This window comes from Ochrobactrum soli, from assembly GCF_003664555.1.
GTDB lineage: Bacteria > Pseudomonadota > Alphaproteobacteria > Rhizobiales > Rhizobiaceae > Brucella > Brucella teleogrylli.
Genome location: NZ_RCHH01000013.1, coordinates 1 through 55,813, shown reverse-complemented (window position 1 = coordinate 55,813; position 55,813 = coordinate 1). Strand labels below are relative to the sequence as shown.

Genomic DNA, 55,813 nt, shown 5'->3' with positions numbered 1-55,813 from the left:
GTTACCAGATCGCTGGAATGCTTTAGTTATGGAGCACTGATAGAATGTCAGTCACGAGCACAAAAGACAAAGCGGCAACCCCAGGCGGGGCGAAGCGGAAAACCAATATCGTGCATCTGCTGCTCGAAGGTCGTGCATTTTTTGCTTTGATCGCAATCATCGCTGCCTTTTCGTTCCTATCGCCCTATTATTTCACGGTCGACAATTTCCTCATCATGTCTTCGCATGTGGCCATTTTCGGGTTACTGGCGATTGGCATGTTGCTGGTGATCCTGAATGGTGGCATCGATCTTTCCGTCGGTTCCACACTGGGGCTTGCAGGCGTCGTTGCGGGTTTCCTGATGCAGGGCGTGACGCTGCAGGAATTCGGCATCATTCTGTATTTCCCTGTCTGGGCCGTGGTCATCATCACCTGTGCATTGGGGGCGTTTGTCGGCGCTGTTAATGGCGTGCTGATTGCCTATCTGCGGGTTCCAGCCTTCGTGGCCACGCTTGGCGTGCTCTATTGTGCTCGCGGTGTCGCCTTGCTGATGACGAATGGTCTGACCTACAACAATCTTGGTGGCCGTCCGGAACTGGGGAATACCGGCTTTGATTGGCTCGGTTTCAACACGCTTTTCGGCGTTCCGATTGGCGTTCTGGTTCTGGCTGTGCTGGCGATCATCTGCGCGGTCGTTCTCAATCGCACTGCGTTCGGTCGCTGGCTCTATGCTTCGGGCGGAAACGAGCGGGCGGCAGAACTTTCAGGTGTTCCGGTCAAGCGGGTCAAGATTTCCGTTTATGTGATTTCGGGCATCTGCGCTGCCATTGCCGGTCTCGTCCTGTCGTCGCAGCTGACCTCTGCTGGTCCAACCGCCGGTACAACCTACGAATTGACGGCAATCGCGGCTGTCGTCATCGGCGGCGCGGCGCTGACAGGCGGACGCGGCACCATTCAGGGTACGCTGCTCGGCGCCTTCGTTATCGGCTTCCTCTCCGACGGTCTGGTGATCATCGGCGTATCCTCCTATTGGCAGACCGTCTTTACCGGCGCGGTGATCGTGCTCGCGGTTCTGCTCAACAGCATTCAATACTCCCGACGATAGGAATAGGGCCAGGTCCGATTGCGGATGGGCCGTATTCCAAGGGCGTATCGAAAGGTTCCAAGACGGCGATCAACCTCAAAAGCCTCGCCCAATGGAAATGATACCCGCCGGGCAACCGGCACAACACAAACAATAATGTTACGGGAGTGAGACATGTTTAAGAAGGGTATGCGCGTTCTGTTCGCTGCTGCAGCGGCACTGCCGCTTATCGCCAGCGCTGCCTGGGCTGAAGGTCTGATGACGATCATCGTCAACGACCCTTCGAACCCATACTGGTACACCGAAGGTGAAATCGCCAAGAAGACGGCTGAAGGCCTGGGCTATTCGGCTGTCGTTGGCGGTCACAAGGGCGACACCAACACCGAAAGCAACCTGATCGACACTGCGATCACCAACAAGTCGGTTGCGATCATTCTTGATCCGGCCAATGCTGACGGCTCGGTTGGGGCGGTCAAGCGCGCTGTCGCAGCAGGCATTCCGGTGTTCCTCGTCAACGCCGAAATCAATCAGGAAGGTCTTGCCAAGGCACAGCTCGTTTCCAACAACGCGCAGGGCGCTGCAATCGGCGCAACCCAGTGGGTTGAAAGCGTTGGCGACAAGGGCAAATATGTCGAATTGTTCGGTGCACCATCGGACAACAATGCGGCAACCCGCTCGAATGGTTACGAAACGGTCCTGTCGCAGTATCCGGATCTGGTGAAGGCCGGTAAAGATGTTGCCAACTGGAACCGCACCCAGGGCCACGACAAGATGCAGGCCCTGTTGCAGGCCAATCCCGACATTATCGGTGTCATCTCCGGTAACGACGAAATGGCTCTTGGTGCAATCGCTGCTCTGAAGAAGGCTGGCAAGCTGGAACAGGTCAAGGTTGGCGGTTTCGACGGTTCGCCGGATGCGGTCGCTGCGATCAAGGCCGGTGAGCTTCAGTACACCGTGCTGCAGCCGGTTGCCATTTTCTCGGAAGCTGCCGTCAAGCAGGCTGACAGCTTCATCAAGACCGGCAAGACCGGTGTTGAGCAGGAAAAGCAGCTTTTCGATTGCTTCCTGATCACCAAGGATAATGTCGACAAATATACGGCTCCGTTCGTTCTCGAGCAGTAAGAGCATAGACCGGAGCGCCGGCTCTAACCGGCGCTCTGGATATCGTTCCCCTTTTTGTCTGGCGTAGTCCGCCAGAACCTGTCAGTGACAACGAAATAATGGCTGGGAACGGATGGCAGGCATGACGGTGAGCAACAAGGCAAGCATTGACAATCTGATGACAGATCAAGTGCCGAACGACAGTCGGCATGCGCGTCAGCTGGTGCGCCGCCAGCAGATTGCCGAGACTGTGATGGCCGAGGGGTCGATGCGGATCGAAGATTTGACGGAGCGTTTCGGCATCAGCCTGATGACGGCGCATCGTGATGTCGATGAACTTGTCAGCCGGGGACTTTTTCGCAAGACGCGTGGGGTCGTTTCCGCAGCACCTACCAGCCTGATCGAAGCAAGCGATCTTTACCGGGTGTCGCGACAGTCGGAAGAAAAGAAACTGATCGCGGAAGCCGCGATGCAATTTGTCGAACCGGGGCAAGCCATCTTTCTGGATGACTCGACCACCGTTCTGCAAATGGTGCCGCATCTTCAGGCCAAGACGCCTTTGACCGTTATTACCAATTCGCTGATCCTGATGAACGAAGTTCGCGATATGCAGGACATCACGCTGATCGGTCTGGGTGGGCAGCTTTACAACTGGTGCAACGCCTTTGTCGGCGGCATGACGATCCATGAAATCCGTCGCCTGCGTGCCGATGTGGCGTTCATCTCGATCGCCGCAATCACCGACGATCTGTTGTTTCATCAATCGACAGAAATGGTTGAAACCAAAAGAGCGATGCGCGAATGCGCGGCGAAAAGTGTGCTTCTGGCCGACCACACAAAATTCGAACGGCGCGCTTTGCATAATTTCGGCGCCCTGAGTGATTTCGATGTGGTTATCGTCGATGAAAACACGCCCGAGGCGCATATCGAACATATGCAGTCCCAGGAAATAAATGTCGTCATCGCCCGTTCGGGCGGTCAGAAAGAATAACAAAATCGCGGCGAACGCGTTTTGCCGAGCCTGCATTTACATACCAGGAATACGATCCATGCCCTGCCTGTTGGGAATCGATAGCGGACTGACCGTCACGAAAGCCGTATTGTTCGACATTGACGGCAGGACGCTGTCAGTCGCGCGCCGCCGTGTCGCCCAGTCGTTTCCGCATCCCCGTCACGTCGAGCGTGACATGGACGAATTCTGGAATGCCACCGCGGACGCGATTGCCGAAGCGATTGCCACGAGCGGCAGGCCTGCTTCCGATATTCTGGCCATTGCCACCACTGCTCATGGCGACGGTATTTATATGCTCGACAGTGAACACCGCCCGCTCGGCGCGGGCATTCTGTCGCTGGATAGCCGCGCTGTCGATATTGCGGAAAACTGGGTGAACGGTGCCGTCGCAGAACAGTCCATCGCCATTACCGGACAATTGCCGCATGCTTCCGCACCTTCGGCCATTCTCGCCTGGGTGAAAGAAAACGAGCCTGAGCGCTTCAGTCGTATCGCACATGTCATCGCCTGCAAGGACTGGCTCCGGTTCTGCCTGACCGGCGAGGTCGGAACGGATCGGACTGAAGCGTCCACCTCCTTCACGGATGTGCAGAGACAGGATTATTCACGCGACGCGCTTGCATTGTTCGGACTGGAAGCCCTTTGGAACGCGTTGCCACCCATGTCGCGTTCGGACGAGATCGTGGGTGGCGTTTCTGCGGCTTGCGCGGCGCGCACCGGTCTTGTTGCCGGTACGCCGGTTGTTGGTGGTCTGCATGATGTTACGGCATCGGCGCTTGGCGTCGGCGGGCTGAAGATGGGCACTGTGGCGGTGGTCGCGGGAACCTATTCGATCAACGAGACACTATCCTCCGAACCGCATGTGAATCCGAACTGGTTTTGCCGCAACGGTATCGCGCCGGGGGAATGGAACAACATGTCGATCTCGCCAGCGTCAACGGCGAATTACGACTGGTTTCTCGATAAGCTCTGCCCATCCGAGCGGCATCTATCGGAAGAGACAGGTCGCTCGATCCACGACATGTTGCGCCCGGAAATAGATGCTGCACTGGCAAAGCCCTCAACAGCATTGTTCCATCCTTATCTTTTTGGTTCGCCTTATGGCGCCATGGCAAGCGGCGCTTTTTTTGGTCTGCGCGGCTGGCAGGAACGCGGTGATATGCTGCGCGCCGTATGGGAAGGGATTGCCTTTAATCACCGCATCCATGTCGATCATCTCAAGGAAGGGTTCGCCATCTCCGCTGCGCGGTTGACGGGCGGCGTATCGCGCAGCCCGGCCTTTGCGCAAATGTTTGCCAATGTGCTTGGGATGCCGGTGACCGTCACTGAGACGGATGAGGCAGCAGCTTGGGGCGCAGCGCTTTGCGCGGGCAAAGGTGCGGGTGTTTTTGCTGACGTTTATAGCGATCCGCGCGATCTCGATGCCATCGGTTGCACTTATACTCCAGATGCGGAGCGCAGCGCGCAATATGAAAAACGCTTCGCACTGTTCAAGGAAATTGCCTCGGCGCTTGGGCCATTATGGCCGAAAATTGAAGCTCTTTCGGATTGACGACAGAACGAACGCATGTTGCGCGATTGCGCAGACAACAGATGTAAAGACGGTGAAATGAACAGTTTCGTAGGCCCTGCCGAAATGAAGACCCGCATCGCCCAACTGGAAGCGGATGGTGTTGACGTCCTTATTCTTGGCGCGGGCATCAACGGTGCGGGGCTGTACCGGGATTTGTGCGAACAAGGCGTGAATTGCCTTATCGTCGACAAAGGCGATTTTGGATCGGGCACCAGTGCCGCACCGTCGCGGCTGATCCATGGTGGTTTGAAATATCTGGAAACCGGGGAATTCGGTCTGGTTGCGCAATCCACGCTGGAACGAAATCTGCTTTTGAAAAACGCGCCGCATAATGTTGAGCCGCTGCCGACGTTTATTCCTGTGTTCTCGTGGACCAAAGGGATCACCGCGGCCTTGCGCACATTGTTCGGTTCCACGACTGCGCCGCGCAGTCGCGGTGCCGTGCTGATCAAGATCGGCCTTGGCCTCTATGATTATTTCGGTGCGCGTGAGCGCGTTATGCCGCACCACCGTTTTCTCCTGAAGAAGACCGCAACGCAGGAAATGCCGTACATAACGCCTGCGATTGTTGCAGGCGGTATCTATCATGACGCCAAGGTCAGCCGACCCGAGCGGCTGGTCTATGAACTGGTCAGTGACGGACTTCAGGCCAATTCAAAAAGTGCAGCTGCGAATTTCACCGCCTTGGTCAATGCCGTTGACGGTGCAATTAGCTTTGAGGGGCCAGACGGCGCGGCGTTCTCAATGAGGCCGAAGCTTGTGATCAACGCTGCTGGCCCGTGGATTGACCGGGTGAATTCTGCGCTTGGTAAACCCACTAAGATGATCGGCGGCACTAAGGGGTCGCATATTCTGATCGACCATCCCGAACTGGTGAAAAGCCTTGCTGGAAGGATGATTTATTTCGAGGCCGATGACGGTCGTATCTGCCTTGTTTACGACTATCATGGTCTTGCGCTGGTCGGTTCGACCGACATTCCTTCCGACGATCCGGACAATGTGCGCTGCGAGGACGATGAAACGGATTATTTCATTGAAAGCCTGCGTTCACTGCTGCCGAAATTGCAGTTCGACCGCAATCAGATTGTCTACACCTATAGCGGCATCCGCCCGCTGCCTGCGTCCAATGCCTCAGAACCGGGGTTGATCAGTCGCGATCACTCGGCGCCGGTGATTGAGCCCGATCCGGCGCGTCCATTCGCAATCATCTCGCTGGTAGGGGGCAAATGGACGACGTTCCGGGGGTTTGCCGAAGAGGTTGCGGACACGGTCTTGCAACGGTTGCAACGCACGCGCCTCCGCTCGACGCGCAATCTCGCAATCGGCGGCGGTAAGGATTACCCGCTGGATGACAATGCGCGCCGTGCGTGGGTCGCAAAACAGGCAAGTACAACGGGCCTTGAAGCTGCGCGTGTCGAGCTATTGCTCAAGCGTTACGGCACGACAGCGGGCTCCATCATCAGGGACGAAGCCAAAGTCGGTGTCACCTATTTGCCCGAAACGGATACGGTGAGCCGCGCCGAGATTGCCTGGATCGCTCGCAACGAACTGGTGGTTCATTTGGCTGATGTCGTGCTGCGTCGCACAACGCTTGCCATTGACGGCGCGCTGACCGCCGATAATCTGGCTGCGATTGCGGATATTCTGGCGCTGGAACTGGGTTGGGACGAAGCGCGCAAGGCTGAGGAAATTGAAGCGGTGACCGCAGAACTCGCCAAGCGTCACAATGTCATTTTGGCGGAGAGGCCCGCAAAGCGGCGCTGAACCTTTCCAGAGATACGCGACCGGGAGGATGTCGCGTATCCGCTGCTTTCCGCGCTTTGGCTTAAAGCGGTATTGATAGAACTCTATAGGGTTCGAGCGAAAACGCCCTCTTACCTTCTATGCTGACACTCTGCTCTTCTGGCGTGACATTCACGAGCCAAAGTCCACTCTCCACTGCAAACGCTAGAACATGGCTCGGGCAAGTAGAACGATAGGCGCGCCATTCTTTTCCGGCCAGCGCGGACAAGGCTTTCACGCTGTTGAAAATCGGGCGTGTTTGTCTCGCAGGCGTTGGTTCGTTTTCATGCGCAACCAGCCCGAAGGGACCGGTCAATGCTGATAGCGTCAGACAGTCGAGATTTGCATCTAGCACCCGCGCTGCATAGGCAAAGGCAAATGCTTCCGCGAATTTACCGTTATGGCGCGGATCGCGATTGGCCATGGCGATACGTTTGCTGTTTGGGTTGTCCATCGTCCTGCTGCCATAGGGATTCTGGCGCATGGGAATGGTCGATGGGCCGATGCGATAGCGTTTGTCGCCATAAATGGCGCGTACCGAACGCGTAATGAAGGGCAGCGCCTCCAGTGTTTGCATGACGCTCAGGTCGTCGGCGGCATGCACGATTGGATTGGTGCAATGCGTCACAAAATCGATCAGGGCGCCCGGCACGCGCTTGCGGTTCAATTCCGTGAAATAGCTCAGCATACCGCCGCCGAGGTTAGCATCCGGAAAAGCGGTGCGCGCGGCGTTATAGACTTCTTCCAGTGGTGGGCAAGGCGGCCAAGCGCTGCCGGGCGGCGTGGACTGGCGATCTATTGACGGTGAGACAATGATAGCGTCGGGCGCAAAGCCTGCTGCTTTCATTTGCGTCGCAATCTGGGTGGTTTCGTCGATGAGTGACCCTTCACAGGGAAGTGCGATCTCCAGCGATGTGCGCCCCTTATATCCAGCGGCAAGAGCAGCAAAGTCTGCAAATGCTGTTGCGTCATGTCCGGCATGTGGATCGTAATGGAACAGCAAATCCTGCGGAGAGATTTCGCTTAGCAGGCCGGACGAAGCAAGGCTCGCCTTGGCTTCTTCCGGCGTGATGATGATGCCGATACTTGGCATGATGCCGCGCGCGTCGTCAGGCGTAATGAACACTGGTTCGGTGTTTGAAGTGACGGCAGTGGATGCACTCGACCGCTTATCGTGGATGGTCAATACGACCCGCTGATTGATTGGTTCGTTGGCTTCAATCCGATAGGGCCAAGGCAGCGCGAGAGGGCGCACATAGGTTTTATAGGAGGCATCGGACCAGTTGCGCTGATCCTCCATCTCGAAGACATCGTCTTCCATACGGCATTCGGCCAACACACCCGGAAGGGCTTCATGGGTGATGGCGCGCATATCCTTAAATGGTTGCCACGGCTCGATGAGATCGGGCAGATGGGTCTGTACATGCGTTCCATCGACATGTTCCACCGTAACCGGCGAACCGGCAAGCCCGACAATCGGATGCAGAATACAAAAGCCGCAGCGGTTGGTTTCGAAGCCGGTTGTCGTTGTAGCCACAGCGTCGAATGTTAGTGTGCCACCAGTATTCGCCGATATGGTCACAGCAACCATTAGCTCGCTATCGCTGGGACCGTTGACATAGGCCTGATAGGCGACAGTAAAACCAGCTGCGTTTCTCTCTACGGTCAGGTCGCGGATAGAAGGGGCATATGTCCCCCAGTCGCGGTCGCGTATGAGATAAGACACCGCGCGCAGCACCTCGACACCATCATAGGTGATAGTGCGCAAATTACCATCGCTCAGATCGACTGCGAGACGCCCAGCTTGCAGGTGCAGTGGCCGGGCAGCGGTTTCTTCTGTGCCATAAAGCAGAAACGGATCGACGCTGCTCATCCCAGCATAGCCTTCACATCGACGCGGTTGCCGCTGGCCGCACTGTCATAAGCTGCATCCACCAGCGCGAAGGTTTTGAGATTATCGGCACCCGACGTTGACGTTTCCGCGCCGGAGGCAAGTTTGTCGATCCAGTGTTGCTGGATCGCGAAGACGCTCTCCTGAATATTGTGCCAGGGACGCGATGCCCAGGACAGCAGTTTGGGTGAAACGTCCGAAACGGTTGTACCTCCAGCATTGATGACTTCCAGACGGTATCCCTGATGAAGCCGGATTGAGCCTGCCGTGCCATCCAGTTCGATGAGGGTTTCCGGGAAGGGGTCGACCTGAAGTCTGGTAGCATAGCTGACATCGACGACGGATGTGGCGCCATTTTCATGGTCGAGCAAAATGGTCGCGACGTCCTCGCCCTTAATCTTCGGGTTCACGCGTTTGGCCCGTGCGACGAGGCTTGCTACATCACCGAGAATAAAGCGTGCAATATCGAGCGTGTGGATGCCAAGGTCTTCGATGATGAAGCGCTCGCCTTTCGCAAGATAAGGCTGGCCCGAGAAGACATCGTAGCCCGACCGGAAGGAAAAACGCCCCCAGAAGGGATCGCCTATCGCACCACTATCGAGTGCTTTTCGCACCGCCTGTATCGGTGTCTGCCAGCGGAAATTCTCGTGAACCATCAAGGGAATACCGGCATCTTGGCACGTTCTCACCATGGCCTTGGCGTCATCGAGGTTCTTGGCAAAAGGCTTTTGGCAGATGGCGGGTACTTTATGAGCAGCGGCCATTTCAACCAGCATGCGATGGCTTCCAACTGTCGTGGCTATATCGACAAAATCGATATTTCCATCGGCAAACAGCGCCTCGGCATCGGTATAGCGACGTTCGATCCCGAACTGATCGCCAACGATCTTCAGTCGCTCGGGGTCGCGGTCGCAGATCGCCACGATTTTTGCACCGGAAACATCGTTCCAGGCATGCATCTGATTGATTGCGAAGAAGCCGCAGCCGATGAGCGCGCCCTTGAATTCTGCCATTATCCTGCCTTTGCCATTTGCATGAGCGTGACGCGCTGCTGAAGGCGGCGCTGTGCCTGGTCTACAACCACGGCGATGATGATGACGAGGCCCTTGATGACCATCTGCCAGAAGGACGATACCCCCATCATGACCAGACCATCAGAAAGAATCCCGATCACGAAAGCGCCGATAATCGTTCCACCGATGGTACCGCGCCCGCCCGACATGGAGGTTCCACCCAGAACGGCCGCCGCGATAGCATTGAGTTCGAAGGAGTTTCCAGTTGCCGGGTGCGAAGCCATCAGTTCAGACGAAATGATAAGTCCGGCAATGGCGGCGCAAAAGCCCGAAAACATGTAGACGAACATTTTTACGCGGTCGACGCGGATACCGGACATGCGCGCTGCGCGCTCATTGCCACCCACCGCGAAAATCTGTCGTCCCAACGGCGTGTACCGGGCGACATAGGCTGCGCCCAATGCAACGACGATCAGAAGCCAGATGGAAACCGGCAAGCCGAGGATGCTGCCCGCGCCGAGAAAGCCGAAGCCGGTGGTGCCGAGATCTTCTCGCCCGACGAGGTTCGGGAAGGTCTGGCCGTCAGACGACAACAGAGCAAGGCCGCGCGCGACATATAGGGTTCCAAGTGTTGCGATGAATGGCGCCACGTTGAGTCTGGTAATCAGGAGCCCGTTGATGAAGCCGACCGCGACACCCACAGCCAGTGTGATGAGCGATATCTCGATCACATTGAAATAGATCGTATAACCGATCCCCAGATCGATGCCGTAGATCAAAAGACCACCAGCGACCATGCCGCACAGGCCGACAATCGAACCGACAGACAAGTCGATCCCGCCCGTGATGATGACAAAAGTCATGCCCATGGCGAGAAAGGCGTTCAGCGCCACGTGTTTCGACATCAAAATGAGATTGGCTGTCGAAAGGAAGTTCGGTGCGGCGAAGGAGAAAAAGATGAAAACTGCAAAAAGCGCAATGAATGTCCGCAGCTTCATCAGCGTCAGCAAGGCCGATCCGCTCGAAAAGGTTGGGTCAGTGGCTGCCGTGGCGGTTTTGGCTGTCATGACGCGAGTTCCTTGGTTTGCAGATCGTGGTTATGGCCGTGGCCCTTGGCCGAGGCCGCTATGATATCGGCTTCCGTCGCATGCTCGCGGTCAAAGATGGCAATCAGCTTGCCATTGCTGAGCACGGCGATGCGGTCGGATAAGGCCATGACTTCTTCCAGATCGGAGGTTGAAAACAGGATGGCCAGTCCTTCGCCAGCGAGGCGGCGCATGGTGCGGAAAACATCCGCCTTTGCGCCAACGTCGATGCCGCGTGATGGCTCGTCCATCAAAAGAACTTTCGGATTGGTCATCAGCGCTTTGCCGATCACAACCTTCTGCTGGTTGCCACCCGACATCGAAGTCACTTCGAAATCCGGGTTCGGGGCTTTGATGGCGAGATCCTTGATCGCCTGCCTGACGGCTTCCTTCTCAAGCTTCGGCGCGATGTGGAACAGTTTCGCAAGCCGGTCGAGACTGGCCATCGTCAGGTTGCTGGCAATCGACAGAACCTGCACCAGACCCTCTCGCTGACGGTCTTCGGGAATAAGCGCAAGTCCACGCCTTATGCGGCGTGTCGTATCGCGCTCGGTCACTTTCTGGCCGTCTATGAAAATCTGGCCGGTCGAATGGCGGTGCTGACCCATGACGCATTCAAAAAACTCGGAACGGCCCGCACCCATAAGGCCGTATATTCCCAGAACTTCACCGGCGTGGACCGACAAGGACACATTATCGACGGCAAGGCCGCCTGTGGCGCGGGGCAGGGTGATGTTTTCGGCGCGGAACCGCTCTTCGCCTATCGTGTGGTTCACCGATTTGGCAAAATCCTTGGCATCGGAGCCGATCATGGAACGCACGATCCATTGCGTATCGATGTTCCTGACTTCTTCCTGGCCGGTGATCTTGCCATCGCGCAGCACAGTGATGTAATCGCCAATGCGCATCAGTTCTTCCAGACGATGCGAAATATAGACGATAGCGACGCCCTGACTTTTCAACTCGGCGATGACCTTGAAGAGAATATCGACCTCGGCGGCTGAGAGCGCGGATGTCGGTTCGTCCATGATAACGATGCGCGCATCGAGCGAAATGGCTTTGGCGATTTCCACCAATTGCTGCTGGCCGATGGGAAGATCGGAAACCAGCATATTGGCATCGATGCCAGCATCCAGACGCCTGAGATATTCGTTGGCCTTTTGGACCTGCGCCTTGTGATCGATGCCGCGTACTCCGCGCATGATCTCACGGGTGGCGAAAATATTCTCGGCCACGGACATATTGGCGAACAGATTGAGTTCCTGAAAGATCATCGCGATGCCGCACTTTTGCGCATCGGCAGGACTGTCGAAAACAACCGGTTCACCGTCGAGAATGATCTTGCCCATGGTCGGACGCTCAACACCGGCGATGATTTTCATCAATGTGGATTTGCCAGCGCCGTTCTCGCCCACCAGCACATTGACCGATCCGCGTCGCAATTCGAGATTGGCGCGTTTGACGGCGACGATCCCCGAATAGACTTTCGATACGTCTTCAAGCTTGAGGACGATATCGTTTTTGATTGGCTGCTCCGTTTCCATGGCTCACTTCTCCAGCGCAATGGATACGGGCGTGAAAAGCGGTAACTGGCCCTTGGATGGCATGGCGAAGGCGCCACTGGCCTTTACTTTCATGCCGACCAGATTTTCGCGTGGCAGCTTCGACAAAACTTCGTCGTTGACGCGGGTATTGAACGATTTCCCGAACTGCGCCCATTCGATCTGGTTGCGGAATTCATTGAAGTTCACAAAGCTCAAGCTGTCGCGAATGGCCGTTCCGCGAACGGTTGGCCCGATCTGAACACGCGCATCCGCCTTGCCATCGCCATTGCTGTCCACATCGACATAGGCAGCCCGCGATTTGGTCTCGGCGCCAACAACCGTACCTTCCAGCCTGGTTGCAAAGGTCCAAGGCGCGTTGCCCTGCTTTTCGCGGTGGCCGAATTTGTTTCCCGCCGCGTCAGCGTCGGTATTGGCTGCCGTCATGACTTCATCAAGCGTCACGGTCTTTTCCGCGAAGAACGGTTTGACCTTGGAATCCCAGATGTCGGCAACCGAGCGGTCCGGGTTGAAATTGTCACCGCGGGCAGCTGCGGCTTCCTCAGCTGTTGGCGTCTTGATGATCTTGCAGCCCGAAAGCGCAACACCACAGGCCAGCACAACAATGGACGCTGACTTCAGCACTGACATGAAGATATCCTCGGTATGGGGAATATGCCGGGAGCATTACGGCTCCCGGCTCTCAACTTTCCGGGGCTCAATCCTTCAAAGCGAAGGTTTCGAGCTTTTCCGCGTTGTCGCCGTTGATCAGAACGCAATCCATCAACTGCTTCTCTTCAGCAGGCTTTTTGCCCGACTTGATGAATTCGTCAGCCTGAACGACAGCGGTTTGCGCCTGCGCGTAAGCTGGCTGCAGGACGGTGGCCTTGATGCCGCCAGCCTTGATGGAATCGCGTACATCGTTGGAGCCGTCGAAGCCGACGACGATCACGTCCTTACGACCGGCAGCTTCGAGAGCCGCCCAAGCGCCCATCGCCATCGTATCGTTGCCTGAAATCACGCCTTTGATGTCCGGATTGGCCTGCAGAATGCTCTGCATTTTGGTGAAGGCTTCCGGCTGGCTCCAGTTGGCCGACTGCTGTGCGACCATCTTCATATCTGGATAGTCGTCGATAACGTCGTGATAGCCCTTGGAGCGGATGCCCGCATTGAGATCGGCTTCGCGGCCAAGCAATTCCACGTAATTGCCTTTTTCGCCCATCAGCTTGACGAATTCTTCCGCGCCGAGCTGGGCGCCCTGATAGTTGTTGGACACAATCTGCGAGACGGCAATGCCGGTCGCATTGATTTCACGGTCGATCAGGAAGGATGGAATGCCTGCATCTTTCGCCTTCTGCACGGCAGCGATAGACGCTTCGGAACCGGCATTGTCCAGAATAATCGCCTTGGCGCCACGCCCGATTGCCGTATCGACGAGCTGAGATTGCTTGTTTGCGTCGTCGTCGTGAACGAGGATCAGCGTTTCATAGCCAAGTTCCTTGGCTTTTGCCTCTGCGCCCACGGCTTCGGCCTTGAAGAACGGGTTATCGTGCGAGGGTGTAATGATCGCGATGAGGTCCGCCGCCCAGGCTGGCATGACTGTGCCTGCCGACAGCGCACCAGCGACGATGGCCAGCGCGATACCGCGCGTCAGTTTCCTGCGTGTGAATTCCATAATTTCCTCCCAGTGTGTTCAGCCCTGTTCCCAGCAGGGCAGTGAAGGAGGGCGCTTGACCCTCCCGTTGATTATCAGGTGATACGGCGAATGCTTTCGGCGATCTCCTGCGGTTCAAACACGTTTTTCCAGTCGTCGCGCATCAGCGCGGGTATGCCGAACTCGATTGCCTTGTTGCAGGCATCCGAGAATACGCCGTCGACTTCCTTGAAGATGACCGCGCCCAGAACATTCATATGGCCGAGCAGGAAGTCGCGGGCCGCTTCTTCCGGTACGCCACGCCGCACGCATTCGTCCATTGCCTGGCGCATGACGACGAGAAGTGAGGCGCAGACGGTTTCCGAAAGACCCGGCTCCAGCATCGCCATTTGTTCGACCGTGACGCGATGCGAGCGCATGACGGGGGCCCAGATCACCTTTGCGATTTCTTCGCCCAGCGCGTAATCCGTTTCCGGCCCCTGCATGAGCGCCGAAACGATATGCTGCTTGGCGAAAAGACCACCGAAATGATCCTTCTTTGCCTGCATGTCGGTCTCGTCGTTGAAGATCGGCGGATGGCATGGGTGGGTGACGAAATAGGTCAGATCGGCGCGTTCGGGCAGATGACCTGCGAAGGGAGCTGCCGCGTCAAGCGCGATCACCATGGTGCCGGGCTTCAGCTTGTCGATAATGCCTGCGGCCACTTTTCCGATGAGGGTGTCCGGCACGGCCAGAATGACAACCTCGGCGCCTGCAAGGCCCTGATCGGCATCGACTGTGTCGATGCCCAGATCGTTCTTCAGACGCGCCTTGCCTGCATCGCTGACTTCAATATGGCGGACGTCGAAGCGCGAGCCCTTCAAGTTCTTGGCCAGACGGTAACCCATCTTGCCGCCTGCGCCGAACAAAGCGATTGCTGTCATGGTTGAATTTTCCTCCGGTGTCTTTGGTAACTTAACTGGTATAACCAGTCAATGAGTATTCCAGATTTCAGTTGGGTAAACCGTCGCGTATTTGGCTGAAATAATTGTCAGCGCCGACCTGTCCGCCTTTCAGTGCGATTTGCAGGCCATGGGTCGCAGTATCGCCACCATGCGCCGTGCAAAGCGGCGAGCCGGGTGTTTGCGGAAGCGGCAGCAGCGTGGTCAGCGCATCGACATGCAGCTCGCGCAGGGCGTGACTGGACGTGTCGCCACCAGCTATTACGGCGCGCGGCAGTTTTTCGCGCTCAACCAGACTGCGCAGGATCGAGCCCAGAATGTGCGCCAGTCGATGGCGGCTCCCGGCGATACGGTCGATTTCGCGACCGCGATCAGCAGAGGGGCCGAGCGCCGTGTTGAGAATGACGCTTCTGCCAGCCTGCAAGGTTTTTTGCGCATGTGCGACGGCGGTTTCCATCGCCTGCGCAGCATTTTCGCCAAGGAGTTCGAGCGGATCGAGATTGATGCCGTCAAAACCGGCTGCGGTTGCGGTGCGGATTTGTCTTTCCGTTGTCGGCGAAACGCTGCCCGACACCACGGCGATACGATCCACTTTGCCCGGCAGGGGAAAATCTTTCCGAGCGCCGATCAGGCCCGCCTCCCGCCACGCGGATAACAGGGCGTATTCAATGCCGGACGAACCGGCGACAAACCAGCCTTGGCGGGCACGTAAACGCCAGAGTTGTTCACCTGCGCGCAACTGGCTTTCGGTGCTATCCACATCGAACAGCACCATGCCGGTCGCCTTTTGCGTGATCGCGTCGATACGCTTATCCGCTTCAGATGCGGCCAGCGCTGCGCTATCAACCAATTCGGCTTTCAATGTCGTTTGTTTGGCCAGATGCAGCCGCAGATCGGCTTCATGCATAGGCGTCACAGGGTGACGGCTCATCACTGGATGGCGGTCGATGCGGTAGGTTTCACCCTGATAGGCGGCAAAGAGATTGCCGAAGGATGTGTAGCGCTTGAGTTGCGGCGCGCCGACGATCAGCGGAACATAAGCCTGCTGGAAGACCGATTTGCCGATCTCGATCGCCTTGCCGATATTGCCGACATGCGGCGCGGAATCGAAAGTGGAACAGACCTTGTAGTGGCAAATTGCGGCATTGAGGCTACGCAGCCAGGCGAAGGCGGGGGTCAGATGCGCATCCATCCAATCCGGGGTTTCGCTGCGGCTGGTGCCTGCAAGACCAATGGCCCGGCAATGTCCAAAGCGCGATAGAAGAGCGTCATCCGGCTTGTTCATGAACAAGACAGTTTCGATGCCATTCGAACTGAGCGCTTCCATCACATCCGTGGAACCGGTCAGATCATCTCCGTAATAGGAAAGCAGCGGAGCGAGGCTGGTCATCCTTCGCCTCCATTGCCGAATTTCGCCAGCGAGGCCGCGAGTTCGGGGTGGTCTTTTGCGTAAACCTCAAGCGGGATGTCGGCCACTGCGGCTTCCCATGCCTGTTGCACGGCGCGAACCCCTGCTGCGGGTCCGCCGGGATGGCTGACGATGCCGCCGCCGCACAAATAGAGGAGGTCCGTGGTGCGGCCCGTGCGGGCATAGGTTTCCGGCGCCTGCCCGCCCCATTGACCGGAGCCTGCAACCGGCAGCGGGCAATCGGTAGGATCGAATAGCGGTGTGCTGATCGCCTTGAACGACGAGACGAAGCTTTCGTCCGGCTCCCAATATTTCACGCGAATGCCGTTGATCTGAAACTGATCGACGCCGAGCAGGCGCCAGAACTGCTGATAGACGCGGAAATCCATGCCGGCGCCCGGATTGCGGGTCAGAACGTCCCAGCCGTTGCGATGCGCATGCAGGACAAGACCCGAGCGCTTGCGCAGGAAACTCATGCCGCCGAACCCGATGGAGTTGATATTGACCACGGCGCAATTGCCACCCGCTTCGAGCACCATGTCATGATTGCGCATCATCTCGTCGGGATCGGCATGCGAGATGCCGAAGGCATACATGACCTTCTTGCCGGTCTTCTGTTCGTGATCGAGAATGCGCGGCATGATTGCCGCAACGCGTTCTTTCAGCGGGGAGTAAGCAGGACTCATCAGTTTTTCATCGTCCTTGATGAAATCCACGCCGGATTCAATCAACTCGCCCACCAATTCCGCCGTTTCATGGGGACGCAGGCCAAGCGCGGGCTTGACGATGGTGCCAATGATCGGACGCTTTTCAACGCCGGCGAGCTTGCGGCTTCCCTCAATACCGAATTGCGGGCCGGGATGGGCGTCGCGGAATGCCTGTGGCAGCTTCATATCGACGATGCGAATGCCGGTCATGCCCTTGATCGAATAGACCCCGCCAATGGCGATGGTCATAAGAGCGGCGAGATCGGTGCCGACCGCATCAAGCGGAAAAGCAATATCAACATCGGCGCGCCTGATCGGGCCGTGATCGCATTCCAGTTCTGGCCAGGCTGGAACCTGCGCGTCTTCCAGAGGGCGTATATCCAGCACCTTGGCGGCGACGCGGGCCTTCAATTCCTCCGTTTCACCGGGAACAGCAACAAAAGTGCCGGTGGATTGATCGCTGGCGATCTTGGCCGCCATCTTCTCAATGTTGCCGGTGCTTTCTATGCGATAGGTCAAGCGGATGTTCATCGGAATTGCCGTCACTCGCTGTTTTACTCGTGCCAGCGAAAAGCGCATGGCGTTTGAATGCAAACTGGTATAATGAGTATTCCAATATGTGCAAGAGGAAAAATTGTGAGCCCCTGCACATGGATGTGGGTAACGGCTTTCATCTGCGCCGTTGAAGATGCATAAGGGAACAAAGCTCATGACTAGTGAGATGCCATGACCCAGCCAATCGAACCTATCGTTCGCCGTAAATTGTCAGACGAAGTTTTTGACCGGCTTGAAACCATGATCACGTCGGGTGAATTGCTGCCGGGCGATGAAATGCCATCCGAACGGGTTTTGATGGAACGCTTCGGCGTAGGTCGTCCGGCGATCCGCGAGGCAATGCAGTCGCTTGCAAAAATGGGTTTGGTCAGCATTTCGCATGGAGAGCGCGCGAAGGTTCTCAAGCTCACCGCAAGGTCGATATTTCAACAGGTGGACCCCACGGCGAAGATCATGCTCGCGCAGTCGATGGAGACGCTCGAGCATCTGAAGAGCGCGCGTATCTTTTTTGAACGCGGCGTTGCACGTGAGGCGGCGCAAAAGGTGACTGCGCGCGATATTTCGGAATTGCGGGATATTATTGAACGGCAACGGCAGTCATTGGGTGATGCCGATGCGTTCATCGCTGCGGATATGGAGTTTCATATTCGCATAGCAAAGATTCTGGATAATCCGATCTTTGTGGCGGTCAGCGAAGCCATGCTGGCGTGGCTGAAGGAATACCACACACACATGCTGATCTGGACCGGCAAGGAAAAATACACGCTTGCCGAGCACACCGAAATTCTAGACCGTTTGGCCGAAAATGACGCTGAAGGCGCCGAGGCGGCAATGCTGGCCCATCTGAAGCGTTCACGCGACTTATATGTGAAGTGATCGACCGTTTCGGGTGAATTCCGTCGTAAGTTCGCATTGAGTGCGGATTTTTCTGCCGCGTCTGCTCCAGACATACATATTCCGATATATTTGCTTTTCTGGAAATAGAAGTAAGTGTAATATTTATTCATCAAATATTATATTTTAGATATATTTTGTTGGAATCTATAAAATATATTTGAATTACTGCGTGATGAAGACGGAAGCCTTCGTTGGTGTGTTAGTTTTGCAATTAATTAATGTCTCTCTTGCCAATTTCAATTTATGTGGTGTAGCTTAAATAAAGGAATGCTGCATCTGTCCGCTCTATATCAAAGGTATACACCTGACCGGAGGACCAAAGCATGAAAGCTCAAACTGAGCTTGCGTCACAGATAATTGGTTCAAATCGGCTTGAGAGTTTCGCTGACGGTTCGCCGTCGGGCGGGTAGCGTACGCACTAACTGGCACCAACACAATCATTGAGCTCTATTCATCCGCGACTTGTTGGTGGTTGACGTTTGAATTGCGGTGCAGTGCATAAAACTGAATAGCATGCGTCTTTATCATCCCCGACAACAAAGGAGAATTGCTGTGACTTTTGTTAAAGCCAAGGATGGAACAGAGATTTTTTATAAGGATTGGGGCCCGAAGGATGCGCAGCCGATTCATTTCCACCATGGTTGGCCATTAAGCGCCGACGATTGGGATAATCAGATGCTATTCTTCCTAAAGGAAGGCTTCCGCGTTGTTGCTCACGATCGTCGTGGCCATGGCCGGTCGAGCCAGGTCAGTGAAGGACACGATATGGATCACTACGCCGCCGATGCTTCGGCCGTCGCGGAGCATCTCGATCTTCGCAATGCCATTCATATAGGCCACTCAACTGGCGGCGGCGAGGTTGCTCGTTATGTCGCGCAACATGGCCAGCCACAAGGTCGTGTCGCCAAAGCCGTGCTGGTCAGCTCTGTTCCACCACTGATGGTGAAGACAGAGAATAATCCTGAGGGTACTCCGATCGAGGTGTTCGATGGCTTTCGCGCCGCTCTCGCCGCCAATCGCGCTCAGTTTTTCATCGACGTGCCCGCCGGCCCTTTCTATGGCTTTAACCGCCCGGGAGCGGAGCCTTCACAAGGCGTGATAGATAACTGGTGGCGGCAGGGCATGATGGGCAGTGCCAAGGCGCATTATGAGGGCATAAAAGCCTTCTCGGAAACTGATCAGACTGCGGACTTGAAAGCGATTACAGTTCCAACGCTTGTGCTTCAGGGCGATGATGACCAAGTCGTTCCCTATAAAACTGCCGCGCTTATGCAAGACAAGCTACTGCAAAACAGCAAGTTGATCATCTATCCGGGTTTCTCGCATGGAATGCTAACGGTCAATGCAGATGTGGTTAACGCCGATTTGCTCGCCTTTATTCGCAGCTAAGAGACAGGTGCGCCGGTATTACCCGGCGCATTTCACTTTGATTCATTGCGCTTGGCTTTTTGCCAGATGTTGAAAGTTGAACTATTGGAGCGGCGGTTTAAAAAACCAATTGTCCAGAACATAGGCTGCTTGACTTCATCGCTAAATGCAGGGAGCGTTCAAACACTGGGATTATGGTCGGTCACCCGAGGCTGCATGATGAAATTCGGAACGGGAAGTACGTTACGGTAAAATCGCCGTCCGCAAATCGGCGGGCAGGAAAGCCGAGAATAACCTCTATACGGGACAGTTTTTGGGTAAACGCAGCCTGTTTCCAGCACTGTGTTCACCCTCGTTATATTTAAACAGACTCAACGATATCAAAGGGACTGGCACAAGCGGGTTTTAGCTACACGACTTCAATTCGCCCCTTCATATTGGGATGAAACCGGCAATAGTAATCAATGTTGGCTTTGTCCGTGATGACCCTACTCGCCCGTTTCCCGGGTGGTATCATGATTTCCCATCCACCTTGAACTGCAACGGTAGGAGCCATCGGGTCGTTATTTGCCCACTCAACGGTCTCGCCTGCCTTTAATTTGACAATGCTCGGTTCCCCACTTCCGTTATGATATACCTTTGTAGGTCCGCGCGTCAGCGATATTGGAAAAGTTCACCATCAGGAACCGGCTTGCCGGTTATCGCGGCTGTGATGTTTTGCGATGCGATCATGGCAAAGGTAATTCCGTTGCCACCGAAACCCATGGCTGCGAATATGCGTTCATATCCCGGTACACGGTCGATGATCGGCAAGCCATCTTGCGTAATTCCGAATGGCGAAGACCATATATAGTCTGGCTTATCGATCGCAATTCCGGTGAGGTCTTTCAGCTTTTTCGCGATGATGGCCGCTTTATATGCCAGCTTCTTTGGATCGTGGTTGCTTTCTTGCGCCTGCTCGTCTTCACCCCCGGCGATGATGCGCCCAAATGCATCAGTTCTCAAATAAAGATAGGGATCCGCAGCTTCCCAGACGAGCATGTTGCGCATCCAATGGGGCACATCAAGCAAAGGCTTCGAAGCGATTGCCCAGGTCGATGTGATGCTGTGCCATCTGGTTTCCATCTGGGGGAGATATTCATAACCGGTGCAAAACACGGCATGTTCCGCAACCAGAACTTCGCCCTTGCGGGTTGCCAGAGCCACGCCGGACGGCAACTCAGCCATATCGGTGATCTCGACAGGAGAAACAATATGGGCATTGCGCGTCAGCGCCTTGTGCAGAAGCCCGGCGGTCAGCTGTGCTGGATTGGCAGATGCGGAAACATCCGACAAAATCGCGGCGGGACGATCCAGTCCGAAGCGCGCAGTCAGAGCTGCGCGGTTGAGATAGTCGGCTTTGATGCCGATCTCGTTACGCGCCGCCGCCTCCTTGGCCAATGCTTGTGCGCTCATCTCGTTGCCTGCGAGATAGAGCGCTGACTTGCGATGCATTTGGCAGTTGATCTCAAGCCGGGCGGACAAATCGATCAAGTCCTGCACAGCTTGTGCTGACCGAATCCAGGCCGCATTGGCTGGTGCGGCGCCGATTTTCCTGCGCAGTTGCGTGAGAGGTATGTCGATTTCATGCTGGATCATCGATGTGGACGCCGAGGTTGATCCGCGTACAGGAGGCCTGCGGTCAACGATCAACACGCTTTTTCCACTGCGGGTCAGTGCTTCCGCCATCAAAGCCCCGGAGATGCCTGCGCCGATGACGATAACGTCAAAAGACTGATCGGGAAGATGCCGGTCCGCTTGCACCGTGGAATTCGGAGTTTTTATCCAGAAGGGGATTCCGGTTCGCAATTTGTCTTTGCGGGTTGCAGCATCATGATCTGCCATGAACAATCTCCTCCAATGATACTTGAGAACGGGATTTATAAGCGTTTGCGGCAGCCATTGATCTGATCGCGGACTAAAAAAGCTGGAACATCTGCCATGGTAATAGGTTTTGAGGGCAAACAGTTCCCTTAAAATCATCGAGGAGCACGCATGACCAAGTCCAAAAAGTGGTCTGCAGAAGTGACCGAGCATAGCGATGCGCTGACACTGGAACCGCATATTTTCGAAGATAATGATCCGAAGAAGATCGCGCTTTCCCTGAAACGTTCCGCCGATCACAGTCGAAAGCGCAAAACCACTCCATTCCAATCGGCGATGTCGATGTTGACGTTTTATATCAATCGCGCTGGCACAAAGCTGCCGAAAGAGCGCAAACGAATATTGGAGCTGGCGAAAACTGAATTGCGCAGTGCTTACGGAAAGCCGGAGTAACGTTAGACAGCTGGCGGAACAATCGCCTCTGCGACAGGTTCGGCCCTTCTGGAAAAGAGGAAGGAAATCCGATGAAAACGCTGCAACCCGATACCGCAAACGCTGCCCAATTCAAGAAGAACGCTCTGGAATTGCAATCGGGCGATCCCCCGGAGATACCATCGCCTGAGCCCGAAAAAGTCCCCCAACGGCCACCGGACACCATACCCCAGCCCGATGGTGATCCAATTGGCCCAGACGAACCGGAACAAATACCGCCGCTTCCCGATCCCGGGCCACCTTCGCCGGAACCGGACAACCCAAGTCAGCCCATGATGTTTTAATGGCTACCTGGATAGGGGTGGTTCTTCAATAGATGGGCAAGATGGACACAATTTGCAGCGACCATTTTCGTCGTTGAAACAACGACTTCGGGAATTGTGTTGAGATCGACGAAGTTGGTTGATTGCATCGCCTCGCCCACCCAATAGGTGACGGCATTCGCTGGCAAGGTCAAACCAACATCGTTCAAAGCCTGATATAGCTCTGCGGATACGTGATGGGCGCCATCCTCATTACCAACCACAACGACCGCAGCTACACAGTCATAGGAAGGCGTCCGGTTCTTGTCTTCTGTTTCGGAAAGAAAGGCATCCATGCGTTCTAAAACACGCTTGCAGATGCTGGATGGCTGTCCGAGCCCGATCGGGGTGCCGAGAATAAAAATGTCGGATACCAAAATCTTTTGCCGCACAATGGGCCATTCATCCTCGTCTCTTTCGCGGGATGTCACACCCGGCTCGATATTGAATGCGTTCAGTCGCAGATGTTCGGTCTCTACCCCATATGAAATGAGATGAGAATCCAGATAGCGTAACAGTTCATCTGTCGAGGACGGCGTATGATCCGCGTTGCCTTTCAATGTTGCATTCAGCGCGAGAGCCTTGAGGGGGATAGGGTTTGGAGAAGTCGTCGTCATTACGTATCTCCTTTTTTCTTCGTGGTGTTGGACTTTGGCTCGCTTAAAGCATCGGAGAGATTTTTGCGGTCGGGATCTGACAGGCTGTGTCCCGCTGCATCGCGTTGTTTGTCGGGATTATCTTCTGCCGGTTCATAACCGCGCGGTCGATTTTCCGGTGGACCTTCCCATTTCGGTTTTTGATCGGTCGTTCCGGGCTTCGGTGAAGGATTTGCCATTGTTCAGCCTCCATTAATTAGGGAGGTCTAACTTCTCAAAACCACATATGTTTCGAACCAAATCGGTTTCTGTCGAAAGACTTGCGGGAACGCAGTCTATTTCGGGCGGTGTCTTTTTGCTCTTCGGGTCGCACTACGCAGCAATTCCTCAACATTCACTTTGGTAGTTTGATCTCCGTTTTCGTCCTCAATTGCCGTCCGTATCGCTTCGACTTCGCTTTCGGTGAGGTGTTCAATGCCGATAAGCTGTGAACGCGCGCCTTCCAGACAACGAATGACTTCGTCCAGCTTCGCCTCCACTGCCGTGGAATCGCGGTTTTGCGAATTCTGGATCAGAAAGACCATCAGGAAAGTGATGATCGTTGTGGCTGTGTTGATGACAAGCTGCCAGGTGTCGGAAAAGCCAAATATCGGACCCGAACAGGCCCATATGAGTATGAACCCCAAAGCAACACCGAACGCATAGGATGTCCCTGCCAGTTCAGCGATAGTCTGGGAAAGACGAGTGAAGAACTTTTCCATGGCAATTCCTCCTCCAGGATAGTGGAAGCCGACACAGCGCTCCATTGAAACTTATTTGACTGGGATCGGTTCCTTCGTGGCGAAGTCTATAAAGTAAAACGGCGTTGTCGAATTCCGAGGCTCCGGAAGAAATCAGCAAGAGGTCGCCGGAACATTTGCTCTACGAGATCGTTGGGCCAGGGAGGTTTATGGCGATGATTACACCCAACAAAACCACCGATAGTGCCCGTGTCTATCGAGCGCCGGGCGGTCAGAAAGTGGAATCTGAACGGCGCCGTGGATTGCAGGAAGGCCGTATCTATCTGATCTGGTGGATGGTCATTCTCGCGATCATCTGCATCGGTTACGCCACTACGTTCTGGATATGACGAGGAAGCCCAGCCGCACAAGCTTATCAAAAGCCAATCGATTGAGGAAACCATCATGACTGAGCAAGAGCAAAACCCGGCTCCATTGACTGAAGATGAGGATATCAAGTTTCTCGCCGAGAACTCGGATCTTTCGCCGCTACAGGCACGGGAATTGATCGAACGTTTGGGACACCGTGACCGGCAGAAGCTTCTCGCAGAGGCCAAAAAGTTCAAGGCGGAGAGCTAGCGCAGCTTTCGGGAAGCGGCTGTCTGGAACAAGTTCGCGGTTCTGCGAGTTTACCCGAGCAGGTAATCTGACACGGAATGAGGAAGCCATGGCTATCCGCGCAAACTGGAAAGGCCAGTTGAAAGTCGAGCAGCTTTTGATGCCTGTCGGCCTTTATACGGCGGTATCAACCTCCGAGCGGGTTTCGTTCCATCTGGTCAATCGCAAAACGGGCAATCGTCTCAGCCGCGAATTTGTCGACAGCGATACAGGCAAAGCTGTTCCGCGCGAAGAGCAGATCAAGGGATATGAAATCTCTTCCGGTCGTTATGTGAGTTTCGATGATGATGAAATCCAGTCGGCCATCCCGGACAGCAACAAAACGTTGAACATCACCCATTTTGTCAAATGTGGTGATATCGATGATGTCTATCTGGACCGCCCCTATTATCTGGCGCCTGTTGATGATGACGAGGTCTTCTCGCTTTTTCGCGACGGCCTGAAAGCTGAAAACGTTGCGGCGGTTGCAGAGGCGGTGCTTTTCCGCCGCGCGCGCAAAATTCTTATCCGGGCGGAGGGCGATGGATTGATCGCAACGACGCTTAATTTTGATTATGAAGTTCGTTCTGCGAACGAAGCATTTTCAAATCTCGAAGCATTCAAATTCGACCGGGAAATGCTCGATCTGGCCAAGCATATCATCGACACCAAGATGGGCCGTTTCGATCCCTCAAGCTTCGACGACCGTTATGACGCGGCGCTTGCCGAGCTAATAAAAGCGAAGATCGAAGGCAAGCCGCTCAAAAAGCCTGCCGCTCCAAAGACTGCTGACGTGATCGATCTGAAGGAAGCCTTGCGTAAGAGCGCAGCCATGAGCGCGCCGAAGAAAAAACCGGCGAAAACTGCGACAAGCAAAGCGAAGCCCCGAAAGGCCGGATGATGGGACAGCCGCTTGAAACCTATAACAAGAAACGCGACTTCAGCCTGACGAAAGAGCCGCGCGGCAAGGCGGGGCGGAGCAAGGGCGACCTTTTTGTGGTGCAGAAACACGACGCGCGCCGGTTGCACTATGATTTCAGGCTCGAAATGGACGGCGTGTTGAAAAGCTGGGCGGTCACGCGTGGACCAAGTCTGGTGCCCGGTGAAAAGCGTCTGGCTGTCCATGTGGAGGATCATCCTCTCGAATATGCCGGTTTTGAAGGCGCAATCCCCAAGGGCGAATATGGCGGCGGCACAGTCATTGTCTGGGACAATGGGCAGTGGAAGCCAATCGGCGATCCACACAAACAGTACAATAATGGGCACATGGAATTCGAACTGGATGGCGAAAAGCTCAAGGGCCGTTGGCATCTCGTTCGAATGCATGGAAAGCCCGGTGAAAAGCGCGAAAACTGGCTGCTCATAAAGGGGGAGGATGAGTTTGCGCGGGAGGCAAACGATCCGGATATTCTCGAGGAAGAACCGCAATCGGTAAAAACCGGGCGGGTTATTGCCGAGGTGGAAGATGAAGCGCCGGGCTGGTCATCCAAAACCGGGCCTATCGCTAAAACCCGCGTTGCCAAAGAAAAGGCGCAACCTCTGCCGAAGCTCGCCAAAAAGGCTGCGATGCCGCAGTTCATCGAACCGCAATTGGCGACGTTGGTATCCGCTGCTCCAGAAGGGAGCCGCTGGATTCACGAAATCAAGTTTGATGGCTATCGTATTCAAGCGCACGTTTTAAACGGCAATGTCGTGCTTTATTCGCGCAGTGGGCTGGATTGGACCGAAAAATTCGGCCAAGCGATCACAAAAGATATTCTGGCGACCGGCGTCGACAATGCCATTTTGGACGGCGAAATTGTGGTGGAAAGCGGCGCGGGCTTGTCGGATTTTTCCGCGTTGCAAAGCGATTTGAGCGAGGGGCGTTCGGATCGCTTCGCCTATTATCTCTTTGATCTCCTCTATTTTAATGGCAACGATCTGCGTCAGGTGCCGTTGGTCGAGCGCAAGGCGCTGCTGGCAAAGCTTATCTCCCCTTCGATGGCCACATTACGCTATAGCGAGGCTTTTGATGCCGACGGGGAAGCTGTGTTGAACAATGCCTGCGGTCTGGGGCTGGAAGGCATTGTCTCGAAGCTGAGCGAGGGCCTTTATAGTTCGGGACGCAGCAAAGACTGGCGCAAATCGAAATGCATCGGACGACAGGAATTTGTCATTGCCGGCTTTGTACCTTCCAGCGCAACGCGCGATGCAATCGGTTCGCTTTTGCTGGGCGTTCAGGAAAAGAAAGGTCTCGTTTCGGTCGGGAGGGTCGGAACCGGATTTTCGGTCAAACTGGCCAAAGATCTTTATAAAAAGCTCAACGCGATGCGTCAGGAGAAAAGCCCCTTTGCCACGACGCTGACAGCTGAAGAAAAGCGCGGCGCGATATTCGTCAAACCGCAGCTCGTCGCAGAGATCGAGTTTCGCGCATGGACCGCAGACAGGAGATTGCGCCACGCGTCTTTCCGCGGCTTGCGGGACGACAAGGCCGCGAAGGAGGTCATCTTGGAGAAAAGTGCCATGCCAGCCCGGCCCGAAAAAGCAGCTCCCGAAGAAGCCGATGTGAAGCTCACCCACCCGGACCGTGTATACTGGCCGAAAGAGGGTATCACCAAACAGGGATTGGCGGATTATTACGCCGAGGTCTGGCCGCGCATTGAGCCGTTTATCATCAATCGGCCACTGGCTTTGCTGCGCTGTCCCACAGGCATCGACGGCCAGCACTTCTTCCAGAAACACGCGTGGAAGGGTCTGAACGAACATATTGTTGAGGTTGATGATCCGTCTGAGAAGGATGAAGAACCGTACATAGCAATCAAGGATTTCGACGGTCTGATCGGGCTGGTGCAGGCCGCCACGCTGGAAATACATCCATGGGGATCGACCCTTAAAAACTGGGAACTGCCAGATATATTGACCATGGATCTTGATCCCGGAGACGGTGTGGCCTGGGAGCGCGTCGTCGAAGGCGCTTTTGAAACAAAGGAGCGGCTTGAGAAACACGGCCTCACCACTTTTGTAAAAACGTCGGGCGGCAAGGGGCTGCATGTCGTTGTGCCGTTAAAACCGAAGGCCGACTGGGAAAGTCTGAAGGCTTTCACCAAGGCAATCGCCGACGAGATGGCGGCGGATAATCCTGATCGCTACGTATCAACCATTTCCAAAGCCAAACGCAAAGGCAAAATCCTCATTGATTACTTGCGCAATCAACGCGGTATGACTGCGGTTGCGCCATACTCGCCTCGCGCTCGTCCGGGTGCAGCGGTTTCCATGCCGCTCGCATGGAATGAAGTAAGCCCGGCAATCGGTCCGACCCATTTCACCATAGTGAACACGCCGACGCGGCTTGCGGCTTTAAAGAACGATCCTTGGGAGGATTTCCGCAAAGCGGCAAAACCTTTGCCGAAGTGGTAAGAGAACGCGCCAAAATAAGCAGTTAGCGCTGTTTTTTCTCGTTGGCGAGACTTTTGCGCAAAGCATCCATGATGTTGATAACATTGCCGCTGGTCGGCGGGGGCGTGGCGCTGGATTTGGCCTTTGCGGGTGCTTTTGTTTTCTTCTTCTTGGCGGCTATCATCGATTTCAGATTCCTCTGAACCGGGTCCTTCAGCAAATCCGGATTCCAGTCTTCCGTCTTGTCCTTGATCAGCTTACGAACCATGGAAAACAGCTTTTTATCGGGCTTTTCGCCCCCGATATTTGAAAAATAATCCTCAGGTTTTCGCACTTCATCGCCGAAATGCAAGGTCCATAAGACAATACCTGGACCACGTGGCTCCAGAAGGACGGCTCGTTCGCGCCGGTACATTACCAGTCGCGCCAAGCCGCAGACGCCGCTTTTGTCCATCGCTTCCCGAATGACTGCAAAGGCTTCCTGCCCAACCTTGTCAGCGGGTGAGAGATAATGGGGCTTGTCGTACCAGATCCAACCGATGCTATCGCGTTCTACGAATTTATCGATATCGATGGTGCGTGTGCTTTCGAGGGCCACCGCTTCCAGCTCATCATCTTCAAGGAGGATATAGTCGCCTTCCGCTTTCTCAAAGCCCTTGATCTCGTCCTGATCGCGCACAGGCTTGTGCGTCACTGAATCGACATAGCGGCTGATGACCCGATTGCCTGTTTTGGCGTTGAGCGTGTGAAAGCGCACTTTCTCGCTGTCGCTGGTCGCCGGCATTAACTCGACGGCACAAGTGACGAGCGACAGTTTCAGATAGCCTTTCCAGAATGCGTGCGGCACCGTTTCATCCCCTTTCAGGTGGAGGATAACCAATTGAAGGCTGGAAGGTTCCGGTTCAGGGCCGCGCTGGAACCTGTTAGGCGTTTGGGTGGTTATCAGCGAAGGAGATTCCGCCACAGCCATTTCGGGGAAGCACCATTGCTCGAAAAATCGCCGATCCCGCATCGCCTGATCCATGTCACTGATACCGAGCCGGGCCTAAAGCGCATTCGTTGCGGCACGGGCTTTCGTTATCTCGATTGCCATCGACATGCGGTCAGTGCGGGGGAAAAGGTGCGGATAGCGGCCTTGGCCATTCCGCCCGCATGGAAGGACGTCTGGATATGTCTCGACCAGCATGGCCACATACAGGCTACAGGCCGCGACGCACGCGGCAGGAAGCAGTATATCTATCATCCTGCGTGGATGGCAGAGCGCGGACAGAGCAAGTTTTCAAGCTTGCAGGCTTTTGGTCAGAAGCTCAGCGGTCTCCGGCAAAAGATCGACGCAGACATACGGCGACGTTCCCTCGGTCGGGAAAAGGTGGTCTCAACCGTCATCTGGATGATGGACAGACTGTTGCTGCGCGTTGGCAACCCTAACTATGCGCGGGAGAACAACAGTTTTGGCATCACCACCTTGCGCAATCGCCATGTCAAGGACGACGGAGCAGGCTTGCGTCTGGTTTTCACGGGCAAGTCGGGCAAGAGCTGGAACCTGAAACTGTCCGACAGGCGGATTGCACGGATTGTGCGGTCAGTACAGGAGCTGCCGGGGCAGCAACTGTTCCAATATATCGATGACGAGGGAGCCCGGCGCGCCGTTTGCTCGCAGGATATCAACGATTATCTGCGAGACGCCATGGGGGCAGAATTTACCTCCAAGCATTTTCGCACCTGGGCTGCGACCGCAGAGGCAGTTGAAGCACTCTGCTCGACGGAATTACCTGAAAGCGAAGCGGCCAGAAAGCGCGTGCTCAATCAAGTGATTGACGGTATCGCTCAATCGCTTGGCAATACGCGTGCGGTTTGCCGCAGCGCCTATATTCATCCGGGCGTTATCGAGCATTGGGAGCGGGGAACGCTGGCTGGCGAAGTGGAGGCCGCCGGAGCGAACCGGCTTGTGGCGCCTCGGCTGAGCAAAGCCGAACGCAATACGCTGAAATGGCTGATGGCGAATGCCTGAATAACGGAACTATTTCTCCCGCATCTGGTTAGTCATGAACTGACAAGGAAGGACGCAATTATGAAAACGGCCAAGTTTCTGCTCGGAATTTCAGGGCTAGCACTGGGATTTGCTCTGGCAAGGGCAGCATCGCCGCAAGTGCCCAAAGGCGTTGTGCCGGTGAAACCGTTCGATCTTTCCCGCTATCTTGGAAAATGGTTTGAGCTTGGCCGTATTGAAAACCGCTTCGAACGCGGTCTCACGCGCACAACGGCGGAATATTCTCTGAACGCTGATGGAACCGTCCGCGTCGTCAATAGCGGGTTTGATCCATGGAAAGGTCGTTCGACAAGTGCGACCGGTACTGCAAAATTTGTAGGCGCGTCCGACGAAGGTGCGTTGAAAGTGTCCTTCTTCGGCCCATTTTATGGCGGCTATAACATTGTTGATCTCGATGAGAATTACGAGTGGGCGATCATCGTCGGGTCAAGCCGCAACTATTTCTGGGTGCTTTCCCGATCCACAGTTCTCACCGAGGAACTGAAGGCCCGTGCGGTAGCCGTGGCGTTGCTTCTGGGGATTAATCCCGACGCGATCCACTGGATACCGCAGGAGAAGCCGCTGTAGAGGCCACTCATTCCACAGGATGATTTGCCATCTCCCTGCAGGATGCGGCGCAGCGTTGGCAAGCCGCCACACATTCTTCCATACCATCCAGCGCGCGACAGCTTTCCGCGCAGTCGTCGCATATCCGGGCGCAGAGCCTGCATAGCTCATTGTGGATGGGGCTCTTAAGCATCATCACGTGCGCCGCAGTACGACAAAGTTCGGCGCAGCCCAGCATGGTTCTGAAATGTTTTGGTTCGACATGTGCGCCTCCACGTTCCAGACAATGGTCGGACGCCATTTCGGTGCAGATGCGATAGCAGTCGAGACAGGCGGTGATGCATTCAGTCTGCTTTGCGTCGTGCATTTTCCCGTTCCTCCTTTGACATGTTCGAACCCCAAATCATGAAATGGCGTTATTGTTTCAAATGGAACAGAAGCGTATTTTTGCGGTTATGCATCGGGATGCTCCAGGAGGAGAGCCGATGGCTAGTGGAAAATGGAAAAAGCGAATCCGTCGGGCCAAGGCTGGCCACGAGCTGGAGCAGGCGGCAGCACTTCCCTATCGGTTTGAAAATGGCCACCTCAAGATCATGCTGGTCACGTCGCGCAGCACACATCGCTTCACCTTGCCGAAAGGCTGGCCGATGAAAAAGCGCAGTCTCGCCGACGCTGCACGTATTGAAGCCCTCGAAGAAGCGGGGATTGAAGGAAAAGTCAGCCGTTCTACGATCGGCCACTATCTGTATTGGAAGCGCCTGAAAAGAGTTTTCATCCCGGTTAAGGTGAGGGTCTATCCGTTGCATGTTCAATGCGAAAACGCCCGTTGGCCAGAACAGAAGCAGCGCCAGCGCAAATGGCTTTCGCCGGATGAGGCGGGTCTGCTGGTGGACGAGCCGCAATTGATAAGCCTCATTGCGTCCCTCGATACCGATCATCGAGCCTAATTTTGTGGGAACATAAACTGCGCTTGTCGGTTAGGTGCCGGTCTGAGCCCGAAAAACTGGCCCAAAGGAGAACGAGATGGACGATCATCATATCCCCAAGCAACTCCGACAAGAGCATAGAAAGGCATCAACAATGCCTGATAAGACTTCAGAAAAGTCGAAGGACCAGAAGGCTACCGACCGTCCGAAGGACCGCGGTGACAAGGAGCATTGGCTCTACGCGCAACGCGTGCCAGACAAATGAGAACGCTCCTTCTATTGGCCATCGGTGTGGTGTTGCTTCTGGTGGTAGGGTCTCTCTTTTATCCTTCCACCGATGACGATGCTGGAACGCAGCCTTCGCCCCATTCTTTACAGACAGATCCTCCCGATTGAAGCGCCCGCTTAAAGCGGGCGCTTTCTTTTAGAGGATTGGCTTTCCGCCCGTGACTGCAATGGTTGCGCCTGACGTATAGCTCGATAGTGGATCTGCCAGCATGACATAGGCGGAGGCAAGTTCCGCAGGCTGGGCGGGTCGTTTCATCGGCGTCTGTTTGCCGAATGATGCAACAGCCTCTTCCGGCAATGTGGAAGGGATCAGGGGCGTCCAGACCGGCCCCGGCGCAACCGCATTGGCGCGAATGCCTTTTTCAGCCAGCAATTGCGCAAGGCCAGCAGTGAAATTCTGGATGGCGCCCTTTGTCGTTGCATAAGCCAGCAAGGTCGGGTTGGGCATGTCCGAATTGATCGAAGCCGTGTTGATGATCGCGGATCCCGGTTTCATATGAGGCAGGGCGGCCTTTGTCAGATAGAACATTGCATGGATGTTCACACGGAAGGTCAGATCCCATTCTTCATCGCTGATATCTTCCAACGCGTTAAAACTGGCCTGATGCGCGGCATTATTGACCAGGATATCGATCTGCCCAAATTCTTTGGCGGCGCGCTCTGCAATTTCCCGGCAGGTCTGGGAACGCTGAATATCGCATTTCATCAAAACGGCCTTGCGGCCCTCTGCCTCGATCAGCGACCGCGTTTCAAGCGCATCGGCCTCTTCCTGAAGATAGGCGATCAGAACATCAGCACCTTCTCGTGCAAAGGCGATAGCTACGGCGCGTCCGATCCCGCTATCGCCGCCCGTGATGATGGCTTTTCGTCCTTCCAACTTGCCGGAACCCTTGTAGCTTGCTTCGCCATGATCAGGCTTGGGATTCATCTTTTCCGTCAAGCCTGGCATGGCCTGATGCGGCGTATCGAAGGGAGGGGTGGGATATTGTTTATTCATAAAGGGTTGTCCTTCCTCAGCATTATTATCGCTTCGGATCTAACCACCGGAATCCTCCGGTGTTCCCATCATGTGGCGTAGAATGTGTCCGTGACGTTCGGGACTACTGTTCCAGACCGCGACGACGAAAAAGAGCTTCGGCAATGACCGACAGATCATTGTCACGATTACTCAGCACGAAGCCGGTAAAGCCCTTGTTATCACTCGCCGGATTCATGGACAGGGCGAAAATGAACGGCGTCGATCGCGTTTCAAGCGCATCGACAAGCGGCAATACAGTTGCCGGCTCCAGCGCCACATCAAGTATAGCGGCGTCGACTTCTTCGTTTTGGAGAAAATGGAGCGCTTGCTCGGTCGTGTTGACGGGGCCAAGAATTACAGCACCAATCGCACCAAGTTTGCGACCGGTTTCCTCCGAAAGAAGAAAACTGTCTTCGAAAACGAGAATGCGCTTGCCCGAAAATGAATACATGGCCCTATCATTTAGACTTATCATAACAAGTAGTTAGTTAGTCATGTCCGAAGGCAAAACGCAAGATATCGGGCGATGGTTTTGCGCTTCAATCAAAACGCTATGAATAGGCAGTTCGACAGTTTTTCGTTCATCAACTATCGACGATATCGTGCAGCTTATGGCGGGCGCGATGCAGACGGCTTTTCACTGTACCAATCGAACAAGCGCAAATTTCAGCTGTACGTTCATAGCTTTTACCTTCCAGCACCACCAGCGAAAGCACACGGCGATATTTCTGTGGCAAGGTTTCAAGCGCGATCTGCACATCATGTGCTTCGAGCGTATATTCCTGTGAAGCACCGACGCTTGCGGTCGGCGATATACATTCGGCAACACCGGGCGCTTCTCGCTTTTGCAACCGGATGCGGGTGCAAAATGTGTTGCGCATAATGGTGAAAAGCCAGGATTTCAGCGGGGAATAAGGGATATATTTCTCCCGGTTTGCTAGGGCTTTAACGAGCGTTTCCTGTACGAGATCTTCGGCATCTTCCCGTTGGCTATAAAAAGTGCGCGCAAATGCGCGCAATGCCGGGATCATATCAACAAGCTCGTCCGGTTCCAACGTGTAGTCGGAATGGAGGGGGCAAGACATCAGTCTGACCTTTCCGAACCACGGTTCGGTTTGAGTGTGGGGCGGCTTATGCCGCCCCTTTTTTGTCACGAGTTCTTGTGGCTTTGCTGCCCCGCCTTCACATGCTTCTCGTGTGAGCCGCCGCGTGAGGAAGACTGCTGATTATTGCCACCGCTAGCCTGCTTGCCGTCGTTCTTATGGCTTTGCTGACCAGCCTTGACATGTTGTTCGTGGGTGCCACCCTGGGTATGGCTTGGTGTATGACTCTGGGCCATTATCTTTCCTTCCGGTGGGTTTCATGCTTTCCAAGGTATCTGTCGCGCGTGACATAAGCCTAACCCGACCGGCGCGCCGATGTTCCGCGCTATTGGTGTAACAAACTTCACGTTTGTCCAGAGTCCGGATTAATTGGCAAAATCCGCAGCCATCGCGAGCTCTTTGAGGAACAAGGCGCGTTCTTTCTCGAAATCCGGTCGGCTTCGTAGCCGCAGCAGGTAAGAAGGGTGGATGGTGGCGAGCAATTGGGTATTCTCACCGTAAGCGAGCAACCGCCCGCGCATGTCCGCTATCCGAACTGTCTTCTCCAACAGGGATTGCACGGCGGTCGCTCCCAGCGCCACAATAAGTTGCGGGTGGACCAGTTCGATCTCCTGCTCGAGCCACCAGCGACACGCCTCTATATGGCTGGTCGAAGGGCGCTGATGGAGCCTTTTCTTGCCCCGCTGAATATGTCGGAAATGTTTGACCGCGTTGGTGAGATAGCAACGATCGCGTGAAAGGCCTGCTTCCGCGAGGCAGCGTTCAAACATCTGCCCTGCCGGACCGATCAAGGGGCGCCCCCCTTGATCCTCCTTATCTCCCGGCTGTTCTGCAACGAACATGATACCGGCTCCCACCGGCCCTTCGCCAAAGACTGTTTGCGTCGCATTTTTGTATAGCTCGCAACGCCGACAGCTAAGCGCTTCATGCCGAACGGAGGCCAGGGTAGCCTCCGTAATTTTTGTCGCCGGGCGTGTCATTGCGCCCCCGTTGCAGAAGCAGGAGGTTTCGATTCCGTGGATGCGGGCGGCTTGCTGTTGTCATCCATGAAACCCCTGCCGGGGGTCAACTGGCCGTAAAATTCGACCGCTGCCCAGACAATCATCGCCAGCACCAGACTGACAATAAGGATCAGGAAAATCCGGCTTCCCTTCCGGCCTTGCCGGGCATCCTTGGGAGTAACCTCCTTCATGCTGGCTGCTCCACTTCTAAATTATGTCCATCGGCGGCGTTCTTGCTCGATCTGGTCGGATGTGTATGGCGCGCCAGAAGCGCTGAATCCTTCCCAACCTTCATCGACATAAGCATTGCGCCGTTTCCGGATGTCCACACGCGCCCACTCGTCGAAAATCGCTTCCACTTTCGGACGGTCCTCTTCGTCGCACCGAACGACGACCAGCGTGCTGCCCCGGCGGATCGCTTCGGAATAGGCTTGCGCTTCTTCCTCCGGAATGCCGCTTTCCATCAGCGCGCCAACGATACCGCCTGCAACACCGCCTGCGGCGGCACCACCGACCAGCCCGACGAGGGTGGCTGTGAGCCAGCCGCCAGCAACGACGGGCCCGACACCGGGAATTGCAAGCAGTCCCAGCCCCGTCAGCAGTCCGGCTCCACCACCCGCAACAGCTCCGACACCAGCGCCAGTTTCCACCCCGGCAATGGTGGATTGATCTTCTCTGACAGCATCATCGGCATATTGGCCGTTGGTATTGTTGGATATCAGGCTGATATCGTCAGCTGAAATACCTGCTTCTTGCAGTGCCCGGACAGCGTCGAGCGCTTCGTCATGATTATCGAAAAGACCGGTGACATGTACCATTGTCATCTCCTTCGTTCGGTTAGGGCTGCGTTATTATTGCGTGGTTACATTGCCCTGAAAGTCGAGCTGAACTTTAAAGGGCTGTCCATCACGCGCCGCTTCGGCGCGCCAGATGCCATCTTCGCCCAGTTTGAGGTTCATGATGTTGGTGTAACCTGCGTCGGTGAAACGCTGCTTTGCCTGCTCTTCGGTGAAACTGTTCTTGCCCGGAACGGGTGCGTTCGGATTGGTCTCGCCTGGCGTTGTAACCGCAGGGGTTTGCGGCTCATCAGAGGGCGCCGTTTGGGCGAAGGCAGTGGTGGCAATAAGAACAAAAGCAGCGGCTGCTGGATATCGGACTGAGCTTTTCATGGAATTCCTCCCTTCATCGTGAGAGGTGTCCTAACCAGCGAGAGGCTAGGATGTTCCACTGCCTTGTGTTTTGATCCAACAGAGTTGGATAATGGCCGTAAGTTTCTGCTTTTACGCTGTATTCTAACGGGCGCCGAGAACCATTTCCCTGATCCAACGTGTCAGAAGATGGTTATAAGTCTTCTGGTGAACAGCGTCCTCAAGAGCGTGGTCTGCACCATCCAGCATACGCAGGGTCAGTGAATGAGAATGGATGAAAGCGCTTTGATAACTGGCGATGGTTGGATGAGGTACAATTGTATCGTGTTCGGACTCAACGAGCAGGACGTCCCCGCGAAACTCCCGTGCCTGACGGAGCGCCCGATTGTCCTCCGCTCCGACCAACGCCGAGCGATAGGATTGGAGATCAACCCTATCGAGTTGCGCTTTCGGCAATTGCCAATAACTGTCGCGATAAAGGGCAGGGGCTCTGAGAGCCAACCACCTGACGGGCCGAAATTCCGTCAATAGCGTCGCCAGATAACCGCCATAGCTGCTTCCGACGACGACAATCGAACCATCCTCGACGATCTTTAAGCTTGCCAGCCGGTCATAGGCGGCAATGACATCATCGAGATTCTCTCCGCGCGTTACGGTCTTGTTGCTGGTGACTGTATGTCCGTGACCGCGCATGTCGAATGTCAGGCAAACGCAACCGAGTTCCGAAATTGATTTAGCCCGTTCGATATCGCGTTCCTGATTCCCAGCCCAGCCGTGGAGAAACAAAACGCCTGGAATGGTTGTGTCCGGTGAGATGACCGTGGCGTCCAGTTGGACTGGGTCTACATCAATGGTGGTAGCATTACGGATCATGATAGAGTTTCTCTATTCGTGCATATTTATAGAGCGGCTGGCCGATATCGTCCTCGCCTGCATACACAACAAAATCATCGGCTGCGAACCGCGGTTCTGCACCGTAAGTCTCGCGTGCGGCAACCTTCAAGGCGCTGACGGAACTGTCCGCAGTCATCGCCTCCAGAGCGAGGATTTCCGCAGGAGAAGCCCCGCCCACTCGCCATGATTGCTCTAGCACTCCGCAACAAAAGCCATCTTCCGTCACGGGTCCGACCAGAACGTCATAGTTTTTACGCGAAGCGACGAGGCCGAAATGTTGCTCGGCTGCGGTATCGTAGCGTTGCGCGCCTTCGATAATTCGATGGGCGACAGGCATGCGCAGTCGAATTCGCAATGCATCCCAGCCGCCGCGTGCCACATAGAGCCGACTTCCCGCATAAACGGTCTCGCCGTTGAGGTCGCTCGCGGTATATTGGCGACCGAGATAGCTCATGGTCAGACCGGCAAGACTGACCTGCCCGACCGAATAGGTCGATGAGTTTTCAATATCTTCCTCAATTACCATTCCTCTAGCGATATCGCTTTCCGAAAGCGTTTGAAGAAACAGGTCCAGTTCGTGATTGTTTTGAAAGACACTTTGCTTTTTGCCGCCCGATGCATAGGGATCTTTCAATCGGATCTTTCGCTTGTCGAGAAGAAACGCACCCGCTTGCGCAGCATGGTCATGCGAGAAAACGGAGTAACCGGAGAGGGCAGAACCTTCCAGATCCTTCGCGAATTGGGGCATCCAGCCGGTCGGCAGAGCGTCTTCTTCGGTCCAGGCGGGGTGTGTCGCCAGTTTGGTCGTCATGAATTCCTGATCCACACAGCCACCCCAAAACTGATCGGCATCGAGTTCGGGGTGGCTTTGTCGGATAAGCGAGAAAGTCGGAACAAAGAATGTCCGGTCTGCGTCGTCGAAATGCTGCACAGTGGAACCGAGACGGATGCCCGTCAGTTTCGCCAACCGTTCAGCGATGGCCTCGACACTGGCAACATTATGCCGACTGTCGGAAGACTGGCTGACGACGCAAATTTTCTCGTAGCTGTCCATTAAACTCAGGCAGCTTCGGCGTGACGATTGGCTGACGTTTCAGCAAGCTGGGTCAGGTCCTTGTCGGTCTGGCCTTCTTCCTGCAAGGTTTGATCGAGCAGCTTGGCCACATCATTGTAGCCCAATGTTTGTGCCCAACGCTTCAGGGTGCCGTAACGGGTTATTTCATAGTGCTCAACCGCCTGTGCGGCAGAGATCAGGCCTGCATCCAGAGCGGGGGTCTCGGAAAATTCATCCATAATCTCTTCGCCCTCGGCAATGATACCCTCAATCGCTTCGCATGTTTTGCCCTGCGCGCGCTTTCCGAGAATCTCGAAACATTGCTGCAAGCGTTCGACATGCCCTTCCGTCTGCTCATAGTGTTTCATGAAAGCATTCTTGAGCTTTTCGTCTTCGGCGGCGCGCGCCATTTTCGGTAGCGCTTTCAATATCTTCCGCTCAGCATAGTAGATATCTTTCAGCGTATCGTAAAAGAGATCCTCAAGTGTGCGTTGCTTGGTTCTGGCCATTTCCAACTCTCCCTTTGGGGTTTCAGACGTTGATGCCGCTCCGTTCAGCGACAGGCCTGCCCAACCCATCAGGCCGCTAAATGTTTCATCGTCCTGATAATTCTTGCAGGTTGACGTTCAGGACTTGGATGCGTGGTTCGGCTTTCCCTTTTGCTTGGTGGAAGCCATTTTCTCGAGTTCCGTCTCGCTCATGGATTTTTCCATTTGCTTGGACGCGCCTTGCAAGCTGCTTTTGGCTTTGTCTCCGCGTTTTGCGGCGAGGGCCGCCCCGGCGGCCTGTTGCTGTGCTTTCGATTTTGCGGGCATGTCTTTTCCTCCGGCATCAATGCGCTCATTGGAATGGAGTGCTTGGTCCGCTACGCACAGACGCGAAGCGAAATAGCCCTACCAAACCGCGCGATACGGAGATTGTTCCAAAAGGAATGACGACAGATAGCCGATTACTTGCGACCGCGCTGTTCGTCCCTGCATTTCTTCGCGTCCTGACCTGGCACACACTTTGTGTGCTTCTCAATCCGGTCTTTACGATCATGTTTTGGTGGTTGCGCTTTTTCAGGAACGGGTACGTTCTCTGGTGCAGCAGGCTGCTGATTGGACGAAGGCGGCGGGTTTCCCGGCACCTCAGGTTCCTGTCCACCCGATTGGGTCGGCATGCCGGGTGTTTGCGCAGACGCTGCAGTCGAGGCGACTGCAAAAACTAACGCGATAATGAACTGTTTCATTGCTCTATCCTCATCGCTGCAAGATGAGTAGATCAACAGTCTCGCTGGAATAATGTTCCGACAGGTGCGATGCACCCACAGAGTCGCTGATGCGGGTTTTAATTGTCAGTGAAGCAAAATGGCGGGCGGATTGCTGGGGCCGCCTCGCTACTTTGCTTCTATTCGAAAAACCGATCAGCGGTTATTTATCAATGCCTGCACAAGGTCGGCTTCCAGATCCTCCGGGTCTTCCAGACCGATAGAGATGCGAATGAGCTGCGCGCCAATGCCCAGATCATTCTTCTGGTCTTCTGGCACAACCGCATGTGTCAGTGAAAACGGATGCTGAATGAGACTTTCCACACTTCCAAGGCTGACAGCGAAGTGGAAATAGCGGGTCGAAGTCAAAATGCTTTCGACGCGTGCAAGGTCACCTGCGACTTCTATGGAGATGACGCAACCGAAATTGATCATCTGATCCGCCGCCAGTTTATGCTGCGGGTGGCTTTCCAGACCGGGATATACAACCTTGGTCAGCCCCAGTTCTTGAGCTCTTTGTTCGAGATGGGTTGCAAGCTTCAGCGCGGTTTCCGATTGCCGGATGCTGCGAATTTCCAAGGTTTTCAGCGAGCGGTGCAAAAGAGCGCAATCGGTCGGCGACATCACGGAACCGAGCGCGTTTTGCAAATATTTGACGCGTTCCGCAAGCCCGGCGGGAGCGTTCGAAGAGACCGCAACCACGCCGCCGAGAAGATCGGAATGCCCGTTCAGCATTTTCGTTGCCGAATGGACGACCACATCAATTCCGTAGTCGATCGGGCGCTGGCCAGCTGGCGAGGAGAAGGTGCTGTCGCAAACCGTGATCGCTCCAGCCTTGTTGCCGAGTTCCGCGACCAGAGAAAGATCAACGATGCGCAGTGTTGGGTTGGATGGTGTTTCAAACCAGAGCAGAGCGGGCTTGTGATCGGCGACGGCCTGGCGAAGAGCGGCTTCGTCGGAAAAATCCACGAAACTGACATTATGCGCCGCCGTGATCGGCTTGACGTCGGCAAGCAGTCGATAGACACCGCCATAGAGATCGTTATGCGCCAATATCGACGATCCCGCCGGGAGCGCTTCAATCAATGTCGCCGCTGCAGCAAGGCCGCTCGGAAAAACGAACGCCGCTTCTGCACCTTCAAGGTCTGCGAGGCAGCGTTCCAGACCATTTCGGGTTGGATTGCCGCTGCGGGTGTAGTCGAAACCTTTGCTCGCTCCAATCCCGTCCTGCACATATGTCGTTGCATGGTAGATCGGAGGGATCACGGCTCCGGTCAAAGGATCTGGTTCCTGACCGATATGGATCGCGCGCGTTGCAAAACCAGCCTGATTGCGGGGAAGGTTCTTGGCCAATTTTCCGTCTTTCTATCGTTGGTCTGTGGTGCCGGTTTTGCGCATCAACCGCTCCCCGGATCGATAATATTTTTTGTGTCCAGCCGAACATCGTTCGTGTTTCAATAAGCGATCAATTCGCTCGTATCCTTCAAATAAAGCGGGTGGCCGGGCGAGCCATTATTTGTAATCTTCAGCGCATGGAGCTTGATATTGTTGTTGCGCAGCGCATTCGTGATGAGCTCGCCATGATGCGCAAACTTCTTGTGCAGTGATCCATAGGCCATCACCACGATTGCTGCATGTTTGGCCTGTTCGAGAATTGTCTGAACATTCTCCTCGGTGCAAGGAACAACACCTTCTTCCAGCAACATTTTTGGATGCGTGGCGCGATAATCCATCACGTTGCATTTTACATAGCGGCTGTAGCCCCAGCGGCGCGTAAACTTCTGCTCTTTGAAAACCGTTGGATCGTCCACATCATAGGCCGCAGTGCTGGGGTTCATGCCGATCCAGAGCACATATCCGTCTTTATCTCCACCGTCCCATTCGCGCGTCAGAAGACGACGGTATCGACCGCATTCGGAAAAGATTGCGTCGCCTCTGATCTCCGGTTTAACCTTCAAGCGAACCTTGCCGCCTGGGTCATGGGATTCGTGATTCATCATCGCTGCGTCTCGAGCTTCCGTGGTCGTCATGTCTTTCTATGGAGGATTTAGCATCCGATGCGCTGAACGCCTAGCGTATTATACTGTGGAAGTAGAATTTGCGACCGGGCCGCTCGCCGACCTCGCCTTTGCAGCAGTGCGAGATATGCAGATGATGAAAGGAAGACAGCGGTAAGCCGCCTTCCTCCCCATGGAGTTGTCAGGCACTGACTGGTTGGCGCGGGCTGCTATTCTTTTGGGATTGAAGAACCGTTTTTGCGCTTCGATTGACAGAATAAACATAATGAAATGCATCGGCTCTGCCACCTATCAGGCATATATCGTGACGGTTCCAGTTCCATCGTTCCGCATCAAGCATTCTCTCGAACTTTGACGATGTGGTTGCAGACCAGAAACTTGCCGCCCCTGTCGGGATCAGAGCTCTTCCCAGGACGGCGAGGCCGCTTCCAGAGTAAATCGCATTGTTCTGTTCTCTTACGAGAAAATCAGGACCATTATCGGTATCCATCAAAATCAAATCATATGCCGCAGGCCGCTGTCGTAACGTCTCCATGACGTCGCCAACCTGAAGTTCAACACGATGATCCCGAATTGGATGGTCGGCCAGATGACCGATGACGGAACGGTTCCATTCGACAATTTCAGGAACGAGTTCACACACGGTTATCTGCGTGTCCTGCGGAACAAAATCGAGCGCTGCTCGAAGCGTGAAACCCATGCCAAGCCCACCGATGAGAATTCTCTTGGGCGTGTGATTTAAGAAGCGCAGTGAACGTTCAGCGAGAACAATCTCCGATTGGAAATTGACGTTCGACATCAATTCCAACCCGTTATATCGAATTTCATAGATATCGCCTCTTTGTCGCAACAATATTTCGTCGCCAGCGTCATTGCCGGCGCGCGCCAACTCAGTCCAGATAGCCATTTAAAAACCCAAACGTTGAAAAGAACGACTGGCCCTGCCAGTGCGAACTAGGTGTTTCGTAGTGATGGGAGTGTCGGGGTCGCTGCAAACTTATGTGTGCAGCAACCCGATGGCATCGTCTGATCTGGCATCCATCATGAGAGGAAATGCCGACACATTCTTCAAACCGTTGGAAATATTGAGCAAGATTTGAAAAATATTCGTCATATCAAAATTCTGGATCACATCCTGATTGCGTAATGGCCTTCTTTTAGTACCAAAGTGGCTTTTTTAATCAAGTGCTCGGGTGAAATGTCGCGCGCAACTGGCATAGCTTCGCCAACGTCTGATCAGAACGCTTCACCGTTATTTTCTTTGATAGGTGATCTGTTCGCCGTCCCGTTCAGAGTCCGTAGGCGCGGATTATCCCGCCTTCATCTATGAAAAGGAACCTCGTTTCAAGGCAACAATGGCTCACCTGCCAGAAAAGATTAGGGCCGCTTAGCTGCGGCCCCGACTGTTCTTTATTTAGCAACGATTGCCTGGATGCCGGCGAGTGCACATTCGGCATCCGTTGCGCCCGACGGTGCGCCGCCGACGCCAATTCCGCCCACTAGCGCATCGCCGATCTTGATCGGCAGCCCGCCCGCCTGGATGACGAAGCGTGAATCCATATCCCGCATGCCGCTATTGGCTGGCTTCGACGCGATAAATTCTGCGAGTTCGCCGGAGTCACGGCCAAGAGCTGCCGCCGTGAACGCTTTTCCTGTGGCGCTGTTGCCAGTGTGCGGGCCGGAAAGATCGGCTTTCAGCAGCACCTTCGTCGATCCATCACGCGCAACAACTGCGACGCTCACATTGTTGCCCTTGGCGACACATGCATCGAGTGCAGCCTGAGCGGCTTTGGTTGCCAGATCGAGCGGCAGATAGGGCGTCGTGGGAAGGGTCTGAGCGAAAGCGGTAGCCGGAGCCAGCGACAGAGCGATAATAGCAAGTTTGCGGATCATGGTCGTTCCTCGGTTTCGATGGGTGTGATCTAACTCTGCCCGCCCTGAAACTGAATCCGTAGCCTTTGCGATCTTATCCGTAGTTCTACGGATTTGCACTTCCTTCGAGCCACAGGCGAGTCATTTCCGCTTGCGATGTGGTGCCTAGTTTTACGCCAATGGCTGCACGGTGACTGTCGATGGTGCGTGGAGATAACCCAAGACCATCCGCAATCTGCCGGGTGGTGAAGCCTTGCGCAATACGGTCCAGCACCTCGCGCTCGCGTGCTGTCAACATATCGAGCAAGGCAAGCGTTTCGGCTCTCAGCGCCTTGCTGCCCAGCTTGTGGTCCAGCAATTGCTGGGCTTTCTGGATCGCATCGATCAGGTCCTGCTCATCGACGGGTTTGGATAGATAATCTACAGCGCCATTGCGAAAAGCGCGGCGACAGGCTTCGATATCGCCGTGGCCGGAAATAATGATCACAGGCCAGTCGATTTCCTGCGCAGCCAAAACCTCCTGCAGTTTAAGGCCCGTCATCACCGGCATACGAATGTCGAAAATCAGGCATCCGGGCGTCAGTCGTGGCAATTGCGCCAGAAATGCAGACGGATCTGCAAAAGTTTTAACCTCGATATCTATGGTCGAGAGTAGAAGGCTGAGGGCCTTTCTGACTGCTGCATCGTCATCGACGAGGTAAACAGGCTGAACCATTAATTTCAACTTTCTCTGTCGGCAGCCATCGGAAGCACCACGCGAAATAGCGCGCCGTGTTCCTGTGGGATATAGGAAATCTCGCCGCCGAAGCGTTCAACGAGACGTTGGCTCAGCGCAAGTCCAAGGCCGGTTCCCTCGGGACGGTTTGTCGTAAACGGCGTGAAAAGGCGAGGCAGCAGCTCGGGCGCGACACCTGGGCCGTTATCCTGAACCTCCAGAACCGCCATGGTTCCTTCCGTTTTAAGCGACGCTGTTACGTGCCGATCACGATCATCGTCGGTGTCACGAAAAGACTCGATGGCATTGCGCAGAAGATTGAACATTACCTGCTCCATTTCCACCGGGTCTACTGCGGCCAACAAAGGGCTTTCAGGCATCAGGAGGTCTAACCCGACACTTTGCCGTTTTGCTTCTGAGGCCAGCAAGGTTTGTACATTTTGCAGTGAAAGGCGCAGGTCGGCTTTGATGTTTTCCCTGCGTTGCGGACGCGACCAGTTGCGCAACCGATCCAGAATGGCCGAAGCGCGGCGCGCCTGATCCACCATATCGTCAAGCGCACTCGCAAGCGCCGTTGTGTTGTTGCGGCTCAACAGGCGGCGTCCGGCCTGCGCCCCAGCGAGAAGCGCCGTCAGCGGCTGCGTCAATTCATGCGCCATGCCGCTTGCCATTTCCCCCATCGTGTTGACGCGCGACGCATGGGCCAGGCGGGCTTCAAGGCCGCTCAGTTCTGCGCGACGCTCCGCATGGCGTGTGCGTTTCATTTGGCGAATGATGACCAGCCCCCCGAAGAAAAGCAGATTTATGAGAATGAGGATCGGGATCAACTGGTCCAGAGGCAGCAGAGCGGCCCATCCCACCTTCATGGCGGTTTCGAAAAGAAGCGGCTGAGAGGCGCTTCCCAATTGCTTGGAAAAGAGCGCTGCGCCAAATGATACTGGGTTGCTGAAAAGAATTGTTCCATCCGGCATCAGAAGACGGCGCGCAACACCGCTACGGCGCCAGAATGCATCGTCCGAGCTGATCAGGGCGTCAGCATTGATCGATAGCGCCAGCCCATCGTGGGGATCGTCGTTATTCGGGCTGCGCTTTATAATCAGGTAATGCCCGGGACGCGCCGCTGGTGTGATCAGTTTCGGAACGCCGCTCGATGAGAGTGCCGCCGCTCGTATGGTTGCGGTCAGCTCCGGTTCCAGCTCTCTTGTGCCGGTAACAGGCGCTGACGGGTCGATCGGCACAAGTTGAATTTCATCGATCCGGGGATAGAAACGTGTGATGGTCGTAGCGACTTCGAGAAACACGTCGTCTTGTGAGAGTTCGGCAGTCCGCACCTTGGATTGCGCAATCGTCGAAAGCGCAGTCAAATGGGCATCATGCTGAACCGCACGTTGAGAAGCTTCACGATGTAACGTGAAACTGGCCGCCTGGAGTTCGGACAACAATTCGGATCGCTGATAGACTGCAAGGCCGCTGATCACCAGAAAATTGAGCAGAAGCCATATGATAAATGGGAGCAAGGCAGAGCGGAACCGCGCCCATATGCTTCCATTATGCAGGTTCATAGTTCCATCCTGATACCGATCGCTATTCCGGCAAAACATATCGATACTGATTTGCTGCGCCAACAGGAAATCGTCCTGCGTTCAGGTTCCAGTCATCTGAGCGAGATTATCAACGGTCATAGGGCTGCTGGTGTTTCGCAATAGCGCTATTCCGGTGGCAGATGGTTTGTTCTGAAAGGATATCTTGATCATGGATTTCATGCGTCGCTCATTTTTGTTGTCCGGTGCGGTGCTGGTGCTTGCGGTATCCGCATGTCAAAAAGAACAAGTCCCGGCTGCGCCCGAAGCTCAGGCTGGAATTTGCAAAAAAGATGTCGCAGAAACCCTCGCTGGCAAGGATAGACTTACCGACGACGCCGCCATGCAGCTGACAGGCGCAACCATCGTCCGCCAAGTGAAGCCCGGCGACCCGGTTACAATGGATTTCAGGCAGGAGCGCATAACTATCGAAACAGACACCACGACCGGCAAAATCAGTCGTGCATATTGCGGCTAGCTGTTTCTCATAGCTGGGAAGCAAATTAACAGCGCAAGAGAAACTTTGCCAATCAGCTAAGTTTTCTCTTGCGCATTGTTCCGATATCTGAATAGTTAGCAATATGGCTAAGCATGATCCAGATCTTTCATTATTGTTCCACGCGTTGGCAGACCCGACACGACGGTCGATCCTGACCCGTTTGGCCGGTGGGCCTACAGCGGTGACGGAATTGGCTGGTCCGACGGGGCTGCGCCTGCCGACGGTGATGCGACACCTTTCCGTGCTGGAAGAGGCTGGTTTGATCGTGTCATCGAAGGATGGACGAATACGTACTTGCGCTATCCGCCCTGAAGCTATGGAGCCAGCGCGCAGTTGGATGGATGAACAGCGCGCCATTTGGGAAGCACGTCTGGATCGGCTGGATGCGTTTGTGATGAATGTGATGGAGGAGCGCAAGAATGACACGGATTGAGAAGCCCGGTAGCATGGGCGTAGCGGCAACAGGTGACAGTCGTTTTGCAACGCTTACCTTTGAGCGGAACGTGGCGGCGCCGGTATCCGTTCTGTGGCAGGCGTGGACCGCTCCCGCCGCGCGGGCGGTCTGGGCTGCGCCAAACTCTGCCGTCGAAGTGGAATTTCTGGAAGCCGACACCCGGATCGGCGGTCGCGAGGTTTCTCTATGCAGGGTGAAAGGTCAGCCCGACATTCGCTGCGAATGTGGCTGGCTCGAATTGCAGCCCGCGTTGCGCAGCGTGAATTATGAAGTGATCTCAAGCGAAAGCGTGAAGCAATCGGCAGCATTGGTTACTGCTACCTTTGCCGATAAGGGCGAACGCAGCAGTGTGGCGGTGACGGTTCAGCTGTCTTCGCTGGCCGGGAATATGGAGGCGGGCTATAGCGAAGGCTTCGGCGCGGGTCTAGACAATCTGGCACAAGCCGCCGAGCGCACCATGGTGTTGCAGAAAATCATACGGGCACCGCGAGCGGTTGTCTGGAAGGCATGGATGAACCCCGAGACGTTGCCGCTTTGGTGGGGGCCGGAAGGTTTTTCGTGTCGCACAAAGAGGATCGATCTTCGTCAGGGCGGCGAATGGGCTTTCGACATGATCGGCCCGGACGGCACAGCCTATCCGAACCACCACCGCTATTGTGAGGTCAGGCCGGAGGAACGGCTGGGCTATACGCTTTTGTGGGGTGAGAACGGGCCGAAACATGCCGATGCATGGGCCGCGTTCGAGGATCAGGACGGGTTTACGAAAGTGACCCTGGGAATGGTCTTCAGTACAGCGGCTGAATTCCAGGATGCCAAGGGCTTCGGAGCGATCGAGCTGGGGATGGAGACACTCGGCAAACTGGATCGTTTTGTCACAACGAAATGAAATTCGCCAGTTCAGCTCTTAAAGCAATTGATGGCGCATTCGTGGGAGGCGGTCGGTCGTCTCTTACGAATGCAGCCCTTTGATCTGTATGCCCACAATTTCTTTGGCCAGGGCAATCCTGTCGGCGTCGGTATCGACGCTTCTGGGTTGATACCAGATCGACAGCCAGTTGATGGCGCCGAGCACGGCCTTGGCCGCTATCGACACGTCGACATGGCGAATGCTGCCGTCCTCGATGCCTTCGCGAATGACCTGCTTGAACAAATCCTCAAACCGGCGTCTGATCGAGATCAGCTCGTTGAGCGTTCTGCGCTGGTCGGGTGTGGTCGCCGCGAGCTTGTGCATGTGAACGCCTTGCACCACCACCGCTTCGAAAGCGACGTTGTTCATCATGGCAAGCGCGTGAGCGGTGAGCATCTCTTCAAGCCGGTACAGGCCTGAGCCATTCAGCGTCATAACCGGCTCAACGGCCTTGAACAGTCGTTCCATGCCTTCGCGGTGCACGTCGAAGAACAAATCCGTCTTGGAAGAATAGTAGTGATAGATACGCCCCTTGGTGGAGCCCATCCTGCGCGCCACATCATCAATGCTTGTGGTCGAAAAGCCTTGTTCCATGAAACACTGGGCGGCTGTTTCCAGGATCACGACATTCCCTGTACTGTCCGTGCGGTTAGATCGGCGGCTGTCAGCCATCTGCTACTCCGATTTATGCGTAGGTAAGCGGCAACCAAGCCTAGCAAATTTCGTAAGGAAAATGCCACTAGACAAAGCGATGTTCAAGTGCATACTACTCAGTATGTTGTTGATTAATGCGACCGCGTTCCATTTTTCAGCGCTTGGAGGACATAAATTTGGAAATACAGCCTAATTCTGCTGCGTCTGCGCTCTCCGCAGACGCGGAAAGCCAGTTCCTCTACTCGGACTGGATCAAGATCGATCAGCAGCTTGTGGATCGGTTTGCGGATGTGATCGACGATCATCAATTCATTCATACAGACCCCGAACGCGCAGCGACTGAAAGTGTGTTCGGTGGCACCATCGCACACGGGTTTCTTGTGCTCGGCCTGTTGACCAAGCTCAGCCGCGAGGTTTTGCCGGAAGTTGCAGCCGGTACGGTTGAAATCAACTATGGCTTCGACAAAGTCCGCTTCCTTGCGCCGGTGAAGGTGGGTTCTTCCATCCGTGGCGTATTCAGTTCCAAATCGGTGCAGCCGAAGGGTAACGGTCAGCTCCAGACTCTTGCAGCGACCGTTGAAATCAAAGACGAAACCAAGCCAGCACTCGCCGCTGACTGGCTCATACTGACAGTAGGTTGAAGATCACATGGCCATTTCTTTTGAAAATCGTGTTGCAATTGTAACGGGTGCGGGCGGCGGGCTTGGGCGCGCTTATGCCCTCGAACTGGCAGCGCGCGGCGCAAAGGTCGTCGTGAACGATTTCGGTGGCAGCCGCGACGGCACCGGGGGGGCATCGGAGGCAGCCGAAAAGGTCGTTGCGGAAATTCGATCCAAGGGCGGTGTCGCCATTGCCGACGCTGGCAACGTCACGAAGTTCGAAGACATGCAGGCGCTGGCGAAGCGCACGGTCGAAGAATTCGGTCGCATCGATATTCTCATCAACAATGCCGGGATCTTGCGCGACAAGAGCTTCGCGAAGATGGATATGGCCGATTTTCGCGCCGTGGTTGACGTGCATCTTATTGGCTCGGCCAATGCCAGCCGGGCGGTGTGGGACGTCATGAAAGGCCAGAACTATGGCCGCATCCTGATGACGACCTCTACGTCTGGCGTTTATGGGAATTTCGGCCAGTCCAACTATGGTGCGGCCAAGGCAGGCCTCGTCGGCCTGATGAATGTGTTGCATTTTGAAGGCGACAAATACGACATTCATGTCAATGCGATTGCCCCGACTGCTGCAACGCGCATGACCGGCGATGTGCTGGATGACGAGATGCTGGTGCGCCTCGCACCCGAAAACGTCGTTCCGGCTGCTCTCTTCCTCGTCAGTGAACAGGCGCCAAGCCGCACTGTGCTTCTGGCTGGTGCGGGAACTGTGGCCCGTATGGCGATTGTGGAAAGTGAAGGCGTTTATCTGCCGAAAGGCGAGCGGACACCGGAAGCCGTTGCGGCTGCTTTCTCAAAGATCGATGACATGACTAATTTCATCGAGACGGATGCCGGTTTGGCGCATGTGGACCGCATCATCGCGACGTCCCGCGCCAATGAGGTTATCGAATGACGGCGTCAAAACCCCGACCGAAGGCTGAACCCCGGTCAGCCTATCGGGAGTTCTACGATATGCAGACGCGCTGGAGCGACATGGACATTTACGGCCACGTCAACAATGTCGTCTATATGCAATATTGCGATGCGGCATTGAACCGGTCGCTGATTGCGTCTGGTGCTCTGGAGTTGAACGGCTCTACACCCATTGGTATCGTTGCGCGCAATTCAACGAATTATTTCTCCGAAATTTCCTATCCTGACAATGTCGTTGTCGGGGTTCGCGTCGAGCATATCGGCAATACCAGTCTGCTGTGGGGTTTTGGCATCTTCAAGGATGACGAAGAGTTGACCGCCGCTGTAAGTGAATATGTGCATGTCTATGTAGACCGAGACACGCGACGGCCGGTTCCGCTGACTCCGGAATTGAAAGAATTGGCCGACAGGCTTTACGTTTCGGCGTCAGTGGAGGAGTTTTGATGAGAGAAGCTGTCATAGTATCAACTGCGCGCACACCGATTGGCAAAGCCTATCGCGGAGCCTTTAACGACACGTCTTCGCCAGCGCTGGCGGGTCACGCGATTGCCGCTGCGGTTGAGCGCGCGGGCATTGATGGCGCGGAAGTAGAGGATGTGGTTCTTGGTGCTGCGCTTCAGCAAGGCACGACCCACATGAATATCGCCCGCACGTCCTTGTTGCGGGCTGGCCTTCCGGTTTCAGTTCCGGGTCAGTCTATGGATCGTCAATGCGCGTCGGGGCTGATGGCTATCGCAACAGCAGCCAAGCAGATCACCGGCGATGGTATGACGATTGCTATTGGCGGTGGTGTGGAGCAGATTTCACTCGTGCAGAACGAGCATATGAATGTCTATCGCTGGCGTGATCCCTGGCTGACGGAGCATCTGCCCGCCACCTATATGAGCATGATTGAGACGGCGGAGATCGTTTCAGCGCGTTATGGTATATCGCGTGAGGCGCAGGATGAATATGCGCTGCAATCGCAGCAACGCACCGCGGCTGCACAGGCCGCAGGCCGCCTGAACGCCGAGATTGTCCCGATCCAGTCCACCATGCTGGTCAAGGACAAGGCCACGGGCGAGGTCTCCGCAAAAAGCGTTGAGCTGGCCATGGACGAAGGCAATCGCCCCGAAACCACACTGGAAGGTTTGCGCGGGTTGAAGCCGGTCTTTTCCGGGGGGCAGACAATAGCGCAGGGTGGCTTTATTACCGCTGGCAACGCCTCGCAATTGTCTGATGGTGCTTCGGCATCTGTTTTGATGGAAGCAAAGGAAGCGGAAAAGCGGGGCCTATCTCCGCTTGGTATTTATCGCGGAATGGCGGTCGCCGGATGCGAACCTGACGAGATGGGTATCGGCCCGGTTTATGCCGTACCGAAACTGCTAAAACAGCATGGCCTGACGGTCGATGATATCGATCTGTGGGAACTGAACGAAGCCTTTGCGGCACAGGTGCTTTATTGCCGCGACAAGCTTGGTATCGACAATGAAAAACTGAACGTAAGTGGCGGCGCTATTTCGATTGGCCATCCTTATGGAATGTCGGGCGCGCGTATGACCGGGCATGCCCTCATCGAAGGCAAGCGGCGCAATGGACGTTACGTGGTGGTGACCATGTGCGTTGGCGGCGGCATGGGCGCTGCGGGCCTGTTCGAAATTTGCTGATAGATACGAAAAAGGCCGGTCAAACCGGCCTTTTTCATGATGTTACCAGCGGCGCTATCAATAAGCGGCTTTATAAATCGCCAAGGCATCCGCCTCAGTGACCTTGCGCGGATTGTTGACCAGAAGCCGCGTCTGTTTCATTGCGTCGCGCGCAAGCAGGGGCAGATCGTCTTCCGTAATATTCACTTCGCGCAATGTCTGCGGCACGCCGAGCTCACGGCTGAGATCCGCCAGTTTTTCGACAAAGGCTTCAGCACGTTTTTCTGCCGACACGGTGCTCAGTTCCGGGAAAACGTCTGCTGCAATTTCCGCATAAATGTGGCTGGCTTCCGGCAAGTTGAAGCGCAATACATGCGCAAGCACGAGCGCGTTGGACAAGCCGTGCGGCACATGGAAATGCCCGCCAATCGGGTATGCGAGTGCATGCACAGCAGCAACCGGAGAATTGGCAAAGGCCTGACCGGCAAGCAACGATCCGAGCAACATAGCGGCGCGTGCGTCGCGGTTGCCGCCCTCAAAGACCGCAGTGCGAATATTGGCGCCGAGCAGTTGCAGGGCGTTGCGCGCCAGCGAACGCGACAAAGGATTGTTGTTGGCCGAAGCTGAAGCATAAGCCTCGATGGCATGGACCATCGCATCGATGCCGGTGGCAGCGGTTACCGCTGCTGGCAAGCCGACAGTCAAATCCGCATCCAGGATTGCCATGTCAGGCAATAGCAGCGGGGAGACAACGCCCTTCTTCTCCGATGCTCCCGTGGTGATGATTGATATCGGTGTGACTTCCGATCCCGTGCCCGCCGTCGTTGGTACCAACACGAGCGGCAGGCGTGGCCCGCGCGCGATGTTCACGCCGTAAATGTCGTTCAGCGTTTCACCGCTTTTTGCCAACAGGGCGGCAACCTTTGCAACATCCATTGATGAGCCACCGCCGATGGCGAGAACGCCAGTCGCTTCGTGGGCGACGATCTGGTCTTTCAGCGCGAGAACATTGCTTTCCGGCGGGTCGGCCTGCACATCATCGAAGATCGAGATGGCAATGCCCGCCTGCTCCAAGGCGTTTGTGGCCGGGGTCAGCAGTCCGAGCTTACGCAATCCCTTGTCGGTGACGATAACAACGCGCTTGCCCAATAGGTGTCCGGCAATATCGACAATCTTCGCCAGCCCGCCGGTTTGCAGCACGATGGATGGCGTTGTGTTGAAGATGAAATTTTCCATGATGTCCAGGTCTTTCGATTTTGATAGATCAACTCGCGCGCTTCACCTTGAGCTCGCGATCAATCGTATCTCCGGTAATGCCTTCGCTGCGTAGTACATGTTTCTGAATTTTACCGCTCGAGGTTTTTGGAAGAGATTCCAAAATTCGTACATAGCGCGGCACCATGAAGCGGGGCAGACGACCTGCGAGAAACTCCAGCAGTTCCCCCGCAACGATTTCCTGCCCTTCGACAGGGGTTACGGCGATCAGAACTTCATCCTCACTCAGTTCACTCGGGACTGCGATAGCTGCGCATTCCTTGACGGTGTCGTGGAAAAGCACTTCGGCCTCCAAAGCGAAGGACGAGATATTTTCACCGCGCCGCCGGATGACGTCTTTCAGGCGATCCACGAAGAAATAGACACCGTTTTCATCCTTGCGAAAGCTGTCTCCAGTGTGAAACCAGCCATTGCGCATGGCTTCGACGGTAGCTTTCGGATTGTTGTAATAACCTTTCATCAACGCCCAGGGGCGGTCGGAGCGGATGACCAGTTCACCAGCCGTGCCATCCGGCACTTCGATGTCGTTTTCGTCAACTACGCGCAGCTGATACCAGGGGCGCGGCTTTCCGGCGATTCCCTTTTGCGTGATGCCGGGTCCAGCAACAAGCGGGCTGGCGATTTCGGTCATGTTGTAGATGGTCCATGCCTCGACGCCGAATCTTTCCGCAAATAATGGGCCATCCTCGCCGAACGGGGTAATGAAGGCGCGCCGCAGCGGGTGGTTGCGATCATCCGATGAAACCGGCTGTTTCAGAAGGAAACTCGCCATGACGCCCAGCAACAGGCAATAGGTCGAGTTCGTATCCCGAACGGCCTGCCAGAAATGCTGGGTTTTGAACTCGCGCATCATACCGATGGAAAGGCCACGCGCCAGCATCGCATAGACATAAAGGGTGGAGCCGCAATGGAAGATCGGACCGCAGATCATGCAGCGATCCGTTTCATCGACGCAGTCAAAGGCGTCCGGGCCCATCGTATAAAGCTGCACATAAGAGGTTACGACGCCCTTGGCGTTGCCCGTCGTACCCGAGGTGTACATGATGGCAAGCGTGTCCCACGGCTCAATCGGCTTGTCGAGAACAAGTTCGGTTTCGCTGACTGTTTCCACGTCAGACAAAGGCAGAATTTCCACACCATCGACTGCACAGCTAACAGAGCCTTCGACCACCAGAACCTTGCGCAGTTTGCCGGGTGCGACATCCAGCAATCGTTCCACCAGATCGGCGTGGGCGATCATCAACGGTGCATCCGCATCGTCCAGAATATGTTCCAGAGGGCGACCGAGTGCTGCGGTGTTGATTGGCACATAGACTGCACCGATATAGTTGATCGCGAACCAGGTGGTGAGCAGATCCGGGCCGTTGCCCATAAAACAAAGCACGTGATCGCCGCGTTTTACGCCATGGGATTGCAGCGTTGCCGCGCGCTGGCGAACTCGGTCGCGGGTCGTCTTGTAATCCCACTCCGTCGACGGCCAAAAATGCACGAATGGTGCCGTGGGGCGCTCGGCTGCATATTGATCGAGAAGATATCGCAACACGGAATGGTTACGGTTGAGCGCGCGCTGGTCTGGCGTCATGTTCTGAATTCCTCCTACCCGGCCACAACTAAACCTTCAAAAGAGGGCAGTTGCAAACCTGTTTGGAATATGCAACATACTCGGTAGTATGTCAAAGCGAAAACATCTGGGAGGATGGAAATGGCCATAGTCGATATCAAGCGCGAGGGACCGATTGCGGTGGCGCGCTATGACCGTGGCGGCAAGGCCAATGCTCTCAATGAAGAATCGATCAAGGCGCTTATCCAGGCAGCGGACGAGTTATCGGCGGATGACAGTGTTCAGGTCGTTATCATCGCCGGAACCGAAAGCCGCTTTTCCGGCGGCGTCGATTTGAAGGACGAGAACCTGTGGCGCACCAGTGCGGGCGCCGTTGCACGCCACACGGCCATGTCGCTCGGCGGCGTCATGTGCGATCGGTGGCGGTTGTTGCCGCAGATCACCATTGCAGCGGTTGAAGGTCCGGCAGTTGGTGGTGGCGGCATCCTGGCCTTGGCAGCAGATTTCCGCGTTATGGCGGACGGAGCATTCTTTCAGTTTCCGGAAGTCCGTCTGGGCATGACGCTGGGTTGGGGCGGGCTGCCCCTCCTGTCATCGCTAATCGGTCCGACGCGCGCCAAGCGGGCGCTCTTCGCCAATGAACGGATCGGCGAGCAGGACGCGCTCAATCTGGGGCTTTGTGACAAGATTGCCCCTGCGGGCGGCGCGGTCGAAACCGCCAAACTCTTCGCGCAGACCATCGCTGAATGTCCACCCTTGGCCTTGCGGATGACGAAAAGAGCCATTGATCAAGAACACCGCGCCAACTGGGCTGCGCCTTATGAAGCCGACCAGTTTTATCTGGCGAGACTGATTGCGGAAAGCAGCAGCCAGTCGGGCTGACACCGTTGTAATTTGGGAGGAGGAAAACATGAAAATGAAATCAATGATGCTTTCGGGTGTGTTTGCCACCATGATGCTCGCAAGTCCGGCTTTGGCAGAACCGGTTCGGCTGGGCGTGCTGACGGATATGTCCGGCATGAACTTCGACCTGGCAGGCGAAGGTTCGGTCGTGGCCGCAAAAATGGCGGTGGAGGATTTCGGCGGAAAGCTGAATGGGGAGCCCATCGAGGTCATCGTCGGCGACCATCAGAACAAGCCGGATATCGGTTCGACGCTGGCGCGCAGCTGGATCGACGAGAAGAACGTCAAAGCCATTATCGACGTGCCGACATCATCGGTCGCCATGGCGGTTCAAGAGATCACGCGTGACAAGGACATAGCGTTTCTGGCGTCCACGGCAGGTTCCTCGGACCTGACCGGCAAAGCCTGTTCGCCAACGACGGCGCAATGGACCTGGGACACCTATTCGCTCGCCAATGGCACCGGTCGCGCCATGACGCAGGAGGGGGGCAAGAAGTGGTACTTCATTACCGTTGACTATACCTTCGGCCATGCGCTGGAACGCGATACAGCGGAAGCCGTCAAGGCAAGCGGTGGCGAAGTGGTGGGCGCGGTGCGTCATCCGCGTGAAACCACTGATTTTTCCTCCTTCCTGCTACAGGCGCAAGCATCGGGTGCCGATGTGATAGCGCTTGCAAATTCGTCGGGCGATACGATGACCGCCCTCAAGCAAGCCAGTGAATATGGCATTACCCAGGGCGGCCAGAAGATCGCAGGCATGTTACTGTTTCTCTCCGACGTTCATAGCGTTGGTCTCGAAACTGCAAAAGGCCTAACACTGACCACCGGCTTTTACTGGGATTATGATGACCAGACCCGTGCCTGGTCGAAGCGTTTCGGGGAACGGATGAACGGTAAAATGCCGACGATGGTTCATGCAGGCGTTTATTCGTCTGTCATGAATTACCTCAAGGCGTCCGAAGCGGCAAAATCCACCAGCGGCAAGGCCGTGCTCGACAAGATGCGCACGATGGATATCAACGACTTCTTCGCCCGCAATGCAAAGCTGCGCGCCGACGGTCGTATGGTTCACGACATGTATCTCGTTCAGGTCAAGTCACCTGAGGAATCCAAAGGTCCGTGGGACTATTACAAAGTTCTGCGCACCATCCCCGGTGACGAGGCATTCCGTCCGCTCGACAAGGGCGGCTGCCCGCTTGTGACGCAGTAAAGAGGCTTTTTGGATGACAGCTTCGACTGGCAATGTGACGGCTCTGCGTGAAGCAGGGCCGGCGACCTCGACTTCTCTATCGCG

60 protein-coding genes are annotated in these 55,813 nt (G+C 55.3%); 23 read left to right on the top strand and 37 right to left on the bottom strand.

Going from position 1 to position 55,813, the window contains the following annotated elements:
- Positions 1-44 precede the first annotated feature (44 nt).
- From D8666_RS18500 to D8666_RS18480, 5 genes are all read left to right on the top strand, one after another.
- Entirely contained in the window at positions 45-1,085 is a 1,041-nt protein-coding gene (locus D8666_RS18500) for an ABC transporter permease (RefSeq protein WP_109365871.1), read from the top strand.
- A 153-nt stretch (positions 1,086-1,238) separates the two neighbouring features.
- On the top strand, positions 1,239-2,186 hold the full coding sequence (locus D8666_RS18495; protein WP_121538955.1) for a D-ribose ABC transporter substrate-binding protein: 948 nt from the start codon (positions 1,239-1,241) through the stop codon (positions 2,184-2,186).
- Between the two features lie 121 nt (positions 2,187-2,307).
- Positions 2,308-3,156 (top strand): DeoR/GlpR family DNA-binding transcription regulator, encoded by an 849-nt coding sequence (locus D8666_RS18490; RefSeq protein WP_121538992.1) that lies wholly within the window; start codon positions 2,308-2,310, stop codon positions 3,154-3,156.
- A 58-nt stretch (positions 3,157-3,214) separates the two neighbouring features.
- Positions 3,215-4,729, top strand: coding sequence for an FGGY-family carbohydrate kinase (locus D8666_RS18485; RefSeq protein WP_121538954.1), 1,515 nt, complete (start codon positions 3,215-3,217; stop codon positions 4,727-4,729).
- 57 nt (positions 4,730-4,786) lie between these two features.
- A complete protein-coding gene (locus D8666_RS18480) occupies positions 4,787-6,514 on the top strand; it encodes a glycerol-3-phosphate dehydrogenase/oxidase (protein WP_121538953.1) in 1,728 nt (575 codons plus the stop codon).
- 61 nt (positions 6,515-6,575) lie between these two features.
- Here D8666_RS18480 and apnL read toward each other — a convergent pair whose 3' ends face one another.
- The 9 genes from apnL to oiaX all read right to left on the bottom strand — a co-directional run bounded on the left by apnL (position 6,576) and on the right by oiaX (position 17,303).
- Positions 6,576-8,405: a D-apionate lactonase gene (gene apnL, locus D8666_RS18475; RefSeq protein ID WP_121538952.1), complete on the bottom strand. Its 1,830-nt coding sequence runs from the start codon at positions 8,403-8,405 to the stop codon at positions 6,576-6,578.
- Positions 8,402-9,436 (bottom strand): Gfo/Idh/MocA family protein, encoded by a 1,035-nt coding sequence (locus D8666_RS18470; RefSeq protein ID WP_121538951.1) that lies wholly within the window; start codon positions 9,434-9,436, stop codon positions 8,402-8,404. The genes apnL and D8666_RS18470 overlap by 4 nt, the downstream gene beginning before the upstream one ends.
- Positions 9,436-10,503, bottom strand: coding sequence for an ABC transporter permease (locus D8666_RS18465; RefSeq protein WP_109365877.1), 1,068 nt, complete (start codon positions 10,501-10,503; stop codon positions 9,436-9,438). The genes D8666_RS18470 and D8666_RS18465 overlap by 1 nt, the downstream gene beginning before the upstream one ends.
- The gene (locus D8666_RS18460) at positions 10,500-12,065 is read right to left on the bottom strand and encodes a sugar ABC transporter ATP-binding protein (RefSeq protein ID WP_121538950.1); all 1,566 of its coding nucleotides are present in this window, start codon (positions 12,063-12,065) and stop codon (positions 10,500-10,502) included. The genes D8666_RS18465 and D8666_RS18460 overlap by 4 nt, the downstream gene beginning before the upstream one ends.
- 3 nt (positions 12,066-12,068) lie before the next feature.
- Complete coding sequence (locus D8666_RS18455; RefSeq protein ID WP_121538949.1) at positions 12,069-12,713, bottom strand: DUF2291 family protein; 645 nt, start codon at positions 12,711-12,713, stop codon at positions 12,069-12,071.
- Between the two features lie 67 nt (positions 12,714-12,780).
- Positions 12,781-13,737 carry a D-ribose ABC transporter substrate-binding protein gene (locus D8666_RS18450; protein WP_109365880.1) on the bottom strand — a complete coding sequence of 319 codons (957 nt, stop codon included), beginning with the start codon at positions 13,735-13,737 and terminating at the stop codon, positions 12,781-12,783.
- A gap of 74 nt (positions 13,738-13,811) precedes the next feature.
- Positions 13,812-14,639 carry a phosphogluconate dehydrogenase C-terminal domain-containing protein gene (locus D8666_RS18445; RefSeq protein ID WP_109365881.1) on the bottom strand — a complete coding sequence of 276 codons (828 nt, stop codon included), beginning with the start codon at positions 14,637-14,639 and terminating at the stop codon, positions 13,812-13,814.
- 67 nt (positions 14,640-14,706) lie between these two features.
- Complete coding sequence (locus D8666_RS18440) at positions 14,707-16,047, bottom strand: four-carbon acid sugar kinase family protein (RefSeq protein ID WP_121538948.1); 1,341 nt, start codon at positions 16,045-16,047, stop codon at positions 14,707-14,709.
- Positions 16,044-17,303 carry a 3-oxo-isoapionate-4-phosphate decarboxylase OiaX gene (gene oiaX, locus D8666_RS18435; RefSeq protein ID WP_121538947.1) on the bottom strand — a complete coding sequence of 420 codons (1,260 nt, stop codon included), beginning with the start codon at positions 17,301-17,303 and terminating at the stop codon, positions 16,044-16,046. Before oiaX ends, D8666_RS18440 begins: the two co-directional genes overlap by 4 nt.
- Before the next feature lie 195 nt (positions 17,304-17,498).
- Between oiaX and D8666_RS18430 the strand changes: the two genes are divergently transcribed.
- Together D8666_RS18430 and D8666_RS18425 are read left to right on the top strand one after the other, a co-directional pair.
- A complete protein-coding gene (locus D8666_RS18430; protein ID WP_121538946.1) occupies positions 17,499-18,203 on the top strand; it encodes a transcriptional regulator NanR in 705 nt (234 codons plus the stop codon).
- Between the two features lie 534 nt (positions 18,204-18,737).
- Positions 18,738-19,613 (top strand): alpha/beta fold hydrolase, encoded by an 876-nt coding sequence (locus tag D8666_RS18425; protein ID WP_209445994.1) that lies wholly within the window; start codon positions 18,738-18,740, stop codon positions 19,611-19,613.
- Between the two features lie 633 nt (positions 19,614-20,246).
- Here D8666_RS18425 and D8666_RS18420 read toward each other — a convergent pair.
- The 4 genes from D8666_RS18420 to D8666_RS18395 form a co-directional block, all read right to left on the bottom strand.
- On the bottom strand, positions 20,247-22,007 hold the full coding sequence (locus tag D8666_RS18420) for an NAD(P)/FAD-dependent oxidoreductase (protein WP_442945189.1): 1,761 nt from the start codon (positions 22,005-22,007) through the stop codon (positions 20,247-20,249).
- 220 nt (positions 22,008-22,227) lie between these two features.
- Positions 22,228-22,842 (bottom strand): flavodoxin family protein, encoded by a 615-nt coding sequence (locus D8666_RS18405; RefSeq protein ID WP_121538991.1) that lies wholly within the window; start codon positions 22,840-22,842, stop codon positions 22,228-22,230.
- Positions 22,843-22,865: 23 nt separating this feature from the next.
- Entirely contained in the window at positions 22,866-23,084 is a 219-nt protein-coding gene (locus tag D8666_RS18400; protein WP_121538941.1) for a hypothetical protein, read from the bottom strand.
- A 96-nt stretch (positions 23,085-23,180) separates the two neighbouring features.
- Positions 23,181-23,606: a low affinity iron permease family protein gene (locus tag D8666_RS18395; protein WP_121538940.1), complete on the bottom strand. Its 426-nt coding sequence runs from the start codon at positions 23,604-23,606 to the stop codon at positions 23,181-23,183.
- A gap of 194 nt (positions 23,607-23,800) precedes the next feature.
- On the opposite strand from D8666_RS18395, the gene D8666_RS24280 reads away from it, so the two are divergent.
- The 4 genes from D8666_RS24280 (at position 23,801) to ligD (ending at position 27,617) form a co-directional block, all read left to right on the top strand.
- Positions 23,801-23,974: a hypothetical protein gene (locus D8666_RS24280; protein WP_167836117.1), complete on the top strand. Its 174-nt coding sequence runs from the start codon at positions 23,801-23,803 to the stop codon at positions 23,972-23,974.
- Positions 23,975-24,029: 55 nt separating this feature from the next.
- Positions 24,030-24,203 (top strand): hypothetical protein, encoded by a 174-nt coding sequence (locus D8666_RS24275; RefSeq protein WP_167836116.1) that lies wholly within the window; start codon positions 24,030-24,032, stop codon positions 24,201-24,203.
- Between the two features lie 88 nt (positions 24,204-24,291).
- Positions 24,292-25,122: a non-homologous end joining protein Ku gene (ku, locus tag D8666_RS18385; protein WP_121538938.1), complete on the top strand. Its 831-nt coding sequence runs from the start codon at positions 24,292-24,294 to the stop codon at positions 25,120-25,122.
- Positions 25,122-27,617 (top strand): DNA ligase D, encoded by a 2,496-nt coding sequence (gene ligD / locus D8666_RS18380; RefSeq protein ID WP_121538990.1) that lies wholly within the window; start codon positions 25,122-25,124, stop codon positions 27,615-27,617. The genes ku (D8666_RS18385) and ligD overlap by 1 nt, the downstream gene beginning before the upstream one ends.
- A 22-nt stretch (positions 27,618-27,639) precedes the next feature.
- Here ligD and ku (D8666_RS18375) read toward each other — a convergent pair whose 3' ends face one another.
- Complete coding sequence (gene ku / locus D8666_RS18375) at positions 27,640-28,443, bottom strand: non-homologous end joining protein Ku (protein WP_109366411.1); 804 nt, start codon at positions 28,441-28,443, stop codon at positions 27,640-27,642.
- A 138-nt stretch (positions 28,444-28,581) separates the two neighbouring features.
- On the opposite strand from ku (D8666_RS18375), the gene D8666_RS18370 reads away from it, so the two are divergent.
- Positions 28,582-29,607 carry a DNA topoisomerase IB gene (locus D8666_RS18370; RefSeq protein WP_121538937.1) on the top strand — a complete coding sequence of 342 codons (1,026 nt, stop codon included), beginning with the start codon at positions 28,582-28,584 and terminating at the stop codon, positions 29,605-29,607.
- A gap of 60 nt (positions 29,608-29,667) precedes the next feature.
- Positions 29,668-30,213: a lipocalin family protein gene (locus D8666_RS18365; protein ID WP_109365895.1), complete on the top strand. Its 546-nt coding sequence runs from the start codon at positions 29,668-29,670 to the stop codon at positions 30,211-30,213.
- 7 nt (positions 30,214-30,220) lie between these two features.
- Here D8666_RS18365 and D8666_RS18360 read toward each other — a convergent pair whose 3' ends face one another.
- Positions 30,221-30,559: a four-helix bundle copper-binding protein gene (locus tag D8666_RS18360; RefSeq protein WP_121538936.1), complete on the bottom strand. Its 339-nt coding sequence runs from the start codon at positions 30,557-30,559 to the stop codon at positions 30,221-30,223.
- Between the two features lie 61 nt (positions 30,560-30,620).
- On the opposite strand from D8666_RS18360, the gene D8666_RS18355 reads away from it, so the two are divergent.
- Positions 30,621-31,139, top strand: coding sequence for an NUDIX hydrolase (locus D8666_RS18355; RefSeq protein ID WP_235859008.1), 519 nt, complete (start codon positions 30,621-30,623; stop codon positions 31,137-31,139).
- A 403-nt stretch (positions 31,140-31,542) separates the two neighbouring features.
- Here D8666_RS18355 and D8666_RS18350 read toward each other — a convergent pair whose 3' ends face one another.
- From D8666_RS18350 to D8666_RS18260, 19 genes are all read right to left on the bottom strand, one after another.
- The gene (locus D8666_RS18350; protein ID WP_121538934.1) at positions 31,543-32,403 is read right to left on the bottom strand and encodes an SDR family oxidoreductase; all 861 of its coding nucleotides are present in this window, start codon (positions 32,401-32,403) and stop codon (positions 31,543-31,545) included.
- 103 nt (positions 32,404-32,506) lie between these two features.
- On the bottom strand, positions 32,507-32,875 hold the full coding sequence (locus D8666_RS18345) for a response regulator (protein ID WP_235859007.1): 369 nt from the start codon (positions 32,873-32,875) through the stop codon (positions 32,507-32,509).
- Between the two features lie 133 nt (positions 32,876-33,008).
- Positions 33,009-33,509 carry a sigma-70 family RNA polymerase sigma factor gene (locus D8666_RS18340; RefSeq protein WP_121538933.1) on the bottom strand — a complete coding sequence of 167 codons (501 nt, stop codon included), beginning with the start codon at positions 33,507-33,509 and terminating at the stop codon, positions 33,009-33,011.
- A 65-nt stretch (positions 33,510-33,574) separates the two neighbouring features.
- Positions 33,575-33,763, bottom strand: a complete 189-nt coding sequence (locus D8666_RS18335) for a hypothetical protein (protein ID WP_121538932.1) — start codon at positions 33,761-33,763, stop codon at positions 33,575-33,577.
- 129 nt (positions 33,764-33,892) lie between these two features.
- Positions 33,893-34,507, bottom strand: coding sequence for a UdgX family uracil-DNA binding protein (locus D8666_RS18330; RefSeq protein ID WP_121538931.1), 615 nt, complete (start codon positions 34,505-34,507; stop codon positions 33,893-33,895).
- Positions 34,504-34,719 carry a hypothetical protein gene (locus D8666_RS18325; RefSeq protein ID WP_109365903.1) on the bottom strand — a complete coding sequence of 72 codons (216 nt, stop codon included), beginning with the start codon at positions 34,717-34,719 and terminating at the stop codon, positions 34,504-34,506. Before D8666_RS18325 ends, D8666_RS18330 begins: the two co-directional genes overlap by 4 nt.
- A 21-nt stretch (positions 34,720-34,740) precedes the next feature.
- Positions 34,741-35,346 (bottom strand): hypothetical protein, encoded by a 606-nt coding sequence (locus D8666_RS18320; protein ID WP_121538930.1) that lies wholly within the window; start codon positions 35,344-35,346, stop codon positions 34,741-34,743.
- A gap of 33 nt (positions 35,347-35,379) precedes the next feature.
- Positions 35,380-35,697, bottom strand: a complete 318-nt coding sequence (locus tag D8666_RS18315) for a PepSY domain-containing protein (RefSeq protein WP_121538929.1) — start codon at positions 35,695-35,697, stop codon at positions 35,380-35,382.
- A gap of 123 nt (positions 35,698-35,820) precedes the next feature.
- A complete protein-coding gene (locus D8666_RS18310; protein ID WP_121538928.1) occupies positions 35,821-36,549 on the bottom strand; it encodes an alpha/beta hydrolase family protein in 729 nt (242 codons plus the stop codon).
- Positions 36,539-37,624 carry a DUF3182 family protein gene (locus D8666_RS18305; protein ID WP_121538927.1) on the bottom strand — a complete coding sequence of 362 codons (1,086 nt, stop codon included), beginning with the start codon at positions 37,622-37,624 and terminating at the stop codon, positions 36,539-36,541. The genes D8666_RS18310 and D8666_RS18305 overlap by 11 nt, the downstream gene beginning before the upstream one ends.
- A 5-nt stretch (positions 37,625-37,629) precedes the next feature.
- Positions 37,630-38,133: a YciE/YciF ferroxidase family protein gene (locus tag D8666_RS18300; protein WP_109365908.1), complete on the bottom strand. Its 504-nt coding sequence runs from the start codon at positions 38,131-38,133 to the stop codon at positions 37,630-37,632.
- Positions 38,134-38,250: 117 nt separating this feature from the next.
- Positions 38,251-38,439 (bottom strand): DUF3008 family protein, encoded by a 189-nt coding sequence (locus D8666_RS18295; RefSeq protein WP_121538926.1) that lies wholly within the window; start codon positions 38,437-38,439, stop codon positions 38,251-38,253.
- 134 nt (positions 38,440-38,573) lie between these two features.
- On the bottom strand, positions 38,574-38,855 hold the full coding sequence (locus D8666_RS18290; protein ID WP_121538925.1) for a hypothetical protein: 282 nt from the start codon (positions 38,853-38,855) through the stop codon (positions 38,574-38,576).
- Positions 38,856-39,029: 174 nt separating this feature from the next.
- Entirely contained in the window at positions 39,030-40,226 is a 1,197-nt protein-coding gene (locus D8666_RS18285) for a trans-sulfuration enzyme family protein (protein ID WP_121538924.1), read from the bottom strand.
- Between the two features lie 101 nt (positions 40,227-40,327).
- On the bottom strand, positions 40,328-40,903 hold the full coding sequence (locus D8666_RS18280; RefSeq protein ID WP_235859006.1) for a DUF1643 domain-containing protein: 576 nt from the start codon (positions 40,901-40,903) through the stop codon (positions 40,328-40,330).
- 169 nt (positions 40,904-41,072) lie between these two features.
- The gene (locus tag D8666_RS18275) at positions 41,073-41,798 is read right to left on the bottom strand and encodes a spermine/spermidine synthase domain-containing protein (protein ID WP_121538923.1); all 726 of its coding nucleotides are present in this window, start codon (positions 41,796-41,798) and stop codon (positions 41,073-41,075) included.
- A gap of 503 nt (positions 41,799-42,301) precedes the next feature.
- Positions 42,302-42,784 carry a GlcG/HbpS family heme-binding protein gene (locus D8666_RS18270; RefSeq protein ID WP_109365913.1) on the bottom strand — a complete coding sequence of 161 codons (483 nt, stop codon included), beginning with the start codon at positions 42,782-42,784 and terminating at the stop codon, positions 42,302-42,304.
- An 85-nt stretch (positions 42,785-42,869) separates the two neighbouring features.
- The gene (locus tag D8666_RS18265) at positions 42,870-43,478 is read right to left on the bottom strand and encodes a response regulator transcription factor (RefSeq protein ID WP_121538922.1); all 609 of its coding nucleotides are present in this window, start codon (positions 43,476-43,478) and stop codon (positions 42,870-42,872) included.
- A gap of 5 nt (positions 43,479-43,483) precedes the next feature.
- A complete protein-coding gene (locus tag D8666_RS18260) occupies positions 43,484-45,040 on the bottom strand; it encodes a sensor histidine kinase (protein ID WP_121538921.1) in 1,557 nt (518 codons plus the stop codon).
- Between the two features lie 190 nt (positions 45,041-45,230).
- On the opposite strand from D8666_RS18260, the gene D8666_RS18255 reads away from it, so the two are divergent.
- The 3 genes from D8666_RS18255 (at position 45,231) to D8666_RS18245 (ending at position 46,897) form a co-directional block, all read left to right on the top strand.
- Positions 45,231-45,536, top strand: coding sequence for an I78 family peptidase inhibitor (locus tag D8666_RS18255; protein ID WP_235859005.1), 306 nt, complete (start codon positions 45,231-45,233; stop codon positions 45,534-45,536).
- Positions 45,537-45,639: 103 nt separating this feature from the next.
- Positions 45,640-45,990: an ArsR/SmtB family transcription factor gene (locus D8666_RS18250; protein ID WP_121538920.1), complete on the top strand. Its 351-nt coding sequence runs from the start codon at positions 45,640-45,642 to the stop codon at positions 45,988-45,990.
- Positions 45,977-46,897 carry an SRPBCC family protein gene (locus tag D8666_RS18245; protein ID WP_121538919.1) on the top strand — a complete coding sequence of 307 codons (921 nt, stop codon included), beginning with the start codon at positions 45,977-45,979 and terminating at the stop codon, positions 46,895-46,897. The genes D8666_RS18250 and D8666_RS18245 overlap by 14 nt, the downstream gene beginning before the upstream one ends.
- A gap of 63 nt (positions 46,898-46,960) precedes the next feature.
- Here the strand turns inward: D8666_RS18245 and D8666_RS18240 are convergent, their stop codons facing one another.
- Complete coding sequence (locus D8666_RS18240; protein WP_109365918.1) at positions 46,961-47,590, bottom strand: TetR/AcrR family transcriptional regulator; 630 nt, start codon at positions 47,588-47,590, stop codon at positions 46,961-46,963.
- Between the two features lie 164 nt (positions 47,591-47,754).
- On the opposite strand from D8666_RS18240, the gene D8666_RS18235 reads away from it, so the two are divergent.
- The 4 genes from D8666_RS18235 to D8666_RS18220 are packed head-to-tail and all read left to right on the top strand — an operon-like array spanning position 47,755 to position 50,801.
- Positions 47,755-48,213 (top strand): MaoC family dehydratase, encoded by a 459-nt coding sequence (locus D8666_RS18235; protein ID WP_121538987.1) that lies wholly within the window; start codon positions 47,755-47,757, stop codon positions 48,211-48,213.
- Positions 48,214-48,220: 7 nt separating this feature from the next.
- Positions 48,221-49,135 carry an SDR family NAD(P)-dependent oxidoreductase gene (locus tag D8666_RS18230; RefSeq protein WP_121538918.1) on the top strand — a complete coding sequence of 305 codons (915 nt, stop codon included), beginning with the start codon at positions 48,221-48,223 and terminating at the stop codon, positions 49,133-49,135.
- Positions 49,132-49,599 carry an acyl-CoA thioesterase gene (locus D8666_RS18225; protein ID WP_094513360.1) on the top strand — a complete coding sequence of 156 codons (468 nt, stop codon included), beginning with the start codon at positions 49,132-49,134 and terminating at the stop codon, positions 49,597-49,599. The genes D8666_RS18230 and D8666_RS18225 overlap by 4 nt, the downstream gene beginning before the upstream one ends.
- The gene (locus D8666_RS18220) at positions 49,599-50,801 is read left to right on the top strand and encodes an acetyl-CoA C-acyltransferase (RefSeq protein WP_121538917.1); all 1,203 of its coding nucleotides are present in this window, start codon (positions 49,599-49,601) and stop codon (positions 50,799-50,801) included. The genes D8666_RS18225 and D8666_RS18220 overlap by 1 nt, the downstream gene beginning before the upstream one ends.
- Before the next feature lie 57 nt (positions 50,802-50,858).
- Here the strand turns inward: D8666_RS18220 and D8666_RS18215 are convergent, their stop codons facing one another.
- Positions 50,859-52,016, bottom strand: coding sequence for an iron-containing alcohol dehydrogenase (locus D8666_RS18215; RefSeq protein ID WP_121538916.1), 1,158 nt, complete (start codon positions 52,014-52,016; stop codon positions 50,859-50,861).
- 28 nt (positions 52,017-52,044) lie between these two features.
- Positions 52,045-53,637, bottom strand: coding sequence for an AMP-binding protein (locus D8666_RS18210; RefSeq protein WP_121538915.1), 1,593 nt, complete (start codon positions 53,635-53,637; stop codon positions 52,045-52,047).
- Between the two features lie 120 nt (positions 53,638-53,757).
- Here D8666_RS18210 and D8666_RS18205 point away from each other — a divergent pair, with 120 nt between their 5' ends.
- Together D8666_RS18205 and D8666_RS18200 are read left to right on the top strand one after the other, a co-directional pair.
- Positions 53,758-54,498 carry an enoyl-CoA hydratase/isomerase family protein gene (locus D8666_RS18205; RefSeq protein WP_121538914.1) on the top strand — a complete coding sequence of 247 codons (741 nt, stop codon included), beginning with the start codon at positions 53,758-53,760 and terminating at the stop codon, positions 54,496-54,498.
- 28 nt (positions 54,499-54,526) lie between these two features.
- Complete coding sequence (locus tag D8666_RS18200) at positions 54,527-55,729, top strand: ABC transporter substrate-binding protein (protein WP_121538913.1); 1,203 nt, start codon at positions 54,527-54,529, stop codon at positions 55,727-55,729.
- Positions 55,730-55,813: the final 84 nt, after the last annotated feature.

Bases quoted from the DNA above. Each gene is read 5' to 3' on its own strand.
- D8666_RS18440 (WP_121538948.1), bottom strand. From the start codon at position 16,047: ATGACCAGCCTCGCTCCGCTGCTTTCCTATTACGGAGATGATCTGACC.
- D8666_RS18320 (WP_121538930.1), bottom strand. From the start codon at position 35,346: ATGGTACATGTCACCGGTCTTTTCGATAATCATGACGAAGCGCTCGAC.
- D8666_RS24280 (WP_167836117.1), top strand. From the start codon at position 23,801: ATGATTACACCCAACAAAACCACCGATAGTGCCCGTGTCTATCGAGCG.
- D8666_RS18425 (WP_209445994.1), top strand. From the start codon at position 18,738: ATGCGTCTTTATCATCCCCGACAACAAAGGAGAATTGCTGTGACTTTT.
- ligD (WP_121538990.1), top strand. From the start codon at position 25,122: ATGGGACAGCCGCTTGAAACCTATAACAAGAAACGCGACTTCAGCCTG.
- D8666_RS18445 (WP_109365881.1), bottom strand. From the start codon at position 14,639: ATGACAGCAATCGCTTTGTTCGGCGCAGGCGGCAAGATGGGTTACCGT.
- D8666_RS18270 (WP_109365913.1), bottom strand. From the start codon at position 42,784: ATGATCCGCAAACTTGCTATTATCGCTCTGTCGCTGGCTCCGGCTACC.
- D8666_RS18465 (WP_109365877.1), bottom strand. From the start codon at position 10,503: ATGACAGCCAAAACCGCCACGGCAGCCACTGACCCAACCTTTTCGAGC.
- D8666_RS18365 (WP_109365895.1), top strand. From the start codon at position 29,668: ATGAAAACGGCCAAGTTTCTGCTCGGAATTTCAGGGCTAGCACTGGGA.
- D8666_RS18230 (WP_121538918.1), top strand. From the start codon at position 48,221: ATGGCCATTTCTTTTGAAAATCGTGTTGCAATTGTAACGGGTGCGGGC.
- D8666_RS18245 (WP_121538919.1), top strand. From the start codon at position 45,977: ATGACACGGATTGAGAAGCCCGGTAGCATGGGCGTAGCGGCAACAGGT.
- D8666_RS18450 (WP_109365880.1), bottom strand. From the start codon at position 13,737: ATGGAATTCACACGCAGGAAACTGACGCGCGGTATCGCGCTGGCCATC.
- D8666_RS24275 (WP_167836116.1), top strand. From the start codon at position 24,030: ATGACTGAGCAAGAGCAAAACCCGGCTCCATTGACTGAAGATGAGGAT.
- D8666_RS18335 (WP_121538932.1), bottom strand. From the start codon at position 33,763: ATGGCCCAGAGTCATACACCAAGCCATACCCAGGGTGGCACCCACGAA.
- D8666_RS18205 (WP_121538914.1), top strand. From the start codon at position 53,758: ATGGCCATAGTCGATATCAAGCGCGAGGGACCGATTGCGGTGGCGCGC.
- D8666_RS18460 (WP_121538950.1), bottom strand. From the start codon at position 12,065: ATGGAAACGGAGCAGCCAATCAAAAACGATATCGTCCTCAAGCTTGAA.
- D8666_RS18255 (WP_235859005.1), top strand. From the start codon at position 45,231: ATGGATTTCATGCGTCGCTCATTTTTGTTGTCCGGTGCGGTGCTGGTG.
- D8666_RS18225 (WP_094513360.1), top strand. From the start codon at position 49,132: ATGACGGCGTCAAAACCCCGACCGAAGGCTGAACCCCGGTCAGCCTAT.
- D8666_RS18275 (WP_121538923.1), bottom strand. From the start codon at position 41,798: ATGGCTATCTGGACTGAGTTGGCGCGCGCCGGCAATGACGCTGGCGAC.
- D8666_RS18280 (WP_235859006.1), bottom strand. From the start codon at position 40,903: ATGACGACCACGGAAGCTCGAGACGCAGCGATGATGAATCACGAATCC.
- D8666_RS18240 (WP_109365918.1), bottom strand. From the start codon at position 47,590: ATGGCTGACAGCCGCCGATCTAACCGCACGGACAGTACAGGGAATGTC.
- D8666_RS18345 (WP_235859007.1), bottom strand. From the start codon at position 32,875: ATGTATTCATTTTCGGGCAAGCGCATTCTCGTTTTCGAAGACAGTTTT.
- D8666_RS18295 (WP_121538926.1), bottom strand. From the start codon at position 38,439: ATGCCCGCAAAATCGAAAGCACAGCAACAGGCCGCCGGGGCGGCCCTC.
- D8666_RS18485 (WP_121538954.1), top strand. From the start codon at position 3,215: ATGCCCTGCCTGTTGGGAATCGATAGCGGACTGACCGTCACGAAAGCC.
- D8666_RS18395 (WP_121538940.1), bottom strand. From the start codon at position 23,606: ATGGAAAAGTTCTTCACTCGTCTTTCCCAGACTATCGCTGAACTGGCA.
- D8666_RS18210 (WP_121538915.1), bottom strand. From the start codon at position 53,637: ATGACGCCAGACCAGCGCGCGCTCAACCGTAACCATTCCGTGTTGCGA.
- D8666_RS18220 (WP_121538917.1), top strand. From the start codon at position 49,599: ATGAGAGAAGCTGTCATAGTATCAACTGCGCGCACACCGATTGGCAAA.
- D8666_RS18400 (WP_121538941.1), bottom strand. From the start codon at position 23,084: ATGGCAAATCCTTCACCGAAGCCCGGAACGACCGATCAAAAACCGAAA.
- D8666_RS18500 (WP_109365871.1), top strand. From the start codon at position 45: ATGTCAGTCACGAGCACAAAAGACAAAGCGGCAACCCCAGGCGGGGCG.
- D8666_RS18340 (WP_121538933.1), bottom strand. From the start codon at position 33,509: ATGTCTTGCCCCCTCCATTCCGACTACACGTTGGAACCGGACGAGCTT.
- D8666_RS18350 (WP_121538934.1), bottom strand. From the start codon at position 32,403: ATGAATAAACAATATCCCACCCCTCCCTTCGATACGCCGCATCAGGCC.
- D8666_RS18290 (WP_121538925.1), bottom strand. From the start codon at position 38,855: ATGAAACAGTTCATTATCGCGTTAGTTTTTGCAGTCGCCTCGACTGCA.
- D8666_RS18480 (WP_121538953.1), top strand. From the start codon at position 4,787: ATGAACAGTTTCGTAGGCCCTGCCGAAATGAAGACCCGCATCGCCCAA.
- ku (WP_121538938.1), top strand. From the start codon at position 24,292: ATGGCTATCCGCGCAAACTGGAAAGGCCAGTTGAAAGTCGAGCAGCTT.
- D8666_RS18305 (WP_121538927.1), bottom strand. From the start codon at position 37,624: ATGGACAGCTACGAGAAAATTTGCGTCGTCAGCCAGTCTTCCGACAGT.
- D8666_RS18430 (WP_121538946.1), top strand. From the start codon at position 17,499: ATGACCCAGCCAATCGAACCTATCGTTCGCCGTAAATTGTCAGACGAA.
- D8666_RS18310 (WP_121538928.1), bottom strand. From the start codon at position 36,549: ATGATCCGTAATGCTACCACCATTGATGTAGACCCAGTCCAACTGGAC.
- D8666_RS18325 (WP_109365903.1), bottom strand. From the start codon at position 34,719: ATGAAGGAGGTTACTCCCAAGGATGCCCGGCAAGGCCGGAAGGGAAGC.
- D8666_RS18360 (WP_121538936.1), bottom strand. From the start codon at position 30,559: ATGCACGACGCAAAGCAGACTGAATGCATCACCGCCTGTCTCGACTGC.
- D8666_RS18200 (WP_121538913.1), top strand. From the start codon at position 54,527: ATGAAAATGAAATCAATGATGCTTTCGGGTGTGTTTGCCACCATGATG.
- oiaX (WP_121538947.1), bottom strand. From the start codon at position 17,303: ATGAACATCCGCTTGACCTATCGCATAGAAAGCACCGGCAACATTGAG.
- D8666_RS18215 (WP_121538916.1), bottom strand. From the start codon at position 52,016: ATGGAAAATTTCATCTTCAACACAACGCCATCCATCGTGCTGCAAACC.
- D8666_RS18300 (WP_109365908.1), bottom strand. From the start codon at position 38,133: ATGGCCAGAACCAAGCAACGCACACTTGAGGATCTCTTTTACGATACG.
- D8666_RS18470 (WP_121538951.1), bottom strand. From the start codon at position 9,436: ATGGCAGAATTCAAGGGCGCGCTCATCGGCTGCGGCTTCTTCGCAATC.
- D8666_RS18265 (WP_121538922.1), bottom strand. From the start codon at position 43,478: ATGGTTCAGCCTGTTTACCTCGTCGATGACGATGCAGCAGTCAGAAAG.
- D8666_RS18260 (WP_121538921.1), bottom strand. From the start codon at position 45,040: ATGAACCTGCATAATGGAAGCATATGGGCGCGGTTCCGCTCTGCCTTG.
- D8666_RS18250 (WP_121538920.1), top strand. From the start codon at position 45,640: ATGGCTAAGCATGATCCAGATCTTTCATTATTGTTCCACGCGTTGGCA.
- D8666_RS18495 (WP_121538955.1), top strand. From the start codon at position 1,239: ATGTTTAAGAAGGGTATGCGCGTTCTGTTCGCTGCTGCAGCGGCACTG.
- D8666_RS18330 (WP_121538931.1), bottom strand. From the start codon at position 34,507: ATGACACGCCCGGCGACAAAAATTACGGAGGCTACCCTGGCCTCCGTT.
- D8666_RS18315 (WP_121538929.1), bottom strand. From the start codon at position 35,697: ATGAAAAGCTCAGTCCGATATCCAGCAGCCGCTGCTTTTGTTCTTATT.
- D8666_RS18355 (WP_235859008.1), top strand. From the start codon at position 30,621: ATGGAACAGAAGCGTATTTTTGCGGTTATGCATCGGGATGCTCCAGGA.
- apnL (WP_121538952.1), bottom strand. From the start codon at position 8,405: ATGAGCAGCGTCGATCCGTTTCTGCTTTATGGCACAGAAGAAACCGCT.
- D8666_RS18490 (WP_121538992.1), top strand. From the start codon at position 2,308: ATGACGGTGAGCAACAAGGCAAGCATTGACAATCTGATGACAGATCAA.
- D8666_RS18455 (WP_121538949.1), bottom strand. From the start codon at position 12,713: ATGTCAGTGCTGAAGTCAGCGTCCATTGTTGTGCTGGCCTGTGGTGTT.